At 53.8% G+C, this 53,285-nt stretch carries 53 protein-coding genes and 2 tRNA genes; 28 read left to right on the forward strand and 27 right to left on the reverse strand.

The annotated features are described in order from the left end of the window. The 6 genes from AC9UEO_RS09705 to AC9UEO_RS09730 all read left to right on the forward strand — a co-directional run. Positions 1-673: Crp/Fnr family transcriptional regulator (locus AC9UEO_RS09705; RefSeq protein WP_509532553.1), on the forward strand; the 673-nt coding region annotated here is incomplete at its 5' end. Between the two features lie 4 nt (positions 674-677). After that, a complete protein-coding gene (locus tag AC9UEO_RS09710; protein ID WP_509532555.1) occupies positions 678-1,766 on the forward strand; it encodes a phosphotransferase in 1,089 nt (362 codons plus the stop codon). 34 nt (positions 1,767-1,800) lie between these two features. After that, positions 1,801-3,063: an acyl-CoA dehydrogenase family protein gene (locus AC9UEO_RS09715; RefSeq protein ID WP_509532557.1), complete on the forward strand. Its 1,263-nt coding sequence runs from the start codon at positions 1,801-1,803 to the stop codon at positions 3,061-3,063. A gap of 21 nt (positions 3,064-3,084) precedes the next feature. Continuing rightward, the gene (locus AC9UEO_RS09720) at positions 3,085-3,792 is read left to right on the forward strand and encodes a glutathione S-transferase C-terminal domain-containing protein (RefSeq protein ID WP_509532559.1); all 708 of its coding nucleotides are present in this window, start codon (positions 3,085-3,087) and stop codon (positions 3,790-3,792) included. A gap of 53 nt (positions 3,793-3,845) precedes the next feature. Further along, on the forward strand, positions 3,846-4,538 hold the full coding sequence (locus AC9UEO_RS09725; protein WP_509532560.1) for a hypothetical protein: 693 nt from the start codon (positions 3,846-3,848) through the stop codon (positions 4,536-4,538). A gap of 67 nt (positions 4,539-4,605) precedes the next feature. Next, positions 4,606-5,265, forward strand: a complete 660-nt coding sequence (locus AC9UEO_RS09730) for a hypothetical protein (protein ID WP_509532561.1) — start codon at positions 4,606-4,608, stop codon at positions 5,263-5,265. 16 nt (positions 5,266-5,281) lie between these two features. On the opposite strand, the gene AC9UEO_RS09735 is transcribed toward AC9UEO_RS09730, so the two are convergent. Beyond that, positions 5,282-5,358, reverse strand: a tRNA-Arg gene (locus tag AC9UEO_RS09735). A gap of 43 nt (positions 5,359-5,401) precedes the next feature. Further along, positions 5,402-5,478: transfer RNA gene (locus tag AC9UEO_RS09740), tRNA-Pro, on the reverse strand. Positions 5,479-5,572: 94 nt separating this feature from the next. On the opposite strand from AC9UEO_RS09740, the gene AC9UEO_RS09745 reads away from it, so the two are divergent. From AC9UEO_RS09745 to AC9UEO_RS09780, 8 genes are read left to right on the forward strand one after another with little or no spacing between them, the layout of a single operon-like run. Continuing rightward, positions 5,573-7,153, forward strand: coding sequence for a benzoate-CoA ligase family protein (locus AC9UEO_RS09745; protein WP_509532562.1), 1,581 nt, complete (start codon positions 5,573-5,575; stop codon positions 7,151-7,153). A 22-nt stretch (positions 7,154-7,175) separates the two neighbouring features. Further along, the gene (locus AC9UEO_RS09750; RefSeq protein WP_509532564.1) at positions 7,176-8,360 is read left to right on the forward strand and encodes an ABC transporter substrate-binding protein; all 1,185 of its coding nucleotides are present in this window, start codon (positions 7,176-7,178) and stop codon (positions 8,358-8,360) included. Next, the gene (locus AC9UEO_RS09755; protein ID WP_509532566.1) at positions 8,360-9,223 is read left to right on the forward strand and encodes a branched-chain amino acid ABC transporter permease; all 864 of its coding nucleotides are present in this window, start codon (positions 8,360-8,362) and stop codon (positions 9,221-9,223) included. The genes AC9UEO_RS09750 and AC9UEO_RS09755 overlap by 1 nt, the downstream gene beginning before the upstream one ends. Beyond that, positions 9,220-10,206: a branched-chain amino acid ABC transporter permease gene (locus AC9UEO_RS09760; RefSeq protein ID WP_509532568.1), complete on the forward strand. Its 987-nt coding sequence runs from the start codon at positions 9,220-9,222 to the stop codon at positions 10,204-10,206. Before AC9UEO_RS09755 ends, AC9UEO_RS09760 begins: the two co-directional genes overlap by 4 nt. After that, positions 10,199-10,963 (forward strand): ABC transporter ATP-binding protein, encoded by a 765-nt coding sequence (locus AC9UEO_RS09765; protein ID WP_509532661.1) that lies wholly within the window; start codon positions 10,199-10,201, stop codon positions 10,961-10,963. Before AC9UEO_RS09760 ends, AC9UEO_RS09765 begins: the two co-directional genes overlap by 8 nt. Beyond that, a complete protein-coding gene (locus tag AC9UEO_RS09770) occupies positions 10,960-11,673 on the forward strand; it encodes an ABC transporter ATP-binding protein (protein ID WP_509532570.1) in 714 nt (237 codons plus the stop codon). Before AC9UEO_RS09765 ends, AC9UEO_RS09770 begins: the two co-directional genes overlap by 4 nt. Before the next feature lie 2 nt (positions 11,674-11,675). Next, on the forward strand, positions 11,676-12,872 hold the full coding sequence (pobA, locus tag AC9UEO_RS09775) for a 4-hydroxybenzoate 3-monooxygenase (protein ID WP_509532572.1): 1,197 nt from the start codon (positions 11,676-11,678) through the stop codon (positions 12,870-12,872). Beyond that, positions 12,869-13,795 carry a CoA transferase gene (locus AC9UEO_RS09780; RefSeq protein ID WP_509532573.1) on the forward strand — a complete coding sequence of 309 codons (927 nt, stop codon included), beginning with the start codon at positions 12,869-12,871 and terminating at the stop codon, positions 13,793-13,795. Before pobA ends, AC9UEO_RS09780 begins: the two co-directional genes overlap by 4 nt. Positions 13,796-13,829: 34 nt before the next feature. On the opposite strand, the gene AC9UEO_RS09785 is transcribed toward AC9UEO_RS09780, so the two are convergent. Next, entirely contained in the window at positions 13,830-16,130 is a 2,301-nt protein-coding gene (locus AC9UEO_RS09785) for a YgiQ family radical SAM protein (protein ID WP_509532575.1), read from the reverse strand. 145 nt (positions 16,131-16,275) lie between these two features. On the opposite strand from AC9UEO_RS09785, the gene AC9UEO_RS09790 reads away from it, so the two are divergent. The 5 genes from AC9UEO_RS09790 to AC9UEO_RS09810 are packed head-to-tail and all read left to right on the forward strand — an operon-like array spanning position 16,276 to position 18,622. Then, positions 16,276-16,545, forward strand: coding sequence for a type II toxin-antitoxin system Phd/YefM family antitoxin (locus AC9UEO_RS09790; protein WP_509532577.1), 270 nt, complete (start codon positions 16,276-16,278; stop codon positions 16,543-16,545). Positions 16,546-16,547: 2 nt separating this feature from the next. Continuing rightward, the gene (locus tag AC9UEO_RS09795; protein ID WP_509532579.1) at positions 16,548-16,961 is read left to right on the forward strand and encodes a type II toxin-antitoxin system VapC family toxin; all 414 of its coding nucleotides are present in this window, start codon (positions 16,548-16,550) and stop codon (positions 16,959-16,961) included. Between the two features lie 38 nt (positions 16,962-16,999). Next, a complete protein-coding gene (locus AC9UEO_RS09800; protein WP_509532581.1) occupies positions 17,000-17,530 on the forward strand; it encodes a chromate transporter in 531 nt (176 codons plus the stop codon). Beyond that, the gene (locus AC9UEO_RS09805) at positions 17,527-18,108 is read left to right on the forward strand and encodes a chromate transporter (RefSeq protein ID WP_509532583.1); all 582 of its coding nucleotides are present in this window, start codon (positions 17,527-17,529) and stop codon (positions 18,106-18,108) included. Before AC9UEO_RS09800 ends, AC9UEO_RS09805 begins: the two co-directional genes overlap by 4 nt. A gap of 1 nt (position 18,109) precedes the next feature. Further along, a complete protein-coding gene (locus tag AC9UEO_RS09810) occupies positions 18,110-18,622 on the forward strand; it encodes a GNAT family N-acetyltransferase (protein ID WP_509532584.1) in 513 nt (170 codons plus the stop codon). On the opposite strand, the gene rlmB is transcribed toward AC9UEO_RS09810, so the two are convergent. The 13 genes from rlmB to AC9UEO_RS09875 all read right to left on the reverse strand — a co-directional run bounded on the left by rlmB (position 18,600) and on the right by AC9UEO_RS09875 (position 34,947). Next, positions 18,600-19,349 (reverse strand): 23S rRNA (guanosine(2251)-2'-O)-methyltransferase RlmB, encoded by a 750-nt coding sequence (gene rlmB, locus AC9UEO_RS09815; RefSeq protein WP_509532586.1) that lies wholly within the window; start codon positions 19,347-19,349, stop codon positions 18,600-18,602. The two genes, AC9UEO_RS09810 and rlmB, sit on opposite strands and share 23 nt — an antisense overlap. A gap of 19 nt (positions 19,350-19,368) precedes the next feature. Next, the gene (locus AC9UEO_RS09820) at positions 19,369-20,505 is read right to left on the reverse strand and encodes an enoyl-CoA hydratase/isomerase family protein (RefSeq protein WP_509532588.1); all 1,137 of its coding nucleotides are present in this window, start codon (positions 20,503-20,505) and stop codon (positions 19,369-19,371) included. Continuing rightward, positions 20,498-21,427, reverse strand: coding sequence for a DMT family transporter (locus AC9UEO_RS09825; protein WP_509532590.1), 930 nt, complete (start codon positions 21,425-21,427; stop codon positions 20,498-20,500). The genes AC9UEO_RS09820 and AC9UEO_RS09825 overlap by 8 nt, the downstream gene beginning before the upstream one ends. Beyond that, a complete protein-coding gene (gene typA / locus AC9UEO_RS09830) occupies positions 21,396-23,222 on the reverse strand; it encodes a translational GTPase TypA (protein ID WP_509532592.1) in 1,827 nt (608 codons plus the stop codon). Before typA ends, AC9UEO_RS09825 begins: the two co-directional genes overlap by 32 nt. Next, positions 23,219-24,169 carry a tRNA pseudouridine(55) synthase TruB gene (gene truB, locus AC9UEO_RS09835; protein ID WP_509532594.1) on the reverse strand — a complete coding sequence of 317 codons (951 nt, stop codon included), beginning with the start codon at positions 24,167-24,169 and terminating at the stop codon, positions 23,219-23,221. Before truB ends, typA begins: the two co-directional genes overlap by 4 nt. Beyond that, on the reverse strand, positions 24,166-24,543 hold the full coding sequence (gene rbfA, locus AC9UEO_RS09840; protein ID WP_509532595.1) for a 30S ribosome-binding factor RbfA: 378 nt from the start codon (positions 24,541-24,543) through the stop codon (positions 24,166-24,168). Before rbfA ends, truB begins: the two co-directional genes overlap by 4 nt. Positions 24,544-24,549: 6 nt before the next feature. Beyond that, complete coding sequence (gene infB, locus AC9UEO_RS09845) at positions 24,550-27,324, reverse strand: translation initiation factor IF-2 (RefSeq protein ID WP_509532597.1); 2,775 nt, start codon at positions 27,322-27,324, stop codon at positions 24,550-24,552. Between the two features lie 24 nt (positions 27,325-27,348). Next, positions 27,349-28,833, reverse strand: coding sequence for a transcription termination factor NusA (nusA, locus tag AC9UEO_RS09850; RefSeq protein ID WP_509532599.1), 1,485 nt, complete (start codon positions 28,831-28,833; stop codon positions 27,349-27,351). Between the two features lie 2 nt (positions 28,834-28,835). Then, entirely contained in the window at positions 28,836-29,426 is a 591-nt protein-coding gene (rimP, locus tag AC9UEO_RS09855) for a ribosome maturation factor RimP (protein WP_509532601.1), read from the reverse strand. A 98-nt stretch (positions 29,427-29,524) separates the two neighbouring features. Next, positions 29,525-31,039 (reverse strand): ABC transporter ATP-binding protein, encoded by a 1,515-nt coding sequence (locus tag AC9UEO_RS09860; RefSeq protein ID WP_509532603.1) that lies wholly within the window; start codon positions 31,037-31,039, stop codon positions 29,525-29,527. Further along, positions 31,036-32,082 (reverse strand): ABC transporter permease, encoded by a 1,047-nt coding sequence (locus AC9UEO_RS09865; RefSeq protein WP_509532605.1) that lies wholly within the window; start codon positions 32,080-32,082, stop codon positions 31,036-31,038. Before AC9UEO_RS09865 ends, AC9UEO_RS09860 begins: the two co-directional genes overlap by 4 nt. 5 nt (positions 32,083-32,087) lie before the next feature. Further along, complete coding sequence (locus AC9UEO_RS09870) at positions 32,088-33,122, reverse strand: microcin C ABC transporter permease YejB (protein WP_509532607.1); 1,035 nt, start codon at positions 33,120-33,122, stop codon at positions 32,088-32,090. 1 nt (position 33,123) lies between these two features. After that, the gene (locus tag AC9UEO_RS09875; protein ID WP_509532609.1) at positions 33,124-34,947 is read right to left on the reverse strand and encodes an extracellular solute-binding protein; all 1,824 of its coding nucleotides are present in this window, start codon (positions 34,945-34,947) and stop codon (positions 33,124-33,126) included. A 36-nt stretch (positions 34,948-34,983) separates the two neighbouring features. Here AC9UEO_RS09875 and fabI point away from each other — a divergent pair, with 36 nt between their 5' ends. Then, positions 34,984-35,784, forward strand: coding sequence for an enoyl-ACP reductase FabI (gene fabI, locus AC9UEO_RS09880; protein WP_509532612.1), 801 nt, complete (start codon positions 34,984-34,986; stop codon positions 35,782-35,784). On the opposite strand, the gene dusA is transcribed toward fabI, so the two are convergent. From dusA to maiA, 8 genes are read right to left on the reverse strand one after another with little or no spacing between them, the layout of a single operon-like run. Beyond that, complete coding sequence (gene dusA, locus AC9UEO_RS09885; RefSeq protein ID WP_509532615.1) at positions 35,785-36,792, reverse strand: tRNA dihydrouridine(20/20a) synthase DusA; 1,008 nt, start codon at positions 36,790-36,792, stop codon at positions 35,785-35,787. Next, on the reverse strand, positions 36,792-37,448 hold the full coding sequence (locus AC9UEO_RS09890) for a BPL-N domain-containing protein (RefSeq protein ID WP_509532618.1): 657 nt from the start codon (positions 37,446-37,448) through the stop codon (positions 36,792-36,794). Before AC9UEO_RS09890 ends, dusA begins: the two co-directional genes overlap by 1 nt. Positions 37,449-37,466: 18 nt before the next feature. After that, positions 37,467-38,450 carry an NADPH:quinone reductase gene (locus AC9UEO_RS09895; RefSeq protein ID WP_509532621.1) on the reverse strand — a complete coding sequence of 328 codons (984 nt, stop codon included), beginning with the start codon at positions 38,448-38,450 and terminating at the stop codon, positions 37,467-37,469. 15 nt (positions 38,451-38,465) lie between these two features. Further along, entirely contained in the window at positions 38,466-39,545 is a 1,080-nt protein-coding gene (locus AC9UEO_RS09900; RefSeq protein WP_509532624.1) for a tartrate dehydrogenase, read from the reverse strand. A 2-nt stretch (positions 39,546-39,547) separates the two neighbouring features. Next, positions 39,548-40,285, reverse strand: coding sequence for an acetoacetyl-CoA reductase (gene phbB / locus AC9UEO_RS09905; protein WP_509532626.1), 738 nt, complete (start codon positions 40,283-40,285; stop codon positions 39,548-39,550). Between the two features lie 42 nt (positions 40,286-40,327). Continuing rightward, entirely contained in the window at positions 40,328-42,004 is a 1,677-nt protein-coding gene (locus AC9UEO_RS09910) for a PHA/PHB synthase family protein (protein ID WP_509532629.1), read from the reverse strand. A 60-nt stretch (positions 42,005-42,064) separates the two neighbouring features. Beyond that, a complete protein-coding gene (gene pgeF, locus AC9UEO_RS09915) occupies positions 42,065-42,811 on the reverse strand; it encodes a peptidoglycan editing factor PgeF (protein WP_509532664.1) in 747 nt (248 codons plus the stop codon). A 10-nt stretch (positions 42,812-42,821) separates the two neighbouring features. After that, a complete protein-coding gene (maiA, locus tag AC9UEO_RS09920; protein WP_509532632.1) occupies positions 42,822-43,460 on the reverse strand; it encodes a maleylacetoacetate isomerase in 639 nt (212 codons plus the stop codon). 89 nt (positions 43,461-43,549) lie between these two features. On the opposite strand from maiA, the gene AC9UEO_RS09925 reads away from it, so the two are divergent. Further along, entirely contained in the window at positions 43,550-44,095 is a 546-nt protein-coding gene (locus AC9UEO_RS09925) for an NUDIX hydrolase (protein WP_509532635.1), read from the forward strand. A 6-nt stretch (positions 44,096-44,101) separates the two neighbouring features. On the opposite strand, the gene AC9UEO_RS09930 is transcribed toward AC9UEO_RS09925, so the two are convergent. Further along, positions 44,102-45,256 (reverse strand): acyl-CoA dehydrogenase family protein, encoded by a 1,155-nt coding sequence (locus AC9UEO_RS09930; RefSeq protein WP_509532637.1) that lies wholly within the window; start codon positions 45,254-45,256, stop codon positions 44,102-44,104. Between the two features lie 85 nt (positions 45,257-45,341). On the opposite strand from AC9UEO_RS09930, the gene AC9UEO_RS09935 reads away from it, so the two are divergent. Together AC9UEO_RS09935 and AC9UEO_RS09940 are read left to right on the forward strand one after the other, a co-directional pair. After that, positions 45,342-47,003, forward strand: coding sequence for an L-lactate permease (locus AC9UEO_RS09935; RefSeq protein WP_509532639.1), 1,662 nt, complete (start codon positions 45,342-45,344; stop codon positions 47,001-47,003). A 24-nt stretch (positions 47,004-47,027) separates the two neighbouring features. Further along, on the forward strand, positions 47,028-47,417 hold the full coding sequence (locus AC9UEO_RS09940; protein WP_509532642.1) for a cupin domain-containing protein: 390 nt from the start codon (positions 47,028-47,030) through the stop codon (positions 47,415-47,417). Between the two features lie 4 nt (positions 47,418-47,421). On the opposite strand, the gene AC9UEO_RS09945 is transcribed toward AC9UEO_RS09940, so the two are convergent. Then, complete coding sequence (locus AC9UEO_RS09945; RefSeq protein ID WP_509532644.1) at positions 47,422-47,793, reverse strand: surface-adhesin E family protein; 372 nt, start codon at positions 47,791-47,793, stop codon at positions 47,422-47,424. Positions 47,794-47,994: 201 nt separating this feature from the next. On the opposite strand from AC9UEO_RS09945, the gene AC9UEO_RS09950 reads away from it, so the two are divergent. Together AC9UEO_RS09950 and AC9UEO_RS09955 are read left to right on the forward strand one after the other, a co-directional pair. Continuing rightward, on the forward strand, positions 47,995-48,684 hold the full coding sequence (locus AC9UEO_RS09950) for a hypothetical protein (protein ID WP_509532647.1): 690 nt from the start codon (positions 47,995-47,997) through the stop codon (positions 48,682-48,684). A gap of 1 nt (position 48,685) precedes the next feature. After that, on the forward strand, positions 48,686-49,312 hold the full coding sequence (locus AC9UEO_RS09955) for a ParA family protein (protein WP_509532650.1): 627 nt from the start codon (positions 48,686-48,688) through the stop codon (positions 49,310-49,312). A gap of 226 nt (positions 49,313-49,538) precedes the next feature. On the opposite strand, the gene AC9UEO_RS09960 is transcribed toward AC9UEO_RS09955, so the two are convergent. After that, positions 49,539-49,931: a hypothetical protein gene (locus AC9UEO_RS09960; RefSeq protein WP_509532653.1), complete on the reverse strand. Its 393-nt coding sequence runs from the start codon at positions 49,929-49,931 to the stop codon at positions 49,539-49,541. Positions 49,932-50,493: 562 nt separating this feature from the next. Here AC9UEO_RS09960 and AC9UEO_RS09965 point away from each other — a divergent pair. From AC9UEO_RS09965 to AC9UEO_RS09975, 3 genes are all read left to right on the forward strand, one after another. Continuing rightward, a complete protein-coding gene (locus tag AC9UEO_RS09965) occupies positions 50,494-51,357 on the forward strand; it encodes an FAD binding domain-containing protein (protein ID WP_509532655.1) in 864 nt (287 codons plus the stop codon). Positions 51,358-51,373: 16 nt separating this feature from the next. Then, the gene (locus tag AC9UEO_RS09970; protein WP_414015982.1) at positions 51,374-51,859 is read left to right on the forward strand and encodes a (2Fe-2S)-binding protein; all 486 of its coding nucleotides are present in this window, start codon (positions 51,374-51,376) and stop codon (positions 51,857-51,859) included. A 29-nt stretch (positions 51,860-51,888) separates the two neighbouring features. Then, on the forward strand, positions 51,889-53,285 hold a 1,397-nt coding region (locus AC9UEO_RS09975), incomplete at its 3' end, for a molybdopterin cofactor-binding domain-containing protein (RefSeq protein WP_509532658.1).

Here is a 53,285-nt window from a genome sequence, read left to right on the forward strand (position 1 = left end):
TACTGGGCGTTGGTTTTCCTCTCTTTCCCCTTCACTGCGACACGACATACTCCGATGCGCTTACGTCAAACGACTCAAAGACGGCGATTTGATCTCCGCCCGTGGCGACCCGCCCGAGGAGTGGATGGCCTGCGCCAAGGGTGCGGTGAGGGTCAGCAGCACCTCGCTGTCGGGCAAGCAAATCACCTTCACCTATGTGGAGCCAGGGATTTGGTTTGGCGATGTGGCCATCTTGGACGGCGACACCCGTACCCACGATGTTTATGCTCACGGCGAGACCAGCATTTTGTGTGTGGCCAAAGCCGATTTCCAGAAAATCTTGGCCACTCACGTCGAACTTTACGATGCCATGCTGCGGCTGCAAGCAAGGCGTATTCGCCAGCTGTTTGGCTTGGTCGAAGACCTCAACACCCTGCCCCTTCGCTCTCGCTTGGCCAAGCAACTCCTGCATTTGGCGCGCAGCTATGGGGTGCCTTCGCTTCACCATGGCAGCGAAACACGCATTGGTTTGCATTTGGCGCAAGAAGAATTGGCACAACTACTGGGCGCCTCTCGCCAAAGGGTCAACCAAGAATTGAAAGCCATGGAGCGCGAGGAGATTTTGCGCATAGAACCCGGTGGCTTGGTGGTACGCGACCGCGAAGCCTTGTTGCGCATCAGCGCTTCGGAGTAAAGGCATGAGCGCATTTGACAATTTTGTGGGTACCCGCGAGGTGAGCGACGCCCACCGTTTCGACACGCAAGCGCTGACGCTTTGGTTGCAAGCACATATGCCGGGTTTTGCTGGCCCCTTGGAAGTTGAGATGTTCAAAGGCGGGCAGTCCAACCCCACCTACAAACTCAACACGCCCAGCAAAAGCTATGTGATGCGAGCCAAGCCGGGGCCTGTGGCCAAGTTGCTGCCCTCGGCCCACGCCATTGAGCGTGAGTATGCGGTGATGAACGGCTTACATGGCACTGGCGTGCCTGTGGCACAAATGCATGTGCTGTGCGATGACGAATCGGTCATCGGTAGAGCCTTTTACGTCATGGAGTTTGTGCAGGGACGGGTGCTGTGGGACCAGGCATTGCCGGGCATGACCGCGTCAGAGCGTCGTGAGATTTACTTGGAAATGAACCGTGTCATTGCCGCCTTGCATGCGGTCGATCATGTGGCCCAAGGTTTGGGCAGTTTTGGCAAGCCAGGCAATTACTTTGACCGTCAAATTGGCCGCTGGAGCAAGCAGTACATCGCCTCGGCCACGCAACCCATTCCCGAGATGGACAAACTCATGAAATGGCTACCAGCGCACATGCCAGCCAGCGCACGTGCCGACCATACCTGCATTGTTCATGGCGATTTCCGTTTAGATAACCTCATCTTTCATCCCACTGAACCCAAGGTGTTGGCGGTGCTCGATTGGGAGTTATCCACCTTAGGCCATCCCTTGGCCGACTTCAGCTACCACTGCATGTCGTGGCACATTCCGCCAGGCAGCTTCAGGGGCATTGGCGGCTTGGACCACGCTGCCTTAGGCATTCCGCTGGCTGACGAGTACATTGACCTGTATTGCCAGCGCAGTGGTTTGACCACGCTGCAAGCTTTAAAGCCAGACTGGAATTTTTACCTCGCCTACAACATGTTTCGCATCGCCGCCATTTTGCAAGGCATTGCCAAGCGGGTGGAGGACGGCACGGCTTCCAGCGCCCAGGCCAAAGCCTCGGGTGCAGGCGCACGACCCATGGCTGAATTGGCATGGCTATTTGCACAACGCAGCGATTCTTGATTTTTGACACCTATTAAACCAACGGAGACTCTTTATGAATTTCGACTACACCGACAAGGTCAAAACCATGCAAGCGCGCTTGCTCGCCTTCATGGACGAGCATATTTACCCTAACGAGGCTCGCTTTTTTGCTGAAATCGCCGCTAACCGCGCCGCTGGCAACGCTTGGATTCCCACCAAAATTGTGGAAGAACTTAAACCCTTGGCGCGTAAAGCGGGTTTGTGGAACCTGTTTTTGCCCCATTCCAAGCGTGCGCCTGAAGGCTTGAGCAACTTGGAATATGCACCGATGTGCGAAATCATGGGCCGTGTGCCTTTTGCCGCTGAGGTGTTTAATTGCTCAGCGCCTGACACTGGCAACATGGAAACCTTGGAGCGCTATGCCAGCGAGTCACTCAAAGACCAATGGCTAGAGCCTTTGCTGCGAGGCGAAATTCGCTCAGCCTTTTTAATGACCGAACCCGATGTGGCATCGTCTGACGCCACCAACATCCAGTGCAGCATACGCCGTGAAGGCGACCACTATGTGATCAACGGTCGCAAATGGTGGTCCTCCGGCGCGGGCGACCCCCGTTGCGCGGTGTATATCGTGATGGGTAAAACCGATGCCGACGCCCCACGCCACTCTCAGCAGAGCATGATCGTGGTTCCCGCCAATTCGTCAGGTGTGGAAATTTTGCGTCCCTTGACCGTGTTTGGCTACGACGATGCGCCCCATGGTCACATGGAAGTGGTGCTGAAGAATGTGCGGGTACCCGTGGGCAATCTGCTGCTGGGTGAAGGCCGCGGCTTCGAGATCGCCCAAGGCCGCTTAGGCCCAGGACGCATTCACCACTGCATGCGCACCATTGGCTGCGCCGAGCGTGCTTTGGAATTGATGTGCAAACGCCTCAACAGCCGCACTGCCTTTGGCAAACTCATTTCCGCACAAGGCGTGTGGCATGAGCGCATTGCCGAGTCTCGCATCATGATCGAGCAAGCCCGCTTGCTGACCCTCAAAGCCGCTTACATGATGGACACCGTGGGCAACAAGATCGCCAAAACTGAAATCGCCATGATCAAGGTCATTGCCCCTGTGATGGCCACGCAAATCATCGATTGGGCCATCCAAGCCCATGGCGCGGGTGGCGTGAGCGACGATTTCCCCTTGGCTTACGCCTATGCCCATCAGCGCACCCTGCGCTTGGCCGACGGCCCCGACGAGGTGCACCGCAACTCGATCGCCAAGTTGGAGTTGGCTCGCCACATCACCACTTACCCACAGGAAGTGGAAATGCCCATCACCCGTGGCTCCTGAGCTCAATAAAGGCGACAACCCATGATCGATGTCTATACATGGCCCACACCCAATGGGCACAAAGTCCATGTCATGCTCGAAGAGTGTGGCTTCCAATTGGGGCGCGATTGGCTGGCGCACCCCATTCACATTGGTCAAGGTGAGCAGTTCACGCCCGAGTTCTTAACCATCAGCCCCAACAACAAGATTCCAGCCTTGGTCGACCCCCACGGGCCTGATGGCAAGCCCATCAGCTTGTTTGAATCTGGTGCCATTTTGATTTACTTGGCTGCTAAAACTGGCAAATTCATGCCTGCCAGCGACCGCGGTAAATACGAGGTGCTGCAATGGTTGATGTTCCAAATGGGCGGTGTGGGGCCCATGCTGGGCCAAGCTCACCACTTTCGCATTTACGCCCCCGAAAAAGTGCCCTACGGCATTGAGCGCTACACCAATGAAGCGCGGCGTTTGTATGGTGTGATGGACCGACAGTTGGCGCATCACGCCTATATGGCTGGCAAAACCTATAGCATCGCTGACATAGCCATCTTTCCTTGGCTACGCAGTTGGTCTCACCAAGGCATTGATTGGGCAGATTACCCTAGGCTCAAAGAGTGGTTTGATATCGTGGGCGCACGTCCTGCAGTTCAACGTGGATGCGCGGTATTGGCCGATTTGCGCAAACCCATGCAAGACGACAAAAAAGCCATGGAAACGCTGTTTGGCAAGACCCAATACGAGAAGCGCTGAGCAGATGGGCTAGAGTTGATAATAGCCATCAACTCCGCCATAGCTGTTTGACCATGCGCCCATTTTTCTCTCCATCCTTTGCTGCTTTGCTGGCGTTTGTATGCTTGCTCAGCGCTTGTTCGGACTCCAAGCCGGACGCAGAGCCCAAATTCAAACCTATTCCTGAAAAACGCTCGGATGCCAAAGGCGATCCTGACACCTTCGATCGGCGGGTACAGGCGGTGATGAATGAAGGTTCGCAAAGCCTAGAGGGCCAAGCCGAAGCGCCCAAGGCCTCTAAAGCCAGGCCGCCCAATTCCGGCAAAGAACCCATGGTGATGCTGGACAAAACCAACCGCCCCTTAGGCGAGGTGGTTCACCACAAAGACAAGATGGACTATTACGAATGCAAAGGCATTGTTGCGCCGTGGTTCCAAGAGTTGATCGTGGCGGAGATGAACTATTTCAACGAATTGGCCGATTTGCCTTTTGTGCATTCTGAGCACTGCATCGTGACCTATGGCACCGAAAAAAGCTTAACCCCCGGGCGTATCGGGGTGCAACTGTTTGAAACCCGCAAAGAGTTTGACAAGTGTGTGCGCAGCGATTTCTGCCCCATATTCCGCACCGTGAACTTTGTGCCCATTAACAAGTCTTTGATGCGCTCTTATTTCCTCTCCAACACCAATTCCAAAGAAATTTTCCAGCACTGTGTCACCGACACAGGCAAATGGCACCGCAATTCCACCTGCTACACCATCGATTGATTCCAAAAAACACCTCAAGACTTGGTTTTTTCGGTCGATTAACAGAGGTCAATTCTTTTTTTGAGCTATGAACACATTGCGTTTTTCAGTTTTATCCGTCTTGTTGGGCCTGCAGTGCTTGTGGATAGCCCCTGCTTGGGCCAATGATCCGCCTCCAAAACCAGCTGACTCGCACAGCGCACCAGCCAAGGAAGAAAAAGGAGGCGCCAAGGCCGATAAACCTACCCGCACTTTTGAAGGTCAAGAGCCACTGTTTTACTTTGACTCCAAGAGACGCCCCTATATTGAGCCCTTCCATAAAACAGAAGAAGAAGAGTATTTTGTTTGCCGTGGCGTGATCGGCGAATGGTTTCGCCAACTCATGGCTGAAGAAGCCAATATGCTGGCCGCCAAAGATGGACTCGACAAAGTCACTGGCTCCACCTGTGCGGTGCGTTTGGTCGCCACACACCATGGCAAAAAATTGCCCATTGTGTCTGTCGAGTTGTATGTCAGTTCCAATGTGATGCGAAGCTGCATATTGGGCGACTCTTGCCCACAGTCCCGCACAGCCATCATGTATGTCCTGGATAAAACCCTTTACCGCAGTTATTTCATCACCGACCACGAACGCAAAATTCGCCGCACCTACTGCCTAGATAACAAAAGCAAAATATTGGCCAAGGAAGAATGCTGGCATCATTTCTTTGACAAAGCAGCCAAAGAAAAACCCAAAGACGGTCACTGATGTAGTGACATGAGTTTGGCCTGACCGGAGGGGATCGAACCCCCGACCCACAGCTTAGAAGGCTGTTGCTCTATCCAACTGAGCTACGGGCAGAAATCAAACAAAAAAGGCCCCGGAAGGGGCCTTTTCTCATGTGTGGTCGGGGCGATAGGATTCGAACCTACGACCCTCTGGTCCCAAACCAGATGCGCTACCAGACTGCGCTACACCCCGATGCACTCTATTCTACCCACACAAAGAGTCTGGTCTTGATGACTCTTGCAATTTGCATTTTGTTGCATATCTCGGTAAGCAATAATATGCACTTATGTCCGTTCTTTCATCTGCTAAGCCCAACCCCGCAACCATTGCGGTCATTCCAAAAGTCTATAACGCAGCGCTTGATTTGCTCTCTAGACATGCGACACGCTCAGACAAAACGGCTTATATCGATGCAACCACTGGCGAAACGCTGAGCTACGCTCAGTTGGAAGATCAAGCCTACCGTTTTGCCCAAGGCCTTTTGGCGGCAGGTTTTCAACAAGAACAACGTGTTTTGCTGTGCATGCACGACGGCTTGCGTTGGCCGGTGGTGTTCTTAGGCTGCATTTTGGCTGGGGTGGTGCCTGTGGCAGTCAACACCTTGCTAACGCCCAAAGACTACGAGTTCATGTTGCAAGACTCCAGAGCCCATGGTTTGTTGGTGTCAGAAGCGCTATGGCCACAGTTTGCCGATATCTTGCATAACGCACCGTCATGTAAAAAGGTGTTCATGGATTCGGACACGTCGCACAGACATGCCCAAAGCATTTCGCAAGTAATTCAAGCCTCTGGGCGTTTGACAAAATCAGCCAACACGTTGGCAGATGATGTGTGTTTTTGGTTGTACTCCAGCGGGTCGACTGGCTCACCCAAAGGAACACTGCATTTGCACAGCCACATCATCCATACCGCGGAGTTGTATGGTCGAGGTGTACTGGGTTTGCATGAAAACGATGTGGTGTTTTCTGCGGCCAAATTGTTCTTTGCCTACGGTTTAGGCAATGCACTCAGCTTTCCATTGGCACAAGGTGCCACCACGGTGCTGCTGGGTAAGCGTGCTACGCCTTCGGATGTTTTTCATTTGCTCAAGACCCATCAGCCTACGGTCTTTTATGGCGTTCCAACCCTGTTTGCTAGCTTGCTTGCAGATACCAATCGCCCTGCAGCCCAAGCCTTAAATTTACGCGTCTGTACCAGCGCGGGTGAAGCCTTGCCCGCTGAGATCGGCAAGCGTTGGCAAGCCGAGTTTGGCGTTGAGATTTTGGACGGCATTGGTTCGACCGAAATGTTGCACATCTTCCTGTCCAATCGACCCGGCCGCGTTCGCTATGGCACCACCGGTGAAGTGGTGCCAGGCTATGCCCTGCGCTTGGTTAATGACGAAGGCGAGCCCTGCGCAGTGGGTGAGCTGGGCGAGTTGCAAATTCAAGGGCCTACATCGGCCATCATGTATTGGAATAACCGTGAAAAAACAAAGCACACCTTTGCAGGTGAGTGGACGCGAAGCGGTGACAAATACAGTTGCGATGCCGAGGGCTACTACACCTATGGCGGCCGCAGCGACGATATGCTGAAGGTTGGCGGTATTTACGTGTCTCCTTTTGAAGTTGAAGCCTCGCTGATGACGCACCCTGGGGTTTTAGAGGCGGCAGTCATCGGGGTTGACGACGAACAAGGCTTGACCAAGCCAAAAGCTTTTGTGGTGAACAAGCCGGGACACTCATTGACGGCAGATGAGTTGAAGCAGCATGTCAAGTCGCATCTTGCACCTTACAAATACCCGCGTTGGGTAGAGTTTGTGGGCGAGTTACCCAAAACCGCCACAGGCAAAATTCAACGCTTTAAACTGCGTGCAGCTTCAACATAAGACTTCAAATCAGGAGAACGCCATGACCTCTCGTAGGCAACTATTAAAAAGTACAGCAGCCATTGCAGGCGCAGCCAGCTCAGGTGTTTGGTTTCCCGCACAAGCTCAAGGCACCAAATTACGGATTGGCTTGATGCTGCCCTACACAGGCACCTTCACACAGTTAGGGGTAGCCATTGACAACGGCTTTCGCATGGCCTTGCAAGAAGCGGGTGGCAAAGTCGGTGGACGAGAAGTTGAATTTTTTAAAGTGGATGACGAATCCGAACCTTCCAAAGGGGTGGAGAACGCCAACAAACTGGTTCAGCGCGACAAAGTCGATGTCTTAATTGGCACGGTTCACTCTGGCGTACAAATGGGTATCCACAAAGTGGCACGTGAGACGGGTGTGCTCAACATCATTCCCAACGCAGGCATGCACGCCGCAACCCGTGCGCTGTGTGCGCCCAATGTGTTTCGCACCTCTTTTACCAATGGCCAACCCACCCAAGCCTTGGGCAAAGTCATGGTGGAAAAAGGACATAAAAAAGCCGTATGGATCACTTGGAAATATGCTGCAGGCGACGAAGCGGGTGAAAGTTTCAAAGAAAGCTACACAGCTGCTGGAGGCACCATCGTCAAGGAATTGGGTCTGCCTTTCCCCAATGTGGAGTTCCAAGCATTGCTCACCGAAATTGCGTCCATCAAACCTGATGCAGTGGCATGTTTCTTCTCTGGCGGCGGGGCTTCCAAGTTCATCCGCGATTACGCCGCGGCAGGTTTGAAGGACAAAATCCCGCTTTACGGCTCTGGTTTTCTCACTGAAGGTTTGTTGGACGATGAATTAGCGCCCTCTGCCCAAGGCATCATGACCACCCTGCACTACAGTGCCTCATTGGCCAACAAGCGCAATGATGCCTTCCGTTTGGCCTATGCCAAGACCTACAAAATGCAGCCCGACGTGTTTGCGGTTCAAGGCTATGACGCAGGTTTGTTGTTGTTGCAAGGCGCAGCCGCGGTCAACGGCGACTTGTCCAATAAAAAAGCCTTGTATGCAGCCATGGAAGGTGCCGTGATTGACAGCCCCCGTGGCAAATGGACCATGAGCAAAGCCCATAACCCTGTGCAAGACATGTATTTGCGCGTGGTGCAGGGCAAGGAAAACAAGGTGTTAGGCGTGGCAGTCAAGGCCCTGTCCGATTCAGGTGCAGGCTGCAAGTTGGGCTGATGGATCTCGCTAATTTTTTTATTCAACTCCTCAACAGCGTTCAGTACGGTCTACTGCTGTTTTTGTTGGCCGCAGGGCTGACACTGATCTTTGGCATCATGGGTGTGGTCAATTTGGCGCATGGCTCTTTTTACATGCTTGGCGCTTACATGGCCTATGCATTGACGGCCGCTTGGGGCAATTTGGCTTTGGCCATATTGGCAGGCACACTCATCAGCGTCAGTATTGGGTGGTTATTGGAAAAGTTGCTGTTTCGGCACTTCTACCACCGAAGCCACCTTGACCAAGTCTTGCTTACCTTTGGCCTGATCTATATTTTTGAAGAACTGCGCTCCATGTTGTGGGGCGACGATGTGCACAACGTAGCTGTCCCATCAACGCTAGATTGGTCTATGCAACTGACCGATACCCTGTCTTACCCTGCCTACCGTTTGTTCATGCTAGCGATGTGTTGTGCCTTGGCGCTGGGTTTATGGCTGCTGATTAGCAAAACCAAATTGGGTATGAAAATTCGTGCAGGTGCCTTTAACAGCGATATGGCACAGGCCTTGGGCATCAACATAGTGCGTTTGCACGCCTTGGTGTTTGCCATGGGCGTGGCACTGGCGGCCTTGGGCGGAATGCTGATTGCCCCACTTTCCAGTGTCTACCCAAACATGGGCGCGCAAGTGCTGATCATGTGTTTTGTGGTGGTGGTCATTGGCGGCATTGGTTCGGTGCGCGGTGCACTTACCGCGGCTTTGTTGGTGGGTTTGGTCGACACATTTGGCAAGGTGTTGTTGCCGCAATTTGCCAGCATGCTGGTCTATGTGCTGATGGCCTTGGTGCTGCTCTACAAACCCGAAGGCTTGTTCAAACAATGACTACGCCGCAAGGAAACTTGGAAACCCTGCCGCGCAGCGTACAAATTTTGCTGGGCTTGGGCTTGATCGTTTTGCTGGCCTTTCCTTTTGCGGGGCAAGACTTTTACACCCAGATGGTCACCCGCATGATGATTTTGGCCATCTTCGCCATGAGTTTGGATCTTCTACAAGGCATCACCGGCTTGGTGTCCTTGGGACATGCCGCTTATTTCGGTGTAGCGGGTTATGTGCTGGCTTTTTTGTCACCCGCAGACGCAGCAGCCAGTTGGCTCACCACCTTGCCTTTGGCTGTCTTGGCTTGTGCCTTGCTTGCTTTGGTGATTGGTTTTTTTGTGGTTCGTACCCAAGGCATTTATTTCATCATGGTGACCATGGCGTTTGCACAAATGGTGTACTTCTTATTTTTTGACAACAAGTCTTTGGGTGGTTCTGACGGCTTGTACATCAATGTGCGCCCCTCGGCGCTGGGTTTGGATTTTGAAAACAAGCAAGTGCTGTACTACTTCACGCTGGTGAGTTTGTTGTTGGTGTATGGCTTTTTACGTCGCCTGTTGGTGAGTCCTTTTGGAAGAACGCTCAACGGCATACGTTTGAATGAACACCGCACCCAAGCCTTGGGCTATGCCAGTTTCAGCTACAAGCTCACCGCCTTCACCTTAGCGGGCGCTTTAGCGGGTTTGGCTGGCTATTTGTGGGCGGCGCAGTCGGGTTACGTCAACCCTGAGTTGATGGGCTTTCATATGAGCGCTCACGCCATCATGATGGTGATCTTGGGTGGCATGGGCAATGTGGCGGGGGCCTTGATCGGTGCTTTTGGCTTTGAGTTGCTGCTGCATTTTTTCAAAGACTTGCCTAAAGTGGGCGAGTTCGATTTGGGCAAACACTGGCAGTTGTGGATGGGCTCGCTGATTGTCTTGGTGGTGGTCATTGCCCCCCAGGGCATGATGGGCTTGCTGCGCCCACGGGATTCACATGATGACTGAAGCGTTGTTAGAAGCCAAACATTTAAGCAAACGCTTTGGTGGTTTGTTGGCGGTCAATGGCGTGTCTTTGTCTTTGTACAAAGACCAAATTCATGCTGTCATTGGCCCCAATGGTGCTGGCAAAACCACCCTCACCCATTTGCTCAGCGGCGACATCGCCGCCACCAGCGGCGAGTTGTGGCTCAAAGGCCAAGCGGTGACGGGTTGGCCGCATTACCGGCTATCGCTTCATGGTTTAGGCCGCAGCTACCAAAAAACCAATGTGTTTTTGCCGCTCACAGTATGGGAGAACCTGATGCTTGCCGCACAAGCCAAAGACGCCTTGGCGCCCTTTAATCCCTTGTCTTGGTTCAGTCGAGCAGACCAACAAGCCGCCGTGGCACAACGTGCAGACCGCGCCTTGCAGTTGTCGGGCTTGACTGCCTCTAAAAATAAAACAGCCGCCATCCTTAGCCACGGGATTCAACGACAGCTGGAGATTGGCATGGTCTTGGCAACCGTGCCAGATGTGCTGCTACTAGACGAACCCTTGGCTGGCATGGGGGCTGCAGAGGCACAGACCATGGTGGAACTGCTGCAGTCTTTGAAGAAAGATCATGCCATGCTGCTGGTGGAACACGACATGGATGCCGTGTTTGCATTGGCTGATGTGCTGACTGTCATGGTCAACGGCACCGTGATTGCCAGCGGAACGCCTGAAGCCATACGCAGCGACGCCACAGTGCAAGCGGCTTACCTCGGCGATGCCACACCATGAGCAATGCTTTGCTTGAAGTTCGTGGTCTCAACACCTGTTACGGAGCCAGCCATGTGCTGCAGGACCTCGATTTCACGGTAGAGCGTGGACAAACGGTGGGCCTGATGGGGCGCAACGGCATGGGTAAATCCACGTTGCTTAAAAGCATGGTGGGATTGGTGAAACCACTCAGCGGCACAATTACTTTTCAAGGCCAGCCCATCCAAGGTTTAACCCCCTATGCCATTGCCAACATGGGCATGGCCTATGTACCCGAAGGCCGCGGTATTTTTGGCAACCTCAGTGTGCACGAGAACTTGGTCATGGCGGCTCGCGCAGGTGTGCGCGGTCAACAAGACTGGACCTACCAACGGGTGCTCGACACCTTTCCCCGTTTGGGCGAACGCTTGGCTCACGGCGGACAGCAACTCAGTGGTGGCGAACAACAAATGCTCAGCATTGGCAGGGCTTTGATGACCAACCCCGATTTGCTGCTGCTAGACGAAGCCACCGAAGGCTTGGCGCCACTCATCGCTTTAGAGATATGGCGCATTTGCGCCTTGATAGCGAAGTCTGGTATCAGTAGCGTGATTGTGGATAAGAACTGGCAGCACGTGACCCAAATTACCCAACACAATGTCATCTTGGTCAAAGGCGAAGTGGTGTTCCAAGGAACAAGTGACACTCTGCTGGCGCAACCAGATGTGCTGCACCAACACCTCGGAGTTTGAGCATGTCCCATAGCAGTACCCAAGTCGCCATCATCGGCGCAGGACCCTCTGGTTTGTTATTAGGGGCTTTGTTGCACAAAGCGGGTGTCGACCATGTCATTGTCGAGCGACAAAGCCCTGACTATGTGCTCAGACGAATTCGAGCAGGTATCTTGGAACAGGTGACTGTTGATTTGCTGCACGAAGCCGGTGTAGGCGCGGGTGTCTCAAGACACGGAACAATTCACCACAGCATCGAGTTGGTTTTTAAAAACACCCGCCACCCCATTGAAGTAACCCAACTGACCGGCGGTAAAGTGGTCACAGCTTACGGCCAAACCGAGGTTACCAAGGATCTGATGGACCAGCGAAAAGGTTTGGGGCTAAGCACGGTTTACGAGGCCAGTGATGTCAGCCTGCACGACTTCGACGGAAGTTCCCCTCAAGTTCGCTATGTGAAAGACGGCAAGTCGCATGTTTTGAACTGCGAATTCATTGCCGGTTGTGACGGCTTTCACGGTGTGGCCAGAGCCAGTGTGCCAAAGAGCGCTATTACTGAGTATGAAAAGGTTTACCCCTTTGGCTGGTTGGGTGTGTTGGCCGATGTGCCCCCTGTGTCTACCCACGCCATCGTCTATGCAAACAGCGACCGTGGTTTTGCGCTGTGCTCGATGCGCAGCATGACACGCAGTCGCTACTATGTGCAATGCCCCGTTAGCGACAAAGTAGAAGACTGGAGCGACCAGCGTTTTTGGGATGAAATTCGGCGACGCCTAGACCCCGAGATGGCCGAGCGCATGGTCATTGGCGCATCGGTTGAAAAAAGCATTGCACCCCTGCGCAGCTTTGTGGCTGAACCCATGCGCTTTGGCCGTTTGTTCTTGGCAGGAGACGCAGCCCACATCGTGCCGCCCACAGGTGCTAAAGGTTTGAATTTGGCCGCCAGCGATGTGAAATACCTCAGCAGCGCTTTCATTGAATTTTTCAAAGAAAAAAGCTCAGCAGGAATCGATCATTATTCTCAACGTGCTTTGGCTCGCATCTGGCGAGCCGAGCGTTTTTCTTGGTGGCTCACGTCCTTGATGCACCGCTTTCCTGACAGCGAAGGCTTTGGTCAAAAAATGCAAGAAGCTGAGCTGGACTATTTGGTTAACAGCCATGCCTTGTCTACATCATTGGCCGAAAACTATGTCGGCCTGCCTTTGGATTTTGGACAATGACTTCAACCCCCTTTAAATCATCCAGCAATACTTTGAAAGGTATTCGCATCTTGAGTGTGGCGCTTAACCTGCCTGGCCCTGCTGCGCTCATGCGTTTGGCCGACATGGGCGCTAAATGCACCAAGCTAGAACCCCTGCCCCCCTCTGGTTCTGCCAAAGGGACATCCACAGACCCCATGGGCTTGTACGCTCCCCATGCGTATGCGCAGTTGCACAGCGGTGTGAAAGTGCTGCACGCCGACCTGAAAACAGACAAAGGTCAAGCACAGTTGCACAAACTGTTAGTCAATACCGATGTGCTTCTCACCTCGTTTCGCCCCTCGGCCCTGAAAAAACTGGGACTGGCTTGGGCTGATCTGCACGACAGATTTCCAGCATTGAACATGGTCAGCATTGTGGGTACTAAGGGTGCGGGCGCAGAAATACCCGGCCACGACCTGACCTATTTGGCGGCCCATGACTTGGTGACCGGTTTGGACCTTCCAGCCACCTTGTTCGCCGACATGGCAGGTTCGCTGCAAGCCAGTGAAGCGGTTCTCAAGGTTTTATGGCAACGCTCGAAAACGGGTCGTGCTCAAGGCAAAGGTGTTTTTCACGAAGTAGCGCTCGAAGGTGCTGCGGCTTATATTGCGCTGCCCCGCCAATGGGGTTTGACCAAACCCAAAGGATCGGTGGGTGGTGCTCATGCGGGGTATGCGGTCTACGCCTGTATAAACGGCAGAGTAGCGGTGGCTGCATTGGAGGCGCATTTTGCAGCTCGATTAGCGCAGGTAGCCGGTTTGCCTTCTGCTAAATCGGGGCAAAACATCATGCTGCTACCCAAAACCAAATTGCATCTGAGTGCATTTTTTGCCAGTATGACCCGCAAGCAGATTGATGCGTTGGCTTTAGCGAACGACCTGCCTTTGCACACCATGCGCTAACAAATGGTGCGTGATAACTTTGCAATGACAGGAACTACTTAAGCTTTCGCGGCGGCAAACCGGTGTGCTGCGTCAGCAGCTTGCCGGGCGCGGCCTTGACCCGTCCCTGCGTCACGGGCGATGTTTTGGCAGCCACAGAAGTACTGTTTTTGCGCCGGCTGCTGGTATAGCCCTCGGTGTTCAAAGGCTGAAAGCGTGGTATCAAATGTTGTTTGCCGTTGCCAATCAAATCGGCACGTCCCATGGCCTTCAAAGCCTCGCGCAACAGCGGCCAGTTATTGGCATCGTGGTAGCGCAAAAAAGCTTTGTGCAAACGTCGGCGTTTATCGCCTCGCACAATGTCTACCGCCTCGCTCTCACGGCCTACTCGACGCAAAGGGTTTTTGCCCGAGTGGTACATGGCCGTGGCAGTGGCCATGGGGCTGGGGTAAAAAGTCTGCACCTGATCAGCACGAAAACCATTTTTCTTTAACCACACGGCCAAATGCATCATGTCTTCATCTCGGGTACCTGGGTGCGCTGCGATGAAATACGGAATGAGGTATTGTTTTTTGCCCGCCTCGGCGCTGTACTTGTCAAACATTTGCTTGAAACGGTCATAAGAGCCAATGCCTGGCTTCATCATCATCGACAGCGGACTGCCCTCGGTGTGCTCGGGGGCAATTTTCAAATAGCCACCCACATGGTGGGTTACCAGTTCTTTCACATACTCGGGACTTTCCACCGCCAAGTCGTAGCGCAATCCTGAACCTATGAGAATTTTTTTCACGCCACGAATGGCCCGAGCTTTGCGGTAAAGCTGTATCAAGGCCTCGTGACTGGTATTCAAGTTGGGGCAAATGCCGGGGTACACGCAACTCGGTTTGCGACAAGCGGCTTCAATTTCGGGTGTTCTGCAACCAATGCGGTACATGTTGGCGGTGGGTCCGCCCAAGTCGCTGACCACGCCAGTAAAACCTGGCACCTTGTCGCGTATGTCTTCAATTTCACGCAGGATGGAGCCTTCGCTTCTGCTTTGGATGATGCGACCTTCGTGTTCAGTGATAGAGCAAAACGTGCATCCCCCAAAACAGCCGCGCATGATGTTGACGCTGAAGCGAATCATCTCCCACGCGGGGATTTTGGTCTCGCCATCATGACCGCCTTTGGCGTCCGCATAAGCAGGATGCGGGCTTCGTGCATAGGGCAAGTCAAACACATGGTCCATCTCTGCGGTGGTCAGTGGTATGGGCGGAGGGTTGATCCACACATCCCTAGCAGTACGTCCCTCGCCATGCGCTTGTACCAAGGCCCGCGCATTACCAGGGTTGGTTTCAAGGTGCAGCACACGGTTAGCGTGGGCATATAAAACAGGATCGCTTTTGACCTGCTCGTAACTGGGTAAACGAATGACGCTTTTGTTGCGGGGTGGGACTTTCACGTGCTTGGTTGCTTCGCCTCTTGCAGAGACGATGGCGATTGGTTGCCACGATGCATCGCTCTTTGCAGTGACACCATCTAACTCGTCTTGCCGCGCACAAGTCTCGCCCTGCGCCAAGGCCTGCTCGCTGACCATCAAATACGGGTTGACATGCGACTCCACGCGCCCTGGCATATCCACCTCAGTGGAGTCGATTTCAAACCAACCCTCTGGCGTGTGGCGAACCATGAAAGCCGTGCCACGCACATCGGTGATATCGGTGATGGCCTCTTTGGCAGCCAAGCGATGCGCCACTTCAACCAAAGCCCGTTCGGCGTTGCCATATAAAAGCAAATCTGCTTTGGCGTCGATCAAAATGGCGCGACGCACCTTGTCTTGCCAATAGTCGTAATGGGCAATTCGGCGCAAAGAAGCTTCGATGCCACCGATGACGATGGGTACCTCGGGGTAAGCCTCACGGCAGCGCTGGCTGTAGACCAACACGCTGCGGTCGGGGCGCTTGCCGCCTACGCCACCGGGCGTATAAGCATCGTCACTGCGGATTTTGCGGTCTGCGGTGTAGCGGTTGATCATGGAGTCCATGTTGCCCGCGGTCACACCATAAAACAAATTAGGTTTACCAAGTGCCTGAAATGGCTCGGCGCTGTTCCACTCAGGCTGGGCAATGATGCCGACCCTGAATCCTTGCGCTTCCAACATGCGCCCAATGACGGCCATGCCAAAACTGGGGTGGTCCACGTAGGCGTCGCCGGTGACCAAAATGATGTCGCAACTGTCCCAGCCCAGTTGCGCCATCTCGGCGCGGCTCATGGGCAAAAACGGTGCCGTACCAAATCTCGCTGCCCAGTATTTGCGGTAACTGGTCAGAGGCTTGGCAATGCGCTGGAAAAAGGAGACATCAACCGGGGCGTTCATTAGCCCCCGATTCTAGGTGGCATAGGGATTCTCAAAGCTTGGGACATTAAATGGCCTTGCTACTTTGAGGCATGCTGCACAAACCAGATGACCATAAACGTCAATTGTCGTAACATACAAGCATTGCTTCCTATAGGAGCCTGCCATGACCCTTTTTACCTACTCTAGCCGGGAATTTACCCGCGATGTATCCGCCGCCAAACGCGCCGCCGAAAAAGGCCCGGTGTTCATTACCGACCGCGGTCGCCTCGCCTTCGCCTTGTTGCGCATTGAGGACTATTACAAGCTACAAGGCCAGCCGATAGAAAGCCTCTTGGAGGTCATGAATGCCATTCCTGGTGGGGAAGGTATTGATTTTGAAGCGCCAAACTTGCAATTACAGATCCAGCCCGCCCAGTTGCTTGAAGCAGACTGAACATGTTCTTGATAGACACCAACGTCATTTCAGAATTGCGCCAAGGCAAGCCCATGCAAAACGTCAAGGTCGTCGCATGGGCTCAACAACAAGTGTTTGAGAAGTTCTTTTTATCAGCCATCACCTTGCTTGAACTTGAAAAAGGGGTGCAAGCACTGGAACACAAACACCCCCCTCAAGGCCAAGCACTGCGGCGTTGGTTGGATGGCGTGACCGATGTCTTTGATGGACGCACCCTTGCTTTTTCAGCCAGTATGGCCAAGCGATGTGCGGGTCTGCATTTTCCGCATAGCATTTCAGAACGCGATGCCATGATCGCAGCCACCGCCCTTGAATATCGCTTCACCGTGGTCACCCGCAACATCAAAGATTTTCAAAACACGGGCGCTAAGTTGCTCAACCCTTGGGAAAGCTGAACATTTCAAACATACCCCGCTCCCGAACGGACTTGTTTTTGTCATTCACTTGGCTAGGCCTGCAAGGCTTTGGTGGCGTATTGGCCGTGGTGCAACGCGAACTGGTTGACCGCAAGCAATGGATGACGCTGTCCGAATTTGCCGAGGAATGGGCGCTGGCGCAAACCCTGCCGGGACCGAATGTGGTGAATCTCTCTGTCATGTTTGGCAGTAAACACTTTGGCCCCTCTGGCGCTTTGGCGGCAATGAGTGGGTTGCTGTTGATCCCTGGCCTGTTGATGCTGACCATCGTTTTTGGCTTTCAATCCTTTGCGCACCTGCCAGTCGTGGCATCGGCATTGCGTGGCATGGGCGTGGCCGCTGCAGGCATGGTCATGGCAGCCGGTTGGCGCTTTTGGCCCACAGTCAAGCAACACCCCATAGGCTGGCCTTTGGCCCTGCTTTTGACCGCCTTGAGCTTTGGTCTGGCGGCGATTGTCCACTGGCCCTTGGCCAACGTCATCGGCCTAGTGGGGCTGGTTTCCTGCGCCCTGACATGGTGGCGATTACAAGCAAAGGCGCAAGCATGAATTGGCAACTGTGGTTGGAGTTGCATTTGCATTTCTGCATGTTGTCCCTGTTGGCGGTAGGGGGTGCCTTGGCCATCGTCCCAGAAATGCACCGCTTCTTAGTGAACGACTTGAAACTGCTCAGTGAAACGGCTTTCAGCCAATCGGTGACATTGGCGCAAATCGCACCCGGCCCTAACATCTTGCTGGTAGCGGTCATGGGTTGGAACATCGGTTTGCAATCAGCAGGCGGTTTTGAAACAGGCGGCGTTGCCGTGGTCACGGGTTTGTTGGTGGCTTTAGGCTTGCTGACAGCCGCAGTTCTGCCCTCGTCGCTGCTGAGTTACTACATGGGCAAGTGGTTGCAATTGCATCAACATGCCTTGGGTGTTCGTGCTTTCAAAGCTGGCATGCTGCCATTGGTGATGGGCTTGATGTTGTCTGCGGGATGGTTGTTGCAAACTGCCAGTAACCCGCAGATGGATTGGCGTTTGCTGTTGGTCTGCGCAACCATTATGTTGATCGTGTTGTTCACCCGCATACACCTGCTGTGGTTGATGTTGGGGGGCGCGTTGCTGGGCGCAGCCGTGGGTTTGTGATATGAGCAGAGTGCACCTTCGCCATCTCAAGGCAACAGATGAAAAAATCTTCATGACGAATATACGTCGCAGCCGTGAACTGCATCGCTCATGGGTGCAGGTGCCTACCAGCGCCAAAGCGTTTCAGCGCTATGTGCAAGAGATGAATACGGCGGATGACCAAGCCTATGTGGCAATTCGCACTGACACTCAAGAAATGGTCGGCGTGGTTGAGCTGCAAGATATTTTCCGAGGGGATTTTCAAAATGCCTACCTCATCTACTACGGTTTTGCTGGGCAACTGCAGCAAGGCTTTATGAAAGCGGCGGTGCAGCAAGTCATTGCCAAGGCATTTGGGCCAATGAAGCTTCATCGCTTAGAAGCCAATATACAACCCAACAATTTGGCTTCAATTGCGTTGTTGAAAGGCTGCGGATTTGAAAAAGAAGGTATGAGCCGTAAATTCTTAAGAAAAAACGGCGAGTGGCAAGACCATGAACGTTGGGCCCTGCTTAACGACCGATACGCTGCCTGACGGTTTCATACAAACAAATACCGCTGGCCACTGACACGTTCAAGCTTTCCACCCCCCCCGCCATCGGGATAGACACGAGTTGATCGCAGGTCTTACGGGTCAACTGACGCAAACCATCGCCCTCAGCACCCAAGACCCAAGCAGTAGAAACTCGCAAGTCGACGTCATACAAAGTTTGAGGTGCATCGTCACTGGTACCAGTGATCCAAATATTGCGCTCTTTCAACTCATTCAAGGTACGGGCCAAATTGGTCACCATGAAGTACGGTACGGTTTCAGCCGCACCGCTGGCCACTTTGGCGACCGTGGCATTGATACCAACCGCGTGGTCTTTGGGGGCAATCACCGCATGTACACCCGCACCATCAGCAACTCGCAAACAAGCCCCTAGGTTGTGCGGATCGGTGATGCCATCGAGCACCAACAGCAAGGCAGGAACATCCGAGGGCAAAGCCTCCAAACAGGCGTCCAAAGACTTGGCGATGTCGATGGCATATACACGGGCCACCACGCCTTGGTGCCCATGGCTGCCGGCAAGTTGGGCCAAGCGCGGGCCATCTGCTTCAACCAACTTCACTTTGGCTTCTTTGGCTCGCTCTTGAAACTGCCGCATACGAGCGTCGCGTCGGGTCGGGTCGATGAAGACCTCAATGACCGAAGTGGGAGCAGTTTTCAGGCGCACCCCCACAGCGTGAAATCCAAACAATACCTTGATGGGCGTGGCCATGTGATTTCCTATGAGAAGCTCAAGTGACTGGGGCTTGCAAATCCCGCAAAGGATGTGCAGCAGCAGGCCACGGACTGGTGAAAAACGGCATCACCATGTCGGGGGTGACTTCATCGACGAGTGCTGGCGACCAGCGCGGGGCATGGTCTTTGTCAACGGCCAAGGCGCGAATTCCTTCCACCGTATCGCTTTGTGCACAAGTACTATGTAAATGCCGTGGGTGAAAACTGTGGCGCACCATGTCGCGCTCCATGCGCAGTTCATCACTTAGATTCATGTGACGGGCACGGCGTATTTGTTCAAGCGTCACGGCCAACATCAGAGGCGAGCGTTTTTTCAAAGCCTGCAAAGCGGGTTGGTGATCTGTTGCTGCCAGGGCTTTTGCAATGCTTTGTAAATCAGGGGCGCCAAAGGCCTTTTCCAAACTTTCGGTCCACCACGCAGGCTTGGCTTGTTGGGCCAGTTTCTTTGCGGCATTGAATGGTTGAGTAAAGGTCAGCAAAGCTTTGGCTGGGTCATGCCAGTCTAGGCTTGGCAGTTGCATCCACAGGACATCCAACTGGCTACTGTCACACATCACATCAGCCAAGCCCGCAAACACTGCTTCAGCGCCATTGAGCATCTGACCCGTCAAGCCCAAAAATTCACCTAAAGCACCTTGGCATCGACTCAAAAAATAACCGCCGCCCACATCTGGGAAGAGACCAATCATGGTCTCGGGCATGGCCATCTTGGTGCGCTCTGTGGCAATACGTAATTTGGCACCTTGCGCCAAACCCATGCCCCCGCCCATGACGACGCCATCCATGAAAACCATGCAAGGCTTGGGGTAATGGTGAATCAAATGGTTGAGGCGGTATTCCTCGGTGAAGAAATCTTCCAAGCGTGGGTCACCCGCCAATGCAGCTTGGTGAAAAAAACGAATATCGCCACCTGCACAAAAGCTACCAAAAGCGCCCTCTTTACCCATCCCACGCATGGCCACAGCATGCACACGCGGATCGAGTTGCCATGCTGACAACACATGGGTGATGCTGCGAACCATCTCCAAGGACAAGGCATTCAAAGCTTTGGCACGGTTCAAGGTAATCAAACCCACCTGCCCTTGCACCTCGGCCAATACTTCGCCATGCATCAAAACCACCAACTCATTCATTTGAGAGTCTCCAAGAAGCAACTTCATTCAAGGCCAAAGCACCCAAGACCAAACTGCCGCCGACAAGCACAGCAAACGTAGGCGCCTCGTCCGCACCTAACCAAGCCCATGCAATGCCAAACAAAACTTCCAGCAAGGCTAACAGCGCGACTTCATGCGATTTCAACACTTGTGCCGCCCATACCGCCAGTAAACAGGGCAAGGCCAATTGGGAAAAGCCCAAACCTGCCAACCAAACCAAGTCTGATGGGCTGGCCGTACCCGGCAGCGCCAAAGGTGCGGTGTACATGCTAGACAAGAAAGCGCCCACCCAAACTGCTGGCATAAAGTCAGTAGGTTGCTCTGCGGCTTGTTGATAGTGCGTCACATTCCACTGAACGGCACCCGCAAAAGGTACAGCCAAAGCCACCCATATGCCTTGGAAATGCTGTCCCACATCGACCTGAACTTGCGAGGCAAACATGAAAGCCATTCCAAGCGCAGCCACCACGATGGCAAGCCATGTATGCAGTGCCAAACGCCGTCCAGCCACAAAGCGCGTCAACAAGGCGGTGAAGATTGGGCCCATGGCCATGGTGATGAGCACATTGGCGACAGTGGTCATGGTCAAAGCCAACATGAAAGCGGTGAACATCACCGACCAACACACCCCAGAGAGCCAAAATGTTTTGTCCCGCCAAGGCAGGTTCATCAGCTGTCGACCTTTGAGCAAAGGCAACAAGATGCTCAGAGATAGCAAGGTGAAAAAGCTTCGCCAAAACGTAATTTCAAAGCCTTGGGCATGTGTCATTTGACGCGACACCACGCCTGCCGTCGACCACAACAAGGTAGCCAGCACCATCACCCCCAGGGCTTGTGTGTGGCTAAGCTTATAGGGCATTTGAGGCGAATCAGCCTTCGCGGCTAGCGCGCTTGCGTTCATGCTCTTTCAAGAAACGCTTGCGCAAGCGAACACTCTTGGGTGTGATTTCAACCAGCTCGTCGTCATCAATGAACTCGACGCCGTATTCCAAAGTCAATTGAATAGGCGGTGTGATTTTGATGGCGTCTTCCTTGCCACTGACACGAAAGTTGGTCAGTTGCTTGGTTCGTGTGGCGTTCACCACCAAATCGTTGTCACGGCTGTGGATACCCACAATCATGCCTTCATAAACGGGATCGTTAGGTTTGACAAACATGCGGCCACGGTCATCCAACTTACCCAAGGCGTAGGTGAAGATTTCACCGTCGTCCATGGAGATGAGTACACCGTTTTTGCGACCACCAATGTCGCCTTTGTGCGGCTCGTAACCATCGAAGATGTTGGAGATCAGTCCAGAGCCACGGGTCAAATTCAAAAACTCATTGGTAAAACCAATCAACCCACGCGCTGGAATACGGTACTCCAAACGGACACGGCCACGACCATCGGGGTCCATGTTCACCAGTTCACCTTTGCGCTCACCCAAGGCTTGCATGACGCCGCCTTGATGACCTTCTTCGATGTCAGCCGTGACCATCTCGATAGGCTCATGGCGAACTCCGTCCACATCGCGGTAGACGACGCGTGGTTTGGATACCGCCAATTCGTAGCCTTCACGACGCATGTTTTCCAACAAAATGGTCAAGTGCAATTCACCACGACCTGCCACTTCAAAAATACCGTCTTCATCGGTTTCTTTGACACGCAACGCCACGTTGTGTTGCAGTTCTTTTTGCAAGCGGTCCCAAATTTGACGACTGGTGACGTACTTGCCTTCACGACCTGCCAAGGGCGATGTGTTGACGCAAAAATTCATGGTCAAAGTTGGTTCGTCAATTTTGAGCATGGGCAATGGACTAGGGTTCAAAGGATCGGTGATGGTCACACCAATGCCGATGTCGGCAATGCCATTGATCAAGACGATGTCGCCAGGTCCTGCTTCAGTGGCTTGTATCCGCTCTAAGCCTTGGAACTTCAACACTTGGTTGACACGGCCTTTGACAGGTGTGCCTGTCTCACCTTCCATGACCACCACATCCATGCCAGGCTTTAGGGTGCCAGCGCTGATGCGGCCCACACCAATGCGCCCCACAAAGGTAGAGAAATCCAATGCAGAAATTTGCAATTGCAACGGTGCAGAGGGGTCACCTTGCTGAGGCCGCACATGCTTCAAGACAGTGTCAAACAAGGCCGACATATCCGGACCCCATTGCGCACCTGCCTCGCCCTCCACCAAGGAAGACCAACCATTGATACCAGAGGCATAAACCACGGGAAAATCCAATTGCTCGTCATTCGCACCCAGCTTGTCAAACAACTCAAAAGCGGCGTTGATGACTGCATCCGGACGAGAGCCAGGTTTGTCCACCTTATTCACCACCACGATGGGCTTGAGGCCCAAGGCCAAGGCCTTTTTGGTGACAAAACGGGTTTGCGGCATGGGGCCCTCTTGCGCATCAATCAACAACACCACGCCATCCACCATGGACAAAGCACGCTCGACCTCACCACCAAAGTCCGCGTGTCCAGGGGTGTCAACGATATTGATGTGGGTACCTTGCCAGCTGACAGCGCAGTTTTTGGCTAAAATGGTGATGCCTCGTTCACGCTCGATGGCGTTGTTGTCCATTACGGTGTCCACTACTTTTTCGTGTTCGGCAAACGTTCCGGATTGGCGAAGTAACTGATCGACCATGGTGGTTTTGCCGTGGTCAACGTGGGCAATGATGGCGATGTTTCGTATTTGTAAGGTCATGCTGCACTCTCGAGTAAGGATTGGATTTCTTGGGGATTTAATAAGCGCTCGGGAATCAATTCCCCCGCGCGAACATGGGCTGTGCCAAGCAAGGCGTGAGGCTGAGCACCATACACAGCCACTTGATCGCGATCGGGCCAATCGCCACGACGACGCAAGCCACTGAGGAAACGTCCTGCATCATCGGGCTGTAATGTGATCGGGTGATGACTGTCTAGTAAAACATCAACAGGTCGTAGGGGGCTGTGGCGCTGGTTTTCAGGCAAGCCTTCCAAGGCTTCCAGGGTAAAGCATTCGCCTATTCCAAAACTTCCGCTTTTTACTCTGCGCAAAGCGCTGAGAAATGCGCCGCAACCCAGGGCATTGCCAATGTCTTCGCCCAAGGTGCGGATGTACGTGCCTTTGGAGCAATGCGCTTTAAGCCAAACGCTGCGAACACCGTTTTCAGTGGGCAATTCTTTCAATTCCAACGAATGGATCACCACACTGCGCGGTGCACGCTCAACCTCAATGCCTTCGCGAGCGTACTCATACAACGCTTTGCCATCTTTTTTCAAAGCGCTGTGCATTGGGGGCACTTGTTGCAAAGGGCCCGTGAACAAGGCTTGTACCGCTTGCAGCTTCTCAGGCGTGAAATTCACTTCGGCTTGAGCGATGACCTCGCCTTCTGCGTCCGCGGTACTGGTGCGTTGACCCAAGCGCAGCACTGCTTCGTAGGTTTTGTCAGCATCCAAATGCAATTGACTGAATTTGGTCGCTGCACCAAAGCAAAGGGGCAAGACGCCCGTGGCCATAGGGTCTAAAGTGCCTGTATGACCAGCTTTTTCAGCACGCAACAACCACTTGGCTTTTTGCAAAGCCTGGTTGCTAGACAGTCCTAGCGGTTTATCGAGCAACAACACCCCATGCACAGGGCGCCGTTGCACCCTGGTGCGAGGCGTTTTCATGGCGTGTCAGTTTCCTTGGCACGGGAAGCCACAGCACGAGCGATCAATGCATTCATGTCTGCAGCTCGCTCGGGAGTGCGGTCGTATAAAAAATGCAAGGTGGGTACTGTGTGAATATGCAGGCGTTTGAACAAACCATTGCGCAAGAAACCCGCGGCTTGGTTCAACCCCTCTAGACAGGCTTGAGGGTCACCAACCAAGACGCTGACAAACACTTTGGCATGTGCGTAATCGGGTGTGACTTCTACGGATTGAATCGTCACCATACCCAGTCGCGGGTCTTTTAACTCGCGAATGAGTTCGGCCAGATCGCGTTGTATTTGGTCGGCAACACGAAAGCCACGGTGGGGTGTAGAGGACTTCTTGGCAGCCATACAAACTTAGATCGTTCTTGCAACTTCCTTGATTTCAAAGAACTCAAGTTGATCGCCCTCATTGATATCGTTGTAGCCTTTGAGGTTTAAGCCGCATTCAAAGCCTTCCTTGACCTCTCGAACATCGTCTTTGAATCGTTTCAAACTCTCGAGCTCTCCGGTAAAGACAACCACGTTGTCGCGCAACAAACGCAAACGTGCATTGCGGCGAACAAAGCCATTGGTGACCATGCAACCTGCAATCGCACCGATCTTGCTGATACGGAAGACTTGGCGAATCTCGGCCATGCCAATAATTTCTTCCTTCTTGTCTGGCGTCAACATGCCCGACATGGCGGCTTTGAGTTCATCGACTGCGTCGTAAATGATGTTGTAGTAGCGGATCTCAACGCCGTTGTTTTCAGCCAGTTTGCGAGCACCAGCATCGGCTCGGGTGTTAAAGCCAATGATGACCGCCTTGGAAGCAATCGCCAAGTTCACATCAGATTCGCTGATCCCGCCAACCGCACCATAGACCAACTGCACACGCACTTCTTCGTTGGTGAGTTTGAGCAAAGAGGCAGCCAAGGCTTCTTGCGAACCTTGCACATCGGCTTTGATGATGATGGGCAGGTTTTTTACTTCGCCAGAGGTCATGTCCGAGAACATATTCTCCAACTTGGCCGCTTGTTGTTTGGCCAGTTTGGTGTTGCGGAATTTGCCTGCGCGGTAGGTGGCAATTTCACGGGCGCGTCGTTCATCGGACAACACCATGAACTCGTCACCTGCTTGCGGCACTTCTGTCAACCCTTGAATTTCCACAGGAATGGAAGGACCTGCAGACTTGGTGGATTTGCCGTTTTCATCGAGCATGGCACGAACGCGGCCAAAGGTTTGACCTGCCAACACCACATCGCCTGTTTTCAAGGTGCCCGATTGCACCAAGATTGTGGCCACAGGGCCGCGACCTTTGTCCAAGCTGGCTTCAATCACCAAGCCTTTGGCCATGGCGTCCACTGGTGCTTTCAACTCCAACACCTCAGCTTGCAACAGGACTTGCTCTAAGAGTTCGTCCACACCTTGACCGGTTTTGGCAGACACAGACACAAAAGGTGACTCTCCCCCAAACTCTTCGGGCACCACTTCTTCGGCAACCAATTCGTTTTTCACACGATCAGGATTCGCATCAGGTTTGTCGATCTTGTTGATGGCAACCACGATCGGCACACCCGCGGCTTTGGCGTGCTTGATCGCTTCCTTGGTTTGCGGCATCACACCGTCGTCGGCTGCGACCACCAAAATCACAATATCGGTGGCCTGAGCACCACGCGCACGCATGGCAGTGAAGGCCTCGTGACCTGGGGTATCCAAGAAAGAAACCATGCCACGCGGTGTTTCCACATGGTAAGCACCAATGTGTTGGGTAATACCACCAGCTTCGCCAGAAGCCACTTTGGCGCGGCGAATGTAGTCGAGCAACGAGGTTTTGCCGTGGTCCACGTGGCCCATGACAGTGACCACAGGTGCGCGGGTGAGTGACTCACCCACGTGCCCAGATGCTTCCTCTTCAGTAAAGGCTTCAGGGTCGTCCAAAGAGGCGATGACCGCCACATGACCCATTTCTTCCACCACGATCATCGCTGTGTCTTGGTCCAATGGCTGGTTGATGGTAGCCATCTGGCCCAGTTTCATCAACTGCTTGATTACTTCTGAGGCCTTGACCGCCATTTTGTGGGCCAACTCGGCCACTGTAATGGTCTCGGGCACATGCACCTCAATGATGCGAGCCTCAACCGGTGCGGCTTGCGCAGGTGTTTCATCTCGGCCGCGGTCACGGCGACCACGAGGACCGCCACGCCAACTGTTGCGACCCACGCCACCGCTGGCGTCTCCACGGGTTTTGATTTCTTTCTTCTTGGCCTGCTCGTCGGCCCAACTGGAAGACAACTTGGCACTTTTGATTTCTTTGCCGTCTTTCGCTGGCGTTGTGCTGGCTGGCTTGACTGTTGTAGGGCTGCCAGCAGGCTTGTGTAGGGTGCCTTTGATGGCTTTGCTGTCAATAGCAGGCGCTTTGACTGGTTCTGGCGGTTTTTTCGCGACAAGCACCTTTTTGGGTGTACTCATCATGGTGCGAATCGCTTCTGCTTCAGCCAAAGCGGTACGGCGACGTGTATCAAGGTCTTTGGCCTTGGCAGCATCTTCATCCGCTTGTGCTTTGGAATCGGCTTGGCGCTTGGCGGCGGCTTGTGCAGCGGCCTGTGCAGCTGCAACAGCTTGGCCATCGTCCACTGGGGTGGCTGGGATTTGCTGTTGGGCTTCTCGGTCTTTGTCCTCTTGGACTTGGCGCAAACGACGTTTTTCTGCCAGCTCTTCTTCTTGTCGACGGATAAATTCAGCTTGGCGACGTGCTTCTTCCTCGCGACGCGCAAGTTCAGCTTGGTCAAGAATAGGTGCAACAGCAACGGGCTCAGCAGACTCCTCAACTTCAGCCGACTCGTTTTCATCACGCTTAACAAAAGTGCGTTTTTTACGAACTTCCACTTGGATGGTGCGGGCCTTACCTGTGGCGTCGGCTTGCTTGATCTCGCTGGTGGATTTCTTCACCAAGGTGATTTTTTTGCGCTCAGGCGTGTCTGTACCGTGGCTGGCTTTTAAAAAGCCCAGCAATTTTTGTTTATCTGCGTCCGTCAGTTCATCTGTTGCTGCGCCTTTGGGCACGCCTGCAGATTTCAACTGCTCAAGCAGCGTATCGGGAGATTTTTTGAGTTCCTTGGCAAACTCGGCAACCGTTGTGTTGGTCATCTGTGGTGTTCCTCTTCATGACCGTTACGCTTGACCCGCGAACCAATGTTCACGCGCCTTCAGGATCAAAGTTTTTGCATCGTCTTCAGACTGGCCGGTGATGTCCACCAACTCGTCCACCGCAAGGTCGGCAAGCTCATCCCGTGTATGTATGCCGCCATCGGCTAATTTGAGAATGAGTTCAGCGTCCAGTCCTTCTAAGTCGCGCAAATCTTGCGAAACCTCTCCCACACTTTCTTCGCGGGCAATTTCCATCGTCAGCAAAGCGTCTTTGGCTCGCGCACGCAATTCATTGACCGTGTCTTCATCAAAGCTTTCAATTTCCAGCATTTCTTGCAAGGGGACATAAGCCACTTCTTCTAAACTGGTGAAGCCCTCTTCGATCAAGATGTCAGCAACCTCTTGGTCGACATCGAGTTTTTCAACAAACAATTCACGTAAACCTTGGGTTTCGGTAGCAGCTTTTTGGGCGGATTCGGCCGCGTCCATGATGTTGATTTTCCAGCCCGTCAGGTCGGAAGCCAATCGAACGTTTTGTCCACCTCGACCAATGGCCATGGCCAAGTTTTCTTCATCGACCACGACATCCATCGCATGTTTTTCTTCGTCCACCACGATGGAGGACACATTGGCAGGTGCCAAAGCTCCAATCACAAACTGCGCGGGGTCTTCGCTCCACAAGACGATATCGACGCGCTCGCCAGCGAGTTCGTTAGTCACCGCATTGACTCGTGTACCACGCACTCCAACGCAGGTACCAATGGGGTCAACACGCTTGTCATGAGATATCACTGCAATCTTGGCACGTGAACCAGGGTCACGGGCGCAGGATTTGATTTCAAGCAAACCTTGCTCAATTTCAGGCACTTCTTGGCGGAACAACTCGATCATGAATTCAGGGGCAGAGCGCGACAAGATGATGGGCGCACCTCGCAAGGTGTTATCAACTTCCATGATCATGGCGCGGACACGGTCAGCACTTCGTAGGTTTTCTTTGGGGATCATTTCTGTGCGGCGTAAACGACCTTCGATACGACCACTCTCAACAATCAAATCACCCTTGTCCATTCGCTTGACGCTGCCCACAAATATCTTGTCGCCACGCGACAAAAAATCAGCCAGCAGCATTTCACGCTCAGCATCACGGATTTTTTGCAAAATCACTTGTTTGGCAGCCATCGCACCAATACGGCCAATAGGCAGCGATTCAATGCTTTCTTCGATGTACTCACCTTCTTCGATATCAGACAAACGCTCTTTGGCGTCCATCAGCATTTCTTCGGCATCAGGGTTTTGCAGACCGGCTTCATCGGGTACCACCAACCAACGACGGAAGGTTTCGTACACGCCACTGTCGCGGTCCATGGCCACACGAATATCGACATCGCCAGGGTAAAGTTTCTTCGTGGCTTGGGCCAGCGCAGATTCCACCGCACCAAACACCAGATCGCGCTCGACATTTTTCTCGCGCGAGATGGCGTCTACCAACATGAGCATTTCGCGATTCATGATCAGTTACTCCTCTTCTCTGCAGGCCTACGGCCTTTGAAATCCACAATCGGTGCCAGTCGAGCTTCACGCAATTCACTCAAGGTGAACTGCAAAGCCTGAACCGGCAAATCTTTTTTGACCTTGGCAACTCGCATTCCGGGTTTGCTGACAGGCTCATCACGCCACGTGATTTGCCAGGTCTGGGGGGTATCTGTGACCTCCAATACACCCCGAAATTTCTTGCGGTTGGCCGAAACCAATCCTGCAGCGGCAGCCCCCATAGGTGCTTTGAGCGTGATATCAATCACTTCGCCACAAAAACGAGCCAAATCAGCCTCGGTTTTCAGCGGCCTGTCAATGCCTGGCGAGGACACCTCCAAGCGGCTGTAGGCCGTTTGCTCAACTTCCAACACAAATTGCAACTGGCGGGTGACTTTTTCGCAATCTTCCACTTGGATGAACTGCTCGGTGACACCTGCCTGCCAGACTTTGTCGATAGTGATGCGCAACAAGCCACCGGCCGAGCGCTCAATGTCTACAAGCTGGTAACCCAGACCGACAACCGTTTGTTCAATGATGTTTTGCAATGCAACCGCTTTTCGTCCGACCAAAAAAAACGGGCGGTTGGGATTTCCGCCCGTTGTCTTTCTTTGACACATTGTAACTTAATTGGGATCTGACCCCGAATATTTTCCGAATATTGCGAATATTAAGTTTCTACGACGCGGCCATCCTTGAGGGCTATCACTTGGTGCGCCATGGCTTGTACCACGTCCATATCGTGGCTGATCAAGATGAAGCTCAAGCCGCGTTCACGTTGCAGTCCTTGCAATAAATCCAGCACTTGTTTTTGAATGGTGACATCCAAAGCGCTGGTCGGTTCATCCAGCACGAGCACCCGTGGCTTCACGATCAGGGCGCGGGCTATGGCGATGCGCTGACGTTGTCCACCCGAAAACTCGTGGGGGTACCGTGCCAAAAGGCCAGGGAACTGCACCTCGTCCAAGCCGACCTCGGTTAATGCGGCCAGCACCTGCGATTGCAAGGTCAAAGGGGCGATGTCGGGGTGGTGCAAACGCAAGCCCTCCCCCACGACTTCCTCCACCGTCATACGCGGCGACAAGGATGAAAACGGGTCTTGAAACACCACCTGCACCGCTTGGCGAAGGTTTAAATCAGCGCCTGCATTGGAGCTCCAAGCTTGTCCGTCTATGGTCAGACTGCCCCGAAACGCAATCAAATTCAAAACGGCCAAGGCCAAAGACGATTTGCCAGAACCCGATTCACCAATGATGCCCAGCGTTTGTCCCGCACGTAATTGAAAGTCCAAGCCATGCACCGCCACAAATTCAGCGCTGCCAAACCAACCGCGCCATCCACTGCGTGGCACGGGGTAGCTCACACGTATTCCTTTGGCTTGAATCACCACAGGCGAAAGCGGATTGGCCGCGAGGACATTGCGCGTGGGTTGGCTGTTGACCAGTTTTTTGGTGTAAGGATGGAATGGCTTGGCAAGCACCTGCGACACCTCACCTTGCTCCACCACATAGCCACCTTCTAGCACCACCACCTTGTCGGCAAAGCGTCGCACCATGTTCAGGTCGTGGGTGATGAGCAAAATCGCCATGCCGTGCTTTTCTTGCAGGCTGTCGAGCAAATCCAAAATTTGCTGGCGCAGCGACACATCCAGCGCGGTGGTGGGTTCGTCAGCCAGAAGCAGCTTGGGGTTTCCCGCCAAAGCCATGGCGATCATGGCGCGTTGACGCTGACCGCCTGACAGTTGGTGGGGAAAGCTGCTGACTCGTCGTTCAGGCTCAGGAATGCCGGTATCGGTCAGCAGTTCGATGGTGTGTTGCCAAGCGTCAGAGGCAGACATGCCACGTTTGAGTTGCAAGACCTCAGCAATTTGGTCACCAATAGAGAACAGCGGGTTGAGCGCTGTCATGGGTTCTTGAAAGATCATGGTGATATCGCCGCCGCGTACCTCACGAAGTTGCGCCTCGCTCATGCTGAGCAAATCCGCATCTTCAAACATTGCTTTGCCGCGCACCCAAGCGCCTCGGGCCAAACCCAACAGACTTAAAGCAGTGACGGTTTTGCCAGACCCCGACTCGCCCACCAGCGCTAGCTTTTCTCTAGCCTTTATTTCAAAAGACACACCATGAACCACCTCTCGCCCTTGAAACGACAGGTGCAAGCCTTCCACCTTCAGCAGGGTGCTCATGGCTGAGTCTCCTGATGCAGTTTGCGTGGGTCCAATGCGTCACGCAAGGCGTCGCCCATGAAGGTGAGCAGCAACAAGGTGATGACCAGCACCGCGAAGGTGGAGAGCGAAATCCACCAAGCGTCAATATTGGTTTTGCCTTGCGACAGCAACTCGCCCAAGCTAGGCGTTCCTGGGGGAACGCCCAATCCTAAGAAGTCAAGGCTGGTCAGCGCCAAAATCGCCGCGCTCATGCGAAACGGCAAAAACGTGACGACGGGCGTCATGCTGTTGGGCAAGATATGTCGCCAAATGATGGCCCAGTTGGACAAGCCCAAAGCGCGGGCAGCTCGCACATAGTCCAGCTGGCGGTTACGCAAAAACTCGGCTCGTACATAGTCGGACAAGCCCATCCAGCCGAACATGCTCAGCAAGATCAGCAGCAAGGCAATACTTGGTTCAAACACCGCAGAAAAAATGATCAACAAATACAACTCAGGCATAGCACCCCAAATTTCAATAAAGCGCTGAAAAGCCAAGTCGGTTTTGCCGGCAAAAAAACCTTGTATTGCTCCCGTCACCACACCTAAAAATGTGCCGGTGATGGTCAAGGCCAAAGCAAACAACACCGACACCCTGAAACCGTAGAGCAACCTTGCAAACAAATCACGGCCTCGGTCATCGGTGCCCAACACGTTGTCTGCTGAAGGCGGCGCAGGGTTGGGTTCTTTGGCGAAGTAATTCAGGGTGCTGTGGTGGTAAGGGTTGGGTGGGTAAACCGCCCAATTGCCCGCTTGGGCAAATTGCTGGCGAATGAACGGGTCTAAGTAGTCGGTAGGGGTTTGAAAGTCGCCGCCAAACTCGGTCTCGGGTGGGTTGTGCCAAATGGGGAAATACAGCTTGCCTTGGTAACTGGCGACCAAGGGTTTGTCGTTGCTGACCAACTCGGCCGCCAAACTCATGACAAACAGCAATGAAAACAGCAGCAAGCTGACAAAACCCAGGCGGTTGCGCTTAAAGCGCTTCCACGCAATGGCTGAAGGGGAAAGAGAAACAGTCGCCATGGGGTTCAATCAAACTTCACGCGGGGGTCTACCCACACGTAACACAGGTCACTGATGAGCTTGGTGACCAAACCAATCAGGGTGAACAAATACAAAGTGCCCAGTACCACGGGGTAGTCACGCCGCATCACGCTCTCGAAACTGAGCAGCCCTAAGCCGTCCAGCGAAAACAAGGTCTCGATCAACAATGATCCAGTAAAGAAAGAGCCAATGAAAGCCGCAGGAAAACCGGTGACCAAAGGTATCAAAGCGTTGCGCATCACATGCTTCCACAGCACCTTGTTCTCACTCAACCCTTTGGCACGGGCCGTCAAGACATATTGCTTGCCGATTTCCTCAAGAAATGCATTTTTTGTCAGCATGGTGGTGACGGCAAATGCGCCCAGCACACTGGCTGTGATGGGCATAGCGATGTGCCATAAATAATCCACCACCTTGGCACCCCAGCTCAAGGTTTCCCAGTTGGCCGAGGTGAGTCCGCGCAAGGGGAACCATTGCAACTGCCCACCAAAGATTACCAGCAAGGCCACGCCCAACACAAAGCCGGGGATGGCGTAGCCCACCAACACCACCAAACTGGTGAGCGTGTCAAAACGGGTACCCGCCCTCACCGCCTTGGCAATGCCCAGCGGCACCGACACCAAATAGCTCAAGAAAAACGTCCATAGCCCCAAGCTGATGGAGACGGGCAGTTTTTCTTTCACCAGTTGCCAAACATCTTTGGGGTAGAAAAAACTTTTGCCTAAATCGAAACGTGCAAATTGGCCCAGCATTTGCACAAAGCGTTCGTGGGCGGGTTTGTCAAAGCCATAGAGTTGTTTAATTTCTTCAATACGCGCCGCATCCACTCCTTGGCGGCCACGGTAACCCGCACCGCTGGCGGCTGCACCCTCGCCGCCGCTGTCACGCCCTTGGAGTTGCGCCACCATTTGCTCAACGGGTCCACCTGGGACAAACTGGATGACAGCAAAGGTCAGCAACAAAATACCGAACAAGGTTGGAATCATCAGCAACAAGCGCTTCACGATATACAAAAACATGTCAACGCTCTCCAGCAAAGTTGGCGGGTGTAGCCCACCAGGTGGATTGAATCCAACTCTCGGGCTGGTAATAGCGGGGGGTGATATTAGGTTGCTCAAAGCGCCCGGCTCGCCATGACACCCGATGCACACTGCCATACCAATGTGGCACGCTGTAGTGGCCGTGGCGCAGCACACGGTCTAAGGCTTTGCAAGCCGCCACCAATTGCCCACGGGTTTGCGCTGCCACAACTTTGTCCAAGAGAGCATCCACGGCAGGGTCTTTCACGCCAATGATGTTGCTAGACCCCTCGGTGTCTGCCGACTTGGAGCCAAAGCGCTCAAGCAGCTCGGTGCCAGGTGCTTCGCTGCCGCCAATACGGTTGCTGATGAGCTCAAAGTCAAAGACATCCATGCGCTTTTGCAGAACTGCGAAATCCACCACTTTGTAGACCACTTTAAAGCCCAGCTTTTCAAGGTTTTTTGCGTAAGGCGTGACGACTCGCCCCATGGAGCCCGAGTTGTCCAAAAACTCGATGGTGAAAGGCTCGCCCTTCTCGTTGCGCAAAGCGCCTTCACGGTAAGTCCAACCCGCTTGGGCCAACAAATCACGGGCTAGTCGCAAATGGTCACGCAAGCTGTGGCCAGAGGCGGGGTCAAGGCTGGTAACCGGCGGCAAGGGCACGGCTTGGGTAAAGATGGCAGGGTCAAGCTTGTCACGCATGGGTTCAAGCAAGTTCAACTCATCGGTATCGGGCAGGTCTTTGGCTTCAAAGTCGCTGCCAACAAAATAACCACGCACACGGGTATAGGCTTGGTAGAAGAGTTGACGGTTCATCCATTCGTAGTCCATGGCCAAGCCTATGGCTTGTCGCACCCTAGCGTCTTTGAATTTGGGCAAACGGGTGTTGAACATAAAGCCTTGGAAGTCGCCCGCATTGCCGTGCTGCAACTCTTTTTTGATGAGGGTGCCGTTGTCAAACAGCTTGCCCTTGTAGCCCCTTGCCCATTCACGGGCCACAAAGGCCTGGATGTAGTCGAACTCGCCAGCTTTGAAACCTTCAAATTGGGCAGTGGTGTCTTTGTAGAGTCGGTAGCTGATGCGGTTGAAATTGAACATGCCTTTACGCACATTCAGGTTTTTGGCCCAATAGTTGTTGTCTCGCACATACTGAATATCTTTACCGAAATCGACTTGACCCAATTTGTAAGGGCCGCTGCCAATGGGTACCTCTGTGATGATTTTGTCAAAGGGCTTGTCAGCCCCCCATTGATGGCTAAATACTGACATACTGCCCACAATCAGCGGCAATTCCGCATTGGCGCGTTTGAAATTGAAACGAATTTCGCGCTCAGACACCACTACCACGCTGGCCACTTCGCTGAAGTAGGTGCGAAATTGCGGCGCGGCCTCTTTGCTGGTGAGGCGATCAAACGAATACTTCACATCCAAGGCCAGCACGGGGTCGCCATTGTGAAAACGTGCCAAGGGGTTGAGACGGAAGGTGACCGACAGTTTGTCTTTGGCCACGCTCACATCTTCGGCCAGCAAACCGTAAGCGGTGGTGGGTTCGTCGCTGTTGCCGGTCAGCAAAGTCTCGAGCATGAGGCTGCCAAGGCCAGGGGGCGCTGTGCCTTTCAAGGTGAAGGGGTTGTATTTGTCAAAACTAGATGCTCGACTGGGCGAGACCATGGCAATTTCACCGCCTTTAGGGGCAATGGGGTTGACATAGCTGAAATGGCTAAAGCCCTCGGGGTACTTGATATCCCCAAACTGGGCATAAGCATGGGCCGCCCATAGGCTGGGACAAAGCAGCAGCCCTAGGCAAAGAAAAAAAGTTCGCATGCGACAATTCTGCAAGATTTTTCAGGAGGGCTCGAAATGCAGCCAAAAACAGGGTTTTTAGCCGGCAAGAAATTGTTGATCACTGGCGTGTTGTCCAACCGGTCTATCGCCTACGGCATTGCCAGATCCTGCCATGCGCAGGGTGCAGAGCTGGCTTTTAGCTACCAAGGCGAGCGATTCAAGGAGCGTATCACCGAATTCGCCGCTGATTTTGGCTCCACACTGGTGTTTGACTGTGATGTGTCAAATGACGAGCAAATCGCCGCATTGGTCAGCGGCTTGGCTGGCGTTTGGCCTAAGTTCGATGGGTTTGTCCATGCCATCGGTTTTGCGCCACGCGAGGCCATTGCGGGCGATTTTTTGGAAGGCTTGAGCCGCGAAGCCTTTGCCATTGCCCACGACATCAGCGCCTACAGCTTTCCCGCCATGGCCAAAGCTTTTTTACCGCATTTGAACGACAACGCCGCCTTGCTGACCTTGAGCTATTTGGGCGCTTTGCGCACCGTGCCCAACTACAACACCATGGGACTGGCCAAGGCATCGCTGGAAGCCTCGGTGCGCTATTTGGCAGAGTCGCTGGGCAGCCACAACCGCGGCATGCGGGCCAATGGCATCAGCGCGGGTCCCATCAAAACTTTGGCGGCTTCAGGCATCAAAGGCTTTGGCAAGATTTTGGATGTGGTGGCCGCCAACTCGCCGATTCGCCGCAACGTGACTATCGACGACGTGGGGAATGTGGCTGCTTTTTTGCTCTCCGATTTGGCCGCAGGCGTGAGCGCTGAAATCACTTATGTGGATGGCGGCTTCAGCCAAGTGGTCGGTGGCATCGCTGATTAATTAATTGGGATCTGACCCCAATTGTTTGTTTGCTAAGACAGCAACCTCTCGCACGGGCAGGTGTTTCAAGCGGTGATCACTCCAGACCTGACGCCATTTGCGTGCACCGGGCTGGCCGTGGCGCAAACCGAGCATATGGCGTGAAACGGCAAACCAAGGCACGCCCTTCACAGCTTGCTGCGCCATGTAGTCCACCATCTGCGCTTGCACTTCATCCACACTTAAGTTGCAAGCTGTTTGCCCCAACAAAGCGTCCCACTCAGACAAAAACCAAGGGTTGTGATAGGCCTCACGCCCCACCATCACACCGTCCAAGTTGGCAAGGTGCTGGCGCAATTGCTCGGTTGTGGTGATGCCGCCATTGATCACAAATTTCAAAGCTGGAAAGTCTTGCTTCAAGCGCAAAACCCAGTCGGGTTTCAAAGGCGGTAATTCGCGGTTTTCCTTGGGCGAAATGCCTTGCAGCCATGCATTGCGGGCATGAACAATGAACAGCTCAGAGCCCGCTTCTGACACCGTTCCCACAAAGTCGCGCACAAAGTCGTAACTCTGCACTTTGTCAATACCAATGCGGTGCTTGACTGTGACAGGAATGCTGACTGCATCGCGCATGGCTTTGACACCATCGGCCACCAAGGCTGGCTCGGCCATCAAGCAAGCGCCAAACGCGCCGCGCTGCACCCGCTCTGAGGGACAACCGCAGTTGAGGTTGATTTCGCCGTAGCCCCATTGCTCGCCCAGCTTAGCGGCACGGGCCAAGTCGGCCGGTTCGCTCCCCCCCAATTGCAAAGCGACGGGCTGTTCTTCAGGGTTGAAATCGAGGTGGCGCGACACATCGCCATGCAGCAAAGCGCCGGTGGTCACCATCTCGGTGTAGAGCAAGGCATGGCGCGACAGCAGACGGTGGAAATACCGGCAATGCCGGTCGGTCCAGTCCATCATGGGGGCGACGCTTAATCGGTGACGCAGCGCTAGGGTGAGTTTCAAAGGGGTGTTTTCGCTTGGCATTAAAACAACTGCATTTGCTGGGTCTGCAGCAAATGGTGAGCCACAAACTGCCACAGCAGGGGATGGTGGGTATTTTGATGCCAATGCGGTTGCAACACCTTCTTGCTGTACCAATGCTGCTGGCTCTCCAAGTGACAACCGACCAAACCTACCGACCCTTGCACCACCGCCATGGGGTCGCCATTGGCGTAACTGGCAATGGTTTGAAACGAACCGCCCAAGAAGGTCGGTCCGTCGTAAAAATACATGCGCTTATCCTGTCCCCGCCATTTCACCGAGGCCACCGTTCCGTAAGAAGACCGAATGTCTGCACGTGGGCGCTTGATGTACTGGACACAGCGGGTACTTTGCAGCAAATTGAAGTAGTAGGCGTCCGCCCAATAAGCGCCCATGCAAATGCCAAGGTATTTACCCCCGCGTTGCATGAAGCCGTGTATATCGTTGAGGTTATTTTTGAGAGCAGCGCGAAACGCCGTTGCTTCACCGTCGCCGCCCGGGAAAACGACCAAATCCACATCTTTGAAAAAACCGTCTTCCGCCTTGTGCTTGGTGAAAATTTTGATATGGGCCATGGCCGACATGGCTGCAATCACGCCGTTAACAGAATCGGTAGAACAAACAGGGTGGTGCAAAAAAATGGCAACAGTGGGTTTCATTGACCTGCACGCCTTGCTTTAATGCGCCATGGCGAGCACCACATTGCCTATCGACTGACCCGCTTCCACCAGTTCGTGGGCTTGCACCACTTGGTCAAGGGGGAAGGCGGGCAACAAGGTGTGCTGCAACTGGCCCGCTGTCAACATGGCGTTCAAAGTGTCAACGCACGCCACACGGTCTGGGGGCAGCAAGTCGTAGACCAAGAAAAATTTCAAATTGAACGAACCAAACAGCATGGCGCGAAAAGCAATGCTGATGTCGGGTGGCGGGTTAGATCCATAGCACACCAGTTGCCCGTGGTGCTTCAAAATGCCTTGCGCCAACCAAGCCGCGGTGGTGGAAAAGTCCATGTCAATCACCACGTCCACGCCCTGCCCTTGCGTCAAGGTTTTCACCTCTTCTACAGTGTGGCCGTTTTTGTAGAACAAGGTGTGGCTGGCCCCTGCCGACTTGGCGTGAGCTGCTTTGGCCTCATTGCCCACGGTACCCAGCACCTGGGCACCTGCGTGCGACAACATTTGGGTGATGTAGTGACCCACGGCAGATGATGCGCCGGTCACCAAAACCTGTTTGCCTTTCACGTTCCCCGCCAAACGCACAGCTTGCAAGGCAGTCAGACCTGGGATGCCCATGCAAGCACCCGCCTCGAAAGAGGTGTTGTCGGGCAAATGCGCTGCCATGGCCGAGGGCAAAACCACGTAGTCAGCGGCGGTACCGTCTGGGCGTTGCCACTGGGCATTCCAAGTCCAAACCCGCTCGCCCATGCGAGAAGCAGACACGCCCGCACCCACTTGGTCGATGACACCCGCGCCGTCGCTGTGGGGAATGATGTAAGGGCCACCCAAGGGTCTGGCTCGACGAGACTTCACATCCGAGGGATTGACGCCCGAGGTGTGCAACTTCACCCTCACCTCGCCAGAACCTGCTTGCGGTGTGGGCCGCTCACCAACTTGCATCACGTCGTTGGCTTCGCCATTGCTTTCGTACCAAGCTGCTTTCATGCACTGTGTCCTTGTTTACATTTGACCTTGCGCTTGCAAAGCCTTGCATACCGCCTCTGTCACCTGCGCCGTGGTGGCTTGCCCGCCTAAGTCACGGGTGTGCAAAGCGGGGTTTCCAGTAACCTGTTCAATCGCTTGCATGATGCGCCCCGCTGCCAGCGGTTCCCCCAAGTGTTCGAGCATCATCACGCAACTCCAAAAAGTGCCAATCGGGTTGGCCAAGCCCTTTCCCATGAGGTCAAACGCCGAGCCATGGATGGGCTCAAACATCGAGGGGTAGCGCCGTTCGGGGTCAATGTTAGCGGTCGGGGCGATACCTAAACTGCCACCCAAAGCCGCAGCCAAATCGCTCAAGATGTCGGCGTGTAAATTGGTTGCGACCAAGGTGTCTAAAGATTCAGGGCGGTTGACCATGCGTGCAGTGGCGGCGTCAACCAACTCTTTGTCCCAGTCAACATTGGGAAACTCCAAGCTGATTTGCTGGGCAATTTCATCCCACATCACCATGGCGTGGCGCTGGGCATTGGACTTGGTGACCACCGTCAGCAACTTGCGCGGACGCGATTGCGCCAACCCGAACGCATAGCGCATGATGCGCTCCACACCAGTGCGGGTAAGAATGGACACATCGGTGGCCACCTCTATGGGGTGGCCTTGGTGCACACGCCCACCCATGCCTGCGTACTCACCCTCGGAGTTTTCCCGCACGATAACCCAGTTAAGTTGCGCGGGGGTGCAGCGCTTTAAGGGCGCATCGATGCCCGGCAAGATGCGGATCGGGCGAACGTTGGCGTACTGGTCAAAGCCTTGGCAAATTTTCAGGCGCAAGCCCCACAAGGTGATGTGGTCGGCAATGTCGGGGTCGCCTGCCGAGCCAAACAAAATCGCGTCGTGTTCACGCAAAGCTTGCAGACCGTCGGCAGGCATCATTTCGCCGTGGGCGCGGTACCAGTCACCTCCCCAGTCAAACTGGGTGAAGGCAAAGCGCAGAGCGGGTTGATGTTTGCCCAAGGCTTGCAGGACTTGCTGACCGGCAGGAATGACTTCCTTGCCTATCCCGTCGCCTGGGATACAGGCGATGCGAAAGGTTTTCACCCTTAACCCATGTGCAAACCGCCGTTGCAGGAAAAGTCTGCGCCGGTGGTAAAGCCTGACTCGTCACCCGCCAACCAGCCGACGATGGAGCCAATTTCTTCAGGCGTACCCAAACGCTTGACGGGAATGGTGGCGACAATTTTATCCAGCACTTCGGGCTTGATGGCTTTGACCATATCGGTGCCAATGTAGCCAGGGCTGACGGTGTTGACGGTCACGCCCTTGTTGGCCATTTCCTGCGCCAAGGCCATGGTGAAGCCGTGCATGCCAGCTTTGGCGGCAGAATAATTGGTTTGGCCTGATTGGCCTTTTTCGCCATTCACCGAGGAAATTTGGATGATGCGACCCCAGCCTTTTTCCACCATGCCAGGCACCACTTGTTTGGTGACGTTGAACATGGCGTTCAAATTGGTGTCAATCACCGCCTTCCAATCGTCCACAGTCATCTTCAAGAACATGCGGTCGCGGGTGATGCCGGCGTTATTCACCAAGATATCAATGGGGCCATGCTCGGCCACGGCTTTAGAAAAAGCTTCGGTGGTGGAAGCCCAGTCGGCCACATTGCCCACAGAAGAATAAAACGTGTAGCCCAAAGCCTTTTGCTCGCCCAGCCATTTGTCAAAGTCTCGGCTAGGACCGCAACCGGCAATGACCTTGTAGCCCATTTTGTGCAAGCGGTGGCAAATGGCGGTGCCTATGCCGCCCATACCACCGGTGACGTAGGCGATTTTTTGACTCATGGTGTTAACTCCTGTGGTTGTTTCAAATAAGTGTAGGTGCCTCTAGGCACGCGCTTTGACATAGCGCCCAGGGGCGGGTTCGATGGACTTGTACTCACCGCGACCGTATTTCTTGGGTGCAGCCACTTGCTGGCCGCCATGTTTTTTCAGCCAAGTCGACCAGTCGGGCCACCAACTGCCAGCGTGTTCCTGAGCTTTGCCGCTCCAGTCGGCAAACTGATTGGGAAACTGGCTGTCTTTGCCCGTCCAATAGCAGCGCTTTTTAGCCTCGGGGGGGTTGATGACCCCCGCAATATGACCCGAAGCCCCCATCACAAACCGCTTAGGACCAAGAAACACTTGGGTACAAGCGTAAGCGGCATCAATAGGCACGATGTGGTCTTCACGTGAGCCATAAATATACAAAGGCGTGTCCACACGGCGCATATCGATTTGCTCGCCGCACACTGTTGCTTTGCCCGCCTTGATGAAGTTGTTTTCAAGGTAGGTGTTGCGCAAGTACCAGGTGTACATGGGACCAGGCAAATTGGTGGCGTCGCTGTTCCAGTAGAGCAAATCGAAAGGTGGCGGTGTTTCACCTTTGAGGTAGTTACCCACCACGTAGTTCCACACCAAATCATTGGGGCGCAAGAAACTGAAGGTTTGGGCCATATCGCGGCCGGCCATCAAACCGCCTTCAGAAAACTGGGCTTCGCGAAATTTGACAAAAGCTTCATCAATAAACACATCGAGCACACCTGTGTCTGCAAAATCGACCAAGGTGGTCAGCAAGGTGGCGCTGGCTACAGGGTCTTGGCCACGAGCAGCCAACACCGCCAAAGCGTTGCTAAGGATGGTGCCGCCCACGCAAAAACCCAAGGCGTTGATTTGCGGCATATTGCCAATTTGGCGCGTTACCTCGATGGCTTGCATAGCGCCTTTTTCCACATAGTCATCCCAGGTGGTTTGCGCCATGGATGCATCGGGGTTGCGCCAACTGACCACGAAGGTGCGGTGCCCTTGGGCTACCGAATAGCGGATAAGCGAGTTGGCCGGTTGCAAGTCCAAGATATAAAACTTGTTGATGCAAGGAGGGATCAACAAAAACGGCCGCTGGTATACCTTGGGTGTGAGGGGTTTGTATTCCAGCAGTTGAAACAACTCGTTTTCAAATACCACTGCACCCTCGGTGGTAGCGACGTTTTTGCCCACCTCGAACAGACTTTCGTCGGTCATGGACACATGGCCTTGCTGTAAATCGTGCAGCATGTTTTGTAAACCTTGGGCAATGCTCTCGCCTTTGGTGTCTATGGCTTTTTGCTGCGCCTCGGCATTGAAGGCCAAAAAATTGCTGGGGGCTGAGGCAGCTGCCCATTGCTCCACTGCAAAACGGATACGCGCTTTGGTTTTGTCGTCAGTGTCCAAGGCCTCGGTCAAACCCATCATGGTGCGGGTATTGAGCAAATACATGGCTGCCGAAAAAGCCGACACGGGGTTGTGCTGCCAAGGCTCGGCGGCAAATCGGCGGTCTTTAAGCTTGGGGTTGTTTTGCAAGCCCTCTTGCCACAAGGTCATGGCCTCTTGGGCATAAGTCGATTGCAGCTGGGCGATTTTGTCGGTGTGGAAATTCATCTGCGGCACAGACGGCATGTGCTGAGCGGCCATCTCCTGAAATGACTTGGCGGCGGCGACTAAAGACTCGGTGCTGTTGTCCCAAAGGGAGCTTGGAGGTGTGGGCATGGCAAGTAGGATGTGACTTTAAAGCCATCTTATGCCAAAGCTCTTACAAGAAACTTCCAATCAGTCCAATAAACCGATGCCTGCTGCAAAACGCCCTGTGACGCCATCTCGTCGGTAGGAAAAAAATACCCCTGGATTAGAAAAGGTGCACCAAGAAGGTGTGCTGTCATTGCCTTCGATGGAAGCGACAGGCCACTTGGCTAACTGAAGACGCGCCAACTGCGCCAAATCGCACAGGTACTGGCCACTGGCTGCCAAAGGCTGAAACGCCAAGGCACACAAAGGGTCTTGGGTCATAAAGGCTTGGCGCACATCTTCGCCCACCTCAAATGCCTGCGGGCCTATGCATGGACCCAGCCAAACCTTCACATCTTCTAAAGCAGAGCAACTGCGCAAAGCCCGGCGAGTTGCCTCCAACACACCGACCTGTCCTGACATGCCGGCCAAGCCTCGCCAGCCTGCGTGGGCGGCAGCCACCACTTTCTTGGCAGGACTGTAAAAAAGAACAGGCAAGCAGTCGGCCACCATGATGGTGCAAGCAACACCTGCTTCGCTGGTAAAACAAGCGTCGGCTTGTTGACCATCAGGCGTGTCGTGGTGCAACTGTGACACGACGTTGCCGTGCACTTGCCGCATGAACACAGTGCGTTGTTTCAACTGAAAAGACAGCAACTGGCGGTTGTTGAAAACTGCCTGCGGGTCGTCGCCCACATGGTCGCCCAGATTGAAGCTGTCGTAGGGCGGCAGTGAAGATCCCCCTTTGCGGATGGTGCAAAACACTTTAGCCCCTGACCACTGAGGCAACACGGGCAAGCTGTCAGGCTTCAAAGTCGGGACAGGCAGAGGGTTGGGCAACTTGGAAGGACGTCAAGGCCATGCAAGCGTCAAACACTTGCAAAGTGCGGTCTAGTCCGCTCAAGTCCACCTTGAATCGGTTGGCATTGAAAATTTGCGGCACCAACACGCAATCGGCCATGCTGGGTTGATCGCCGTGGCAAAAGCGCCCTGTGGCTGGGTGATGCAGTTGTTTTTCAAATGCCTCCAGACCCAAGCGCACCCAGTGGTGGTACCAAGTGTTTTTGGTGGCCTCGTCCAACCTCAAGGTTGCGGTGAGGTATTTCAAAACCCGCAGGTTGTTCAAGGGGTGAATTTCACAGGCAATGGAATGTGACAAAGCGCGGACACGGCTTCTTCCCAAGGCATCGGCAGGCATAAGGGCGGGGTGCGGGTATTTTTCATCCAAGTACTCCATGATGGCCATGGACTGGGTAAGTCGCAAGCCATCCACTTCCAACACCGGAACCAAGGCATCGGCGTTGACCGCAGCAAAGTCGTCTTGTAACTGCTGACCTTTGGCCAAGTGCACGGTCACGTAGTCGTAGCTCAGTCCCTTCAAAGCCAAAGCGATACGAACCCGAAACGAGGCGGAAGACCGAAAGAAAGAGTAAAGCTTCATGGGCATAGGATAAGCTTTTTGAAGGGCTTTGGAAGCGACAGCCTAATCGCTACCCTCACTCCCAAGATCGCCCCCCCAAAGAGCCCCCCTTGCTAAAAAACCCTGTCAAACATTGCCGAAACTGCGGCGCCGCGGTTCTGATGCGCTTGCCCGACGACGGCGACACCCGTTTGCGAGCGGTCTGCCCTGCTTGCCACACGGTGCATTACGACAACCCGCTCAACGTGGTGGGCACCATCCCGATGTGGGGAACGCAGGTGCTGCTGTGCAAACGCAATATCGAGCCGCGCAAAGGTTTTTGGACTTTGCCTGCCGGTTTCATGGAATTGCACGAATCCTTGGCGCAGGGCGCAGCCCGTGAAACCGACGAAGAGGCCGGTGCAGACATTGAGATGCAAGCGCTTTTCACCGTGATCGATGTGCCCAAAGTGGGTCAGGTGCATTTCTTCTTCCGCGCCAAACTGCTGAGCGATCAGTTCAACCCCGGCCATGAAACCATGGAGGCCAAACTGTTTGAAGAAGCCGACATTCCTTGGGACGACTTGGCGTTTCGCACCGTTCGCGAGACTTTGAAGGCTTTTTACGCTGACCGCGCCACTGGCGAGTTTGGTTTTCACCAGTTCGTTATCAGCTAAGCACCGCTATTTGACGAAACTGCGGGCAATCACCTCTTTCATGATCTCGTTGGTTCCGCCGTAAATGCGCTGCACCCTTGCATCGGCATAGGCGCGGGTGATGGGGTACTCCCACATGTAGCCGTTACCGCCATGCAACTGCACACAAGAGTCCATCACCTTGCATTGCAAATCGGTGCACCAATATTTCGCCATGCTGGCGGTGGCCGTATCTAACTTGTCTTGCAGCAGCAACTCGGTGCATTTGTCGACAAATACCTGCGCAATTTGTACCTCGGTTTGCAGCTCGGCCAAGGTGAAACGTGTGTGCTGAAACGCCGCCACGGCTTGGCCAAAGACTTGGCGTTGCAAGACATAGTCCAAGGTCCAACCAATGGCGGCTTGGGATGCCGCCACTGCGCCAATGGCAATTTGCAAACGCTCCCAAGGCAACTGCTCCATCAGGCAAATAAAGCCCTTGTTGAGCATGGCCTCGCCGCCCAACAAAGCCTCAGCGGGTAAACGCACGCTGTCGAAAAACAGTTCGCAGGTGTCTTGCGCCTTGAGACCCAATTTTTTCAGCGGCTTGCCTTTGGTAAAGCCTGGCATTGCGCCCTCCAGCAAGAACAGGCTGGTTCCCTTGGCCCCTGCTGCAGGGTTGGTTTTGGCAACCACTATCACCAAGTCCGAGTGCCAGCCATTGGTGATGTAAGTTTTGCTGCCGCTCAGCACAAACGAGCCATCGGATTGCGCCATGGCCGTGGTTTTGATGCCTTGCAAATCACTGCCTGCCGACGGTTCAGTCATGGCAATGGCGCCCACCATATCGCCGCGAGCCATAGCGGGCAAATAGCGCTGCTTTTGTGTCTCAGTTCCGTAGTGCTGGATATAGGGGGCGACGATTTCAGTGTGCAAACCGTAGCCTATGCCGCTAAAACCTGCAGCGCTCAGTTCCTCCATCTGAATGATGGAATACAGCTTGTCTGCACCAAAACCGCCACAGTTCTCGGGTTGGGTCATACACAAAAACCCCAAAGCACCGGCCTTGCCCCACACCTTCTTGTCCACATAGCCTTGCTCTTCCCAAGCGGCGTGGTGGGGCGCAATTTCTTCTGCCATGAAACGGCGAAAACTGTCGCGAAAAGCTTGATGTTCTGGACTGAAAAGTGTGCGTTCGATCATGCATGTCTCCAAAGAGTAACGAGAGGGAAAACCCTTGATCCTATCTTCCTATAATTTTTGTTTTACTCGTATCGGAGACTACCCCATGGTTTGGCAACAAATTTACGATCCTTTAGGCAATATGCTTTTGTCTACTTTGTTGGCAGCCGTGCCCGTGGTGGTGATGTTGGTCGGCTTGGGCTTTTTGCACATGAAGGCGCACATTGCCGCAGGTGCGGGCTTGCTTGCTGCTTTGGTGATTGCTATAGCTGTTTATGGTATGCCCAGCGATATGGCGGCCAGTGCCGCCCTCTATGGTGGCCTGAATGGCTTGCTGCCTATTGGCTGGATTGTGCTCAACATCATCTTTTTGCACCAACTGACAGAGCAAAACGGCAGCTTCAAGGTGTTGCAAGACTCGATTGCTGGCATCACCGAAGACCGCCGTTTGCAGTTACTGTTGATCGCCTTTGCGTTTGGTGCTTTCTTTGAAGGTGCAGCAGGTTTTGGTACCCCAGTGGCGGTGACTGCAGCTATTTTGATTGGTTTGGGTTTTTCACCCTTGGCCGCCTCAGGCTTGTCGCTGATTGCCAATACTGCCCCTGTCGCCTTTGGCGCCTTGGGTACCCCCATCATTACCTTGGCCAAGGTGCATGGCTACGACGCCATGGCCGTCTCCATGATGGTGGGTCGCCAATTGCCGTTCTTCTCCTTGCTGGTGCCGTTTTGGCTCATCTGGGCCTTCGCAGGGCGGCGTGCCATGTGGGATATATGGCCTGCAATTTTGGTCACCGGCCTGAGTTTTGCCATCATGCAATTCTTGGTTTCCAACTTCATTGGCCCTGAATTGGTCGACATCATTGCCGCGGTTGTCAGCATGGCATGCTTGGTTACTTTCCTGCGCTTTTGGCAGCCCAAAACCATTTGGACCTCGGTGTCATTGAAAGGTCATGAAACAACAGGCGGCCAAGCGCAAGCACCTCGCGCTGTCACGGTTCATTCACGTGACGCCATCATCCGCGCTTGGATGCCTTGGGCCATCCTCACCGTGTTCATCTTTATTTGGGGACAACCCGCTGTCAAAAGTTTTCTCAACAGTTTGTTCGCTCCACAATTTCCCATGGATGGTTTGCACAACCTGATTGAAAAAATGCCGCCGGTGGTGCCTGTTCCTAAAACCGAAAGTGCCATCTACACACTCAATCTGCTGTCCTCTACAGGCACCGGTATTTTGCTGTCGGCCATCGTGGGCGGCTTGGTCATGAAATACAACCCGATCAATATGGTCCGTATTTTCTTCTCCACTTTGTGGCTTGTTCGCTATTCTTTGCTGACCATTGTGTTGATGCTGGCGCTGGGCTACCTCACCCGTTACTCGGGCACCGACACCACTTTGGGCTTGGCCTTTGCCAACACCGGCGTCTTCTACCCCTTCTTTGGCACTTTGATGGGCTGGTTGGGCGTGGCGCTGACGGGCTCTGACACGGCTTCCAATGTGCTGTTTGGCGGTATGCAAAAAGTCGCGGCTGAACAACTGGGCTTGTCGCCCAACCTCATGGGCGCGGCCAACAGCTCGGGCGGCGTGATGGGCAAGATGATTGACGCACAGTCCATTGTGGTGGCCTCCACCGCCACACGTTGGTTCAACCACGAAGGCGATATTCTTCGCTATGTGTTTTTCCACTCCATCGCTTTGGCCTGCTTGGTCGGTATCTTGGTTACCCTGCAAGCCTATGTGTTCCCCTTCACCTTGATGGTGGTTAAGTAAGTTCCAACCCTTAGGAGTATCAGCATGAAAGCTTCAACGTTTTTGGTGTGCATCATTGGTGCGGGTGTGATGGGCTTGGTGTCAGCCCAAAAGCCTGGCTTTACCCGTGTGGCTTTGCAGTCGCATGAGCTGAGTGTGCCTGGGCGCATGGGAGTGCAAGCGCGTGCAGAATTCGATCCAGGCATCTTTGCCGGCCGCCATACCCACCCTGGCGAAGAGTTGGGTTATGTCTTAGAAGGCGAATTTGAAATACGTGTTGACGGTCAAGAACCCAAAACGGTAAAGGCTGGCGACGCTTTCATGGTCCCCGCCAATACCATCCACGATGCGCTTAACTCAGGCAGCACCAAGGGCAAGATTTTGGCTACCTACTTCGTGGAAAAAGGCAAGCCAGTAGCGACCTTCGTTAACTGAAGTTTTACAAAGCGCAGACGTATTTGTACATGGCCTGGCTGCTGGGGTCGCCGCCAATGGCGACCCAGTCACTGGGTTGGTAGGCTTCGTCGGACTTTTGACCTGTGGCCATGGGGCCAGGGTAACCAGCTACCTGCATATTGCGTTGACGGCTTTCTTGGCAGTCGTATTGCCACACACCGCGGTAAGACATATCGCCTTGTTTGTCGGGTTGCTTGAGGTTTTGGATATGCCAAAACATGCGCAAAGCGCCAGTTTTCTTAATGTTTGGGTCGACAAACAGGCCTGTACCATACTCGTTTTCTGTCACCAACACCCACTCAGCCATGGCAGAGAAACTGACCAACAAACACACTGCTGTAATGATTTTTTTCATGAATGACCTTTTGATGATGGGATAAAGAGAATTTGGTCATTCTAAAAACCCACCTACCCTATGGAATAACCCCAAAGAATTAAAGATTCATCAAGCTTTGAGAGTCAAAGACAAGCCAACACTGACCAAGACTCAAGTTTTGCCTCCAAATTCCGAAAATAGAACACCCCCATCACGGATGTTTCCGATCAGGATTGCTGCATGAAAAGACTTAAAACCCTATGGTCCGCCTTGTTTTTGCTAGGTTTGGTGGCCTGTGCCGTCAATGGGCCGATGGCCTCACCCTCGGCGCCCATCCCACATCAAGTGATTTTGGGTTCGAATAGCTTTGGTTTTGCGCAAAATAAAATAACGGTGCTGGGCTCAACCCAAGGCCAAACCTTTGAGACGCGTCACAGCCTCTTGCGCCACGACAGCTGCGCCAGAGGCAGCATGGATATCGTTGAACTGTCTGGCTCCATCGACCCTGTCAGTTTGCAAAGCTTGGAAGCACATATGCATAATTTGTCGCAATGCATCAACCGCCAAGGCCAGCGAGTGCCACCACAGGTCTACCTCAATTCCAACGGTGGCAAACCTATTTTGGGTATCGAGTTGGGCCAAATTTTGGCTCGCTATGGTGCTCAGGCCGTGGTCACCGAAGGACAAATTTGCTCTGGCGCTTGTGCGGTGGGTTTTCTAACAGCTAGACAACGCAGCGTCAAATCCAACGGTCGCGTTGTGTTGTATTTCAACGGGGCCAAAAACAATGGCTTTGATTGCGCCCGCTCCAACGATATGATGCCCCTGCAAACACATTTCTTGGCTGCCGCAGGACGCACTGGTGGCACCGCTTTGTACAACCAAGCCTTAACCTACTGCAACAGCGACAGGGGCTGGGAGATTTCCTGATATGCCAGTGATTGTCATCGCCAACCCCAAAGGCGGGGCTGGCAAATCCACTTTATCGACCAATGTCGCGGGTTTCTTTGCTTCGCTTGGTCATGCCGTGATGCTCGGGGACGCCGATGTGCAGCAGTCTTCGCGCTTGTGGCTGAGTCTGCGTCCCGACACCGTGACTCGCATCACCACGTGGGAATTGCAAGCCGACTTGGTGCTGACTGCCAAACCGCCCAAGGGCACCACCCATATCGTGATCGACACACCTGGAGGTTTGGACGGTTGGCGCTTCAAAGAAGTGCTGGGACGTGCCGACAAAATCATTGTGCCCATCATGCCCAGTATTTTTGATATGTACGCCGCACAAACGTTTCTCACCAAGCTGCGGGAAATCACTCGCAACAGCCGCTCTAAGGTGGGCGTGGTGGGTATGCGGGTGGATGAGCGCACTTTGGCGGCTAACAAGCTGCGCCAGTTCATGGACACGCTGGAGCTTCCCATCGTGGGCTATTTGCGCGATACCCAGCACTATTTGCATTTGGCCGCGCACGGTTTGAGCATGTTTGACATCACCCCCAGCAAGGTGGAGAAAGACTTGCTGCAGTGGCGACCTATTTGTCAGTGGCTACAGGATCCCTGACGCTTTCCTGTTAACTCCGGTGGCAAGCGATTGGGTTTCAGCTTGAGGAGCTAGGAATATAGACGTTTAAGGCAATTTCCAGATTCACAACTCATCAGCATGATCTAGGGAAAGAATTCTTTGTGCTCGATGGCGTGGGTAGGCGGTCAAATAGGTAGAGCAGATGGTTGGCGGCGAATGCAAATCATCATCTACTTTTATTTTTTTATGTAGTTGAAATAGTGTTTTAAGCAGATAGGTCAATTCTTTGGATTCCTGAATCACTATCTAATGAAGCAGACCTTTTCGAAGTTTGATGACCGTCATCCAATAATTTGTTGGATTGCAACTGCCAACCACGATTTTGCAATTCCAAGCCAAAGTGTTGCGCTGCATATAAATTGCTGCTTTGCAAAGCAGCACCCAGCTTGTTCAGATAGGGATCAGCGGAAACAGTGGGATCGAAATTAACCAAGGCCGTAAAAGCCAGTCTGGCAGCATCTAACTCTCCCGCTTTCAAGCTTTGAAGCAAAGCCTGTAATTTTTGACGACGACGCTGTTGCTTGTCACCCTGTGGCGAATTATTGCCACCCCAATGCTTGCCGTTAGCATCAATTCGAAGCGCAAATGAAGTATCCATGACACTTACCCCTTCCGATCAATGTTGGTCTGTTCCGCTACACCTCTGCTTTTATTAGTTATTTAAGTTTCAAAATGAGTGATTGGTTGTCTCGTTTGACCTGATTTGAAAGGTTCAATAAAAATTGAATGTCAAGAGATCAACCAATCAATTTATGCAAAGCATAAAGAATGCCAGCCTTATGAAATTCTTCAGTAGGCCAAGGGGAAGTTTTATTCATTTAATCTAAAGCGGCAAGACCCGCTTGATTCTCAAAGGTCAAAATAGCCAATCTGTCCTAGTGTGGCGTGCAGAAGTCGCGCGCTTGAGTTAACCACTGGGCATCAGTTAAGCCTTTTTGAGTTTAGTAGCTTGGGGATGTACTCCTTGCTTTGGGCAGTACATTCCCTAGGTGGAAAAAAATTCAAAAGCCTAGAATAGCTATATAGTTTTTAAAAAATTGTTACACTGCATCAATTAGAATAACAATTGAAATACCTTAAAGAGTCTCTCAATTGCGCAATGTAGCATTCTGCACCATACTAATTATCTGCTTTTTAAACAAAACCATAGGAGACTTTTGATGATCCCACCGCGTTTTGAATACCACGCGCCCAAAACAGTCGGTGAGGCGGTTGCCTTGCTAGGCCAATTGGGCTCAGACGCCAAGTTGCTGGCTGGCGGCCACAGCTTGCTGCCCATGATGAAATTGCGTTTTGCCCAGCCCGAACATTTGATCGACATCAACCGCATCCCCGAACTCAGGGGCATTCGCGAAGAAGGTGGCACGGTCGTGATCGGCGCGATGACAGTGGAAAACGAGTTGATCAGCTCGCCCATTTTGCAAGCCAAAGTGCCGTTGTTATGCGAAGCGGCCAAACTGATTGCCGACCCACAGGTGCGCAACCGCGGCACCATCGGCGGCGATATTGCTCACGGCGACCCCGGCAACGATCACCCAGCGCTGTCCCTCGTCATCGAAGCCTCTTTTGTGCTCGAAGGTCCCAAGGGTCGCCGAACCGTGGCCGCCGACGGCTTTTTCCTGGGTACCTACATGACCCAACTGGAAGAAAACGAGGTCATGTGCGAAATCCGCGTGCCCGCTTTTGCGCACGGCACAGGCTACGCCTACGAAAAACTCAAACGCAAAACCGGCGACTGGGCGACCGCCGGTTGCGCGGTGGTCATTCGCAAAAAGGGCGACCAAGTCAGCCATGTGCGCATTGGCCTGACCAATGTCGCACCCACTGCACTGCGCGCTGAAGCTGCCGAAGCGGCTTTGCTGAACAAGCCCTTCAACGCGGCCAATGTACAAGCAGCAGTGGCAGCAGCCATCGCTATTTGCAACCCCGCTGAAGACTTGCGCGGCGACATCGAATACAAGACCGCCATGGCCGGTGAAATGGTCAAACGCGCCCTCAACAAAGCCTGGGCGCTGTGCGCTTAAATTCAAGGAATACACAATGACCAAAAAACTCATCACCGTCTCCGTCAACGGCAAGAAAGAAGAAAAAGCGGTTGAGCCGCGCACACTGCTGATCCACTTTTTGCGCGAAGAACTCAACCTCACAGGCGCGCACATTGGTTGTGAAACCAGCCACTGCGGTGTTTGTACGGTGGACATCGACGGCCAATCGGTCAAGTCCTGCACCCATCTGGCGATTCAGTGCGACGGCTCGGAAGTGCTAACTGTCGAAGGTCTTGCCAACAAAGGTGTGTTGCATGCGGTGCAAGAAGGCTTTTACAAAGAGCACGGTTTGCAATGCGGCTTTTGCACCCCTGGCATGCTGATGCGCGCCTACCGCTTTTTGCACGAAAACCCCAACCCCAGCGAAGACGAAATTCGCCACGGCATGAGCGGCAACTTGTGCCGTTGCACGGGCTACCAAAACATCATCAAAGCCGTCCAGTACGCCGCCAAAAAATTGCAAGAGCCTGTCGCGGCTTAAAGCACACCCTTATTTGATCGGAGACACACATGAACGCACCGGTACTGACTGTAGAAGCCCGCGAACTCGCGTTGGCTGGCATGGGCGCCTCGCGCCTGCGCAAAGAAGACGCCCGTTTCATCCAAGGCAAGGGCAATTATGTCGATGACATCAAGATGCCCGGCATGTTGCACATGGACATCGTGCGCAGCCCCATCGCCCACGGCCGCATCGTCAAAATCAACAAGGCAGCCGCCTTGGCCATCCCTGGTGTACACGCGGTGCTGACCGCCGACGACTTGAAGCCTTTGAAGCTGCACTGGATGCCCACCCTCGCTGGTGATGTGGCCGCCGTGTTGGCCGACGAAAAGGTTCACTTCCAAATGCAAGAAGTAGCCATCGTCATCGCAGACGACCGCTACATCGCGGCTGACGCCGTAGAAGCCGTAGAAGTGGAGTACGAAGAATTGCCCGTGGTGATGGACCCCTACGCCGCGCTGCAGCCTGGCGCACCGGTCATCCGCGACGACTTGGCCGGCAAGACCGAAGGCGCCCACGGCAAGCGTGAGCACCATAACCACATCTTCACTTGGGACGCGGGCGACAAGGCCGCTGCCGACGCCGCTTTTGACAAAGCCGAAGTGACGGTGTCGCAACACATGTACTACCCGCGCGTGCACCCCTGCCCGCTTGAGACCTGCGGTTGCGTGGCCTCATTCGACCCGGTCAAGGGAGAGTTGACCACCTTCATCACCTCCCAGGCTCCGCACATTGTGCGCACCGTGGTGTCCATGCTGTCGGGGATTCCTGAATCTAAAGTGCGTATCGTCAGCCCCGACATCGGTGGTGGCTTTGGCAACAAAGTGCCGATCTACCCCGGCTATGTTTGCGCCATCGTGTCTTCCATCGTGCTGGGCCGCCCGGTTAAGTGGGTCGAAGACCGCATCGAAAACATCTCGAGCACTGGATTCGCCCGCGACTACCACATGGACGGCGAATTGGCCGCCACAGCCGATGGCAAGATCACTGGTCTGCGTGTGAATGTGGTGGCTGACCACGGTGCATTTGACGCCTGTGCCGACCCCACCAAGTTTCCTGCCGGCATGTTCCACATCGTCTCTGGCTCTTACGACATTCCTGCGGCACACGCCAGCGTCAAAGGTGTTTACACCAATAAGGCCCCTGGCGGTGTGGCGTACCGCTGCTCCTTCCGCGTGACCGAAGCCGTGTACCTGATCGAGCGCATGGTTGACGTGCTGGCGCAAAAATTGGGGATGGACAAGGCGGAGATCCGCGCCAAGAACTTCGTCAAAAAAGAACAGTTCCCCTACAAAAGCGCCTTCGGGTTTGAGTTCGACTCGGGTGACTACCAAACCGCACTCGACAAAGTTCTTAAAGCCGTGGACTACAAGGGACTACGCGCAGAGCAAAAGGCCAAACGCGCCGA

The sequence above is a fragment of the Limnohabitans sp. genome (genome assembly GCF_040401495.1).
Taxonomy (GTDB): Bacteria; Pseudomonadota; Gammaproteobacteria; order Burkholderiales; family Burkholderiaceae_C; genus Limnohabitans.

What these genes read in the sequence shown, in the direction of transcription:
- AC9UEO_RS09710 (WP_509532555.1), top strand. Translation starts at nt 678, where the DNA reads ATGAGCGCATTTGACAATTTTGTGGGTACCCGCGAGGTGAGCGACGCC.
- AC9UEO_RS09715 (WP_509532557.1), top strand. Translation starts at nt 1,801, where the DNA reads ATGAATTTCGACTACACCGACAAGGTCAAAACCATGCAAGCGCGCTTG.
- AC9UEO_RS09720 (WP_509532559.1), top strand. Translation starts at nt 3,085, where the DNA reads ATGATCGATGTCTATACATGGCCCACACCCAATGGGCACAAAGTCCAT.
- AC9UEO_RS09725 (WP_509532560.1), top strand. Translation starts at nt 3,846, where the DNA reads ATGCGCCCATTTTTCTCTCCATCCTTTGCTGCTTTGCTGGCGTTTGTA.
- AC9UEO_RS09730 (WP_509532561.1), top strand. Translation starts at nt 4,606, where the DNA reads ATGAACACATTGCGTTTTTCAGTTTTATCCGTCTTGTTGGGCCTGCAG.
- AC9UEO_RS09745 (WP_509532562.1), top strand. Translation starts at nt 5,573, where the DNA reads ATGTCCGTTCTTTCATCTGCTAAGCCCAACCCCGCAACCATTGCGGTC.
- AC9UEO_RS09750 (WP_509532564.1), top strand. Translation starts at nt 7,176, where the DNA reads ATGACCTCTCGTAGGCAACTATTAAAAAGTACAGCAGCCATTGCAGGC.
- AC9UEO_RS09755 (WP_509532566.1), top strand. Translation starts at nt 8,360, where the DNA reads ATGGATCTCGCTAATTTTTTTATTCAACTCCTCAACAGCGTTCAGTAC.
- AC9UEO_RS09760 (WP_509532568.1), top strand. Translation starts at nt 9,220, where the DNA reads ATGACTACGCCGCAAGGAAACTTGGAAACCCTGCCGCGCAGCGTACAA.
- AC9UEO_RS09765 (WP_509532661.1), top strand. Translation starts at nt 10,199, where the DNA reads ATGACTGAAGCGTTGTTAGAAGCCAAACATTTAAGCAAACGCTTTGGT.
- AC9UEO_RS09770 (WP_509532570.1), top strand. Translation starts at nt 10,960, where the DNA reads ATGAGCAATGCTTTGCTTGAAGTTCGTGGTCTCAACACCTGTTACGGA.
- pobA (WP_509532572.1), top strand. Translation starts at nt 11,676, where the DNA reads ATGTCCCATAGCAGTACCCAAGTCGCCATCATCGGCGCAGGACCCTCT.
- AC9UEO_RS09780 (WP_509532573.1), top strand. Translation starts at nt 12,869, where the DNA reads ATGACTTCAACCCCCTTTAAATCATCCAGCAATACTTTGAAAGGTATT.
- AC9UEO_RS09785 (WP_509532575.1), bottom strand. Translation starts at nt 16,130, where the DNA reads ATGAACGCCCCGGTTGATGTCTCCTTTTTCCAGCGCATTGCCAAGCCT.
- AC9UEO_RS09790 (WP_509532577.1), top strand. Translation starts at nt 16,276, where the DNA reads ATGACCCTTTTTACCTACTCTAGCCGGGAATTTACCCGCGATGTATCC.
- AC9UEO_RS09795 (WP_509532579.1), top strand. Translation starts at nt 16,548, where the DNA reads ATGTTCTTGATAGACACCAACGTCATTTCAGAATTGCGCCAAGGCAAG.
- AC9UEO_RS09805 (WP_509532583.1), top strand. Translation starts at nt 17,527, where the DNA reads ATGAATTGGCAACTGTGGTTGGAGTTGCATTTGCATTTCTGCATGTTG.
- AC9UEO_RS09810 (WP_509532584.1), top strand. Translation starts at nt 18,110, where the DNA reads ATGAGCAGAGTGCACCTTCGCCATCTCAAGGCAACAGATGAAAAAATC.
- rlmB (WP_509532586.1), bottom strand. Translation starts at nt 19,349, where the DNA reads ATGGCCACGCCCATCAAGGTATTGTTTGGATTTCACGCTGTGGGGGTG.
- AC9UEO_RS09820 (WP_509532588.1), bottom strand. Translation starts at nt 20,505, where the DNA reads ATGAATGAGTTGGTGGTTTTGATGCATGGCGAAGTATTGGCCGAGGTG.
- AC9UEO_RS09825 (WP_509532590.1), bottom strand. Translation starts at nt 21,427, where the DNA reads ATGAACGCAAGCGCGCTAGCCGCGAAGGCTGATTCGCCTCAAATGCCC.
- typA (WP_509532592.1), bottom strand. Translation starts at nt 23,222, where the DNA reads ATGACCTTACAAATACGAAACATCGCCATCATTGCCCACGTTGACCAC.
- truB (WP_509532594.1), bottom strand. Translation starts at nt 24,169, where the DNA reads ATGAAAACGCCTCGCACCAGGGTGCAACGGCGCCCTGTGCATGGGGTG.
- rbfA (WP_509532595.1), bottom strand. Translation starts at nt 24,543, where the DNA reads ATGGCTGCCAAGAAGTCCTCTACACCCCACCGTGGCTTTCGTGTTGCC.
- infB (WP_509532597.1), bottom strand. Translation starts at nt 27,324, where the DNA reads ATGACCAACACAACGGTTGCCGAGTTTGCCAAGGAACTCAAAAAATCT.
- nusA (WP_509532599.1), bottom strand. Translation starts at nt 28,833, where the DNA reads ATGAATCGCGAAATGCTCATGTTGGTAGACGCCATCTCGCGCGAGAAA.
- AC9UEO_RS09860 (WP_509532603.1), bottom strand. Translation starts at nt 31,039, where the DNA reads ATGAGCACCCTGCTGAAGGTGGAAGGCTTGCACCTGTCGTTTCAAGGG.
- AC9UEO_RS09865 (WP_509532605.1), bottom strand. Translation starts at nt 32,082, where the DNA reads ATGGCGACTGTTTCTCTTTCCCCTTCAGCCATTGCGTGGAAGCGCTTT.
- AC9UEO_RS09870 (WP_509532607.1), bottom strand. Translation starts at nt 33,122, where the DNA reads ATGTTTTTGTATATCGTGAAGCGCTTGTTGCTGATGATTCCAACCTTG.
- AC9UEO_RS09875 (WP_509532609.1), bottom strand. Translation starts at nt 34,947, where the DNA reads ATGCGAACTTTTTTTCTTTGCCTAGGGCTGCTGCTTTGTCCCAGCCTA.
- fabI (WP_509532612.1), top strand. Translation starts at nt 34,984, where the DNA reads ATGCAGCCAAAAACAGGGTTTTTAGCCGGCAAGAAATTGTTGATCACT.
- dusA (WP_509532615.1), bottom strand. Translation starts at nt 36,792, where the DNA reads ATGCCAAGCGAAAACACCCCTTTGAAACTCACCCTAGCGCTGCGTCAC.
- AC9UEO_RS09890 (WP_509532618.1), bottom strand. Translation starts at nt 37,448, where the DNA reads ATGAAACCCACTGTTGCCATTTTTTTGCACCACCCTGTTTGTTCTACC.
- AC9UEO_RS09895 (WP_509532621.1), bottom strand. Translation starts at nt 38,450, where the DNA reads ATGAAAGCAGCTTGGTACGAAAGCAATGGCGAAGCCAACGACGTGATG.
- phbB (WP_509532626.1), bottom strand. Translation starts at nt 40,285, where the DNA reads ATGAGTCAAAAAATCGCCTACGTCACCGGTGGTATGGGCGGCATAGGC.
- AC9UEO_RS09910 (WP_509532629.1), bottom strand. Translation starts at nt 42,004, where the DNA reads ATGCCCACACCTCCAAGCTCCCTTTGGGACAACAGCACCGAGTCTTTA.
- maiA (WP_509532632.1), bottom strand. Translation starts at nt 43,460, where the DNA reads ATGAAGCTTTACTCTTTCTTTCGGTCTTCCGCCTCGTTTCGGGTTCGT.
- AC9UEO_RS09930 (WP_509532637.1), bottom strand. Translation starts at nt 45,256, where the DNA reads ATGATCGAACGCACACTTTTCAGTCCAGAACATCAAGCTTTTCGCGAC.
- AC9UEO_RS09935 (WP_509532639.1), top strand. Translation starts at nt 45,342, where the DNA reads ATGGTTTGGCAACAAATTTACGATCCTTTAGGCAATATGCTTTTGTCT.
- AC9UEO_RS09940 (WP_509532642.1), top strand. Translation starts at nt 47,028, where the DNA reads ATGAAAGCTTCAACGTTTTTGGTGTGCATCATTGGTGCGGGTGTGATG.
- AC9UEO_RS09945 (WP_509532644.1), bottom strand. Translation starts at nt 47,793, where the DNA reads ATGAAAAAAATCATTACAGCAGTGTGTTTGTTGGTCAGTTTCTCTGCC.
- AC9UEO_RS09950 (WP_509532647.1), top strand. Translation starts at nt 47,995, where the DNA reads ATGAAAAGACTTAAAACCCTATGGTCCGCCTTGTTTTTGCTAGGTTTG.
- AC9UEO_RS09955 (WP_509532650.1), top strand. Translation starts at nt 48,686, where the DNA reads ATGCCAGTGATTGTCATCGCCAACCCCAAAGGCGGGGCTGGCAAATCC.
- AC9UEO_RS09960 (WP_509532653.1), bottom strand. Translation starts at nt 49,931, where the DNA reads ATGGATACTTCATTTGCGCTTCGAATTGATGCTAACGGCAAGCATTGG.
- AC9UEO_RS09965 (WP_509532655.1), top strand. Translation starts at nt 50,494, where the DNA reads ATGATCCCACCGCGTTTTGAATACCACGCGCCCAAAACAGTCGGTGAG.
- AC9UEO_RS09970 (WP_414015982.1), top strand. Translation starts at nt 51,374, where the DNA reads ATGACCAAAAAACTCATCACCGTCTCCGTCAACGGCAAGAAAGAAGAA.